We start from the raw sequence: 56116 nt of genomic DNA, 5'->3' as shown, positions 1-56116 counted from the left end.
GTCCTGTCCGGCCGGTCCTTCTCCTCCGTCGAGGAGATGGACGCCGCCTTCACTACCTGGGTGCCGCAGCGACGGGCCCAGGCCCACAGGACTCACCAGCAGATCATCGGCGAGCGGGCGGCCCGCGACCACATGGCCCTCAAACCGTTGCCGGAGACTCCATATCTGGTGGCCGAACGGCATCTGCGGCCGGTCGGCAAGGACTGCCTGGTCGCCTTCGGCGGCAACCTCTACTCGGTGCCCGCCCGCAGGGTCCGCCCTCGGCAGCTGGTGGAGATCCGGGCCACGAAGTCGCAGATCATGCTGCATTCCACCGTCGCCGGCTCCAGCGGCGAGACACTTCTGGCCACCCACCCTCGGGCGATCGGCCGCGGGGCCCGCGTCGTCGAAGAGGCCCACTGGGACGGTCTGCCCACCGGCAAGGGCCGCCGGACCACCACCGGCGATGTCCTGCCACAACCCCGTCGTGAACGCCCTCGGGGCGAGGAGACAGGGCCGCTGCAGGCTCTGCTGAACCGGGCCGCGGCCACCCATATCGAGGTCGGCCGCAGGCCCCTGTCGGTCTATGACGAGCTGACCGGCACCCGCCCCTTCACCACCCACCCGAGCACGAGGGAAACGTCTTGAGCGAGCTGGTCTCCACCCGCATCCGCAACACGGCCGGCAAGCTCGGCCTGCCCCACCTCGCAGAAACCATCAGGGAATACACCCGCCGGGCCGACGAGGGGAAGATGGGCTACCTCGACTTCCTCGACCTGGTCCTGTCCGAGGAACTGGCCGTCCGCGACGACCGCCGCTTCCGCCAGGGCCTGCGACTCTCGAAGCTGCCGCACCACAAGACGCTCGACGAGTACGACTTCTCCTTCCAGCCCGACCTCGACCCACGCAAGGTCAAGGACCTCGCCACCCTCTCGTTCGTCGAGAGCAAGGCGAACGCCGCCCTGCTCGGGCCACCCGGGGTCGGCAAGACGCACATCGCCGTCGCCCTGGCGGTCGCGGCCTGCCGGGCCGGCTACTCGATCTACTTCACCAGCCTCGACGACATGGTCCGCAGCCTCAAGGCCGCCGAGGCCGCAGGGCGTCTGACGAACAAGCTCGGCACCTACCTGCGGCCCGGCGTCCTCGTGGTCGACGAGGTCGGCTATCAGCCCCTCGAACGAGCGGAAGCGAACCTGGTCTTCCAGGTCATCTCCAAGCGCTACGAGAAGGGCTCGATCATCCTGACCTCGAACAAGACCTTCAGCGAATGGGGCCAGGTCTTCGGCGACGAGGTCCTCGCCACCGCCATCCTCGACCGCCTCCTCCACCACTGCGAAGTGGTCTCCATCAACGGTCCCAGCTACCGGCTGAAGAACCGCCTCAAGGCCATCGAGCGGGACAACGACGTGGCCTGACGACCCACGTCGTTTCCGACTGCCGAGCACTTGATCAGTTGTTGATCACCTGCTGAAAGATCTCGGAGAACTCGCCGTTCCCGATCAGTCCGGCAATCACGTCGGTCATGTTGTCGATGCCGGGATCCCTGACGATCAGGCCGTCCGAGACCCAGAAATACCGACCCCCGAGGGCCTCGTCGGTCCCTGCCCAGAGTTTCATCAGGCGCTCGACTTCCGCGACGGTGAACACGGTCGCAGTCCAACGAGATCCATCCTTAAGAGTCACAAAGACATCGACGTTGCAGACCTCGTCCAAGTCCTCGCCGTCGCTGGGCAGGAACGACGCCTGGAAGTCCGCCATGCGGACCCGATACCAGGGCTCGTCCCACCCTCGCTCGATCGGTTCAGACGATGTGCTGTGGCTCATCGCGCGAGTGTCCCTGGTCGGGGCATCGATCTCAACAGAGATCCTCTGCCGCACTGCGGCTGCCCGCGGTCAGAACTGGGGACGTTCGTCCGTACGCAACTGGGGAGAAAAGTCCGTACGCCGACACGGTGGGACAAACCCGCCCAGAGGCACCCTCATGATCTGGGTCAACCGAGGCAACGGCACCTTCGACACCCCGACACCGGTCACGCAGGGATGGGAGTTCACCCAGACCACCGCCGCCGACTTCGACGGCAACCACACCACCGACCTCATCGCCCGCGACGCCGACGGCAACCTGAAGATCTGGTCCGGCCTCGGCACCGGCAAGTTCCAGGGGCCCTGGCAGCTCACCGCCGGCTGGAACTTCACCCAGACCACCGCGGCCGACTTCAACGGCGACCAAGCGGCCGACATCATCGCCCGTGACCCCGCCACCAACCGCCTCAAAATCTGGACGCACAACGCGGGCGGCTACTTCAACACCCCAACCAATGTCACCGGCGGCTGGATCTTCGGCCAGACCACCGCAGTCACCGACCTCGACGGCGACGGCAAAGCAGACCTCATCGCCAGGGACGACACCACCGGCACCCTGAAGTCCTGGTCCGGGCAAGGCAACACCACCTTCGCCGCCCCCCGCAAAGCGATCGAAGGCTGGTAGCCCAGGCCCCACAACGCTCCCCCGTCTCCCACGTGAAGCAGCAGTTACAGCGAACCTTGACCCCAAGACGCCGCAGGTACCGAGTTTCGCGGGACTGTCAATCTCGTTCGGCTCTGTCCCGTAGTCGGTGGTGATGCTGCGCGGCAGAGGGCCTCGTTGACATCACACGGTGGATGTCAACGAGATTGTCAGCATGGTGTTCTCGGGACTGTCACCGCTGGTCGTCGAGTACGCGGCGGACAGCGGTCACGCGGTGGTGGTCACGACCCACACCCGGACGACGCGGTGCCGTGTCCGGGTGTGCGGGACGGCGACGGCGACGGCGACGAAAGTGCACGGGTACCACGGCCGGACGCTGAAGGACATGTCCAAGGACTGGATGCGGCCGCGGTCGGGAACGTGCCCGGTCCGTAGGTGTCGGAGATCTGCTTGTAGTCCGCCGGGAGCGGCATGCCGAGTGGTGCGGCTGGGGACGGCACGACGTCAGGCAAGCTGGGTCGCGCGTCTTGCGCCCTGCCTCGCAGTGGCTGTCCGGCCAGCGTGTTTTCGTGTCTACCTGTCATGGGGTGGCAGAGCCTCACGAGCAATGGCAACGGCTATTTTCTCCGTGAATCCCTGATGCTTGACCAACTGCTCTGTCAGCGTTTGGCGAGTCATGTCTCGGATTGCGTCTTCGGTCGGCAGCTGGGCGGCGAAGTGGCATCTGGAGGTGTTGACCTCGGAGAGCAGGCAGTTCCTGATCGGCGACAATCCCGGGGTGTCCGTGCGTACGGACACGACGCCCTTTTCGCACAACATGGCTTTCGGAGACGCGCACTCCATCGTCCTGCCCATCGGTCCCAGGCACCTGCTGGCCTTGGGACCGAAGGACCTGCTGGGCAGCATCCCCAGAGCCGTCATCGACAAGCTAAGCACCGTACAGATCCTCACTGCCGACCGCTATGTCTAAATGCACCCTCAAAGCGGGCTGGAGGCGTTCGCCAGGGCCAAGGCGAGACAGCGGCACGCAGACCACGTGAACCGCTGAGTGTCGGCCACCTTCTACGATCGCGAAGTTGCGGTGGAACGTCTCGCTCAGCTGGCCGCGACGGATGACTCCCCCGAAGCGCTGTTCTGCGGACGACGATGAGGCGTGTGTCTTCAGTTGCCACTACGCCCCGCGGGCGGGGAGCAGCGGGGCCGGAGATACCGGTGAACAGCTGATGCCCGAGAACGTCCCGGTTGACCATGATCACCACGGACCGGATCATCCCACCCCCGAGCGATCACCCCTCAACCACAATCACGCACCAGCTCGTTAGGGCTCGCAGAGAATCAACCTGTTGCTTCCCGCGGTTCGGCTCGTTGGTGTGGTATGCGCATATCTGGCGATGTCCGTGGTCAACTCGCGTTGAAGTTCCAGGTGTTGTTCCCGCACCTCGACGAGCGGCAGCGCCGTCTGCTGATGGGGGCCGAGGCCAGGGTCCTGGGCCACGGCGGGATCCGGGCGGTCGCCCAGGCGGCCGAGGCCAGCGTCCGCAAAGGCGTGGACGAGTTGGAGGCGGGGGCGGAACCGCTGGGCCGGGTCCGCCGTCCCGGTGGCGGGCGCAAGCGGGCGGTCGAGGCAGATCCAGGACTGCGCCCCGCGCTGTTGGCCCTGGTCGAACCGGATACCCGCGGGGATCCGATGTCGCCGCTGCGATGGACAACGAAGTCCACCCGCAGACTCGCCGACGAACTCACCAGGCAGGGCCACCGCATCTCGGCGGATACCGTCGCTGACCTGCTACGAGAGGAGGGGTTCAGTCTCCAGGCAAACGCCAAGACTGTCGAGGGATCTCAGCATCCCGACCGCGATGCCCAGTTTTGCTACATCAACGACCAGGCCAAGGAGCATATGGGCGCCGGCGACCCGGTGATCAGTGTCGATACCAAGAAGAAGGAGCTGGTCGGCCAGTACAAGAACGGAGGCCACGAGTGGCATCCGAAAGGACTGCCAGCCCAGGTCAGGACCCATGACTTCCTTGACCGGCAGGGACCGGGCAAGGCGATCCCATACGGGATCTACGACGTCGCCGCGAACACCGGCTGGGTCAGCGTCGGCACCGATCACGACACGGCCGCGTTTGCCGTTGCCTCGATCCGCCGCTGGTGGCAGGCCCGTGGCAGTCACGACTACCCTCAGGCCGACCGGCTGCTGGTCACCGCGGACGCGGGCGGCTCCAACGGATACCGCACCCGCGCCTGGAAGACCGAACTCGCCGCCCTGGCCGCCGAGACCGGCCTGGAGATCACGGTCTGCCACATGCCTCCGGGCACCTCGAAGTGGAACAAGATCGAGCACCGGCTGTTCTCACACATCTCGATGAACTGGCGAGGCAGGCCCTTGACCAGCCACGACGTCATCCTGAACAGCATCAAGGCAACCACCACCCACACCGGGCTGACAGTCCACGCGGAACTCGACCCGGGCACCTACGACACCGGCATCAAGGTCACCGACACAGACATCGACGCCCTGCCCATGCACCGCCACCGCTTCCACGGCGACTGGAACTACACCTTCCATCCCCGACACCGCGACACAGCCGGCGCGGCCGAAGACCCGCGGCCAGCCAAAGGCCTGCCCACACAGTCCTGCGCTGGCGATCTGCGCAATCCAGAACTGACCGGCATGACCGAACCGGCGCTGGACGGACTCATCGAGCAGCTGTCCCCGAGACTCGATGAGCTACGTGAACACGGGCGGTGCCAGCAACGAGGAGGAGACCGCATCCGGGCTCGCGGCGCCGGCGCCAAGGACAAACTGACCACCGCCGACAGAGTCCTGGCCACCGTGCTCTACCTGCGCAAACTCGGCACCCGAGACCTGATCGCCCAACTCTTCGGAGTCAACGCCAGCACTATCACCAGGGCCGTTCACCAAGTCCAGCCCCTCCTGGCCGAGCACGGCCACACCGTCCCACCCTCGACAGCCAGGTTCCGCACACCCTCCGACGTCACCGCGTTCATCACCAACAACAGCCCCATGGAGATCAAGTCAGCATGTTGATTCTCTGCGAGCCCTTATTCACGCCACATCGGGGGTCTGCGCGCTGGGCAGCGCCTCGATCGCCTCGACGACCAGGGCGCGGGCGGCCGCGCCGTACACGGCCATGCTGCGCAGCTCCTCGAACGCCGTCTCGTAGAGGGCGACCTCGCTGGGCTGGGTGATGTTCACCTCGGCGGAGAGCAGCTCGACGGAGGCGAGGGTGTCGTCGTAGATGTGGAAGACCTCCTGTGGCCACAGTCTTCGGGCTGTGGTGCGCATGGGGATGATGCCGAGGGAGACGGCGGGCAGGGCGCTGGCGGTGAGGAGGTGGCCGAGCTGGGCGGCCATGTCGTCGCTGCTGCCGAGCTGGTAGCGGAGCGCGCTCTCCTCGATGACGAAGACGAAGCGGCGGCCGGCCTGGTGGATGATCTGAGACCGTTCGGCGCGGGCGGCGGCGGCATCGACGGAGTCGTCCGGAATACCGAGCAGCCTGGCGTTGCCGGCAAGGAGCGCTCGGGTGTAGCCCTCGGTCTGGAGCAGGCCGGGGACGAGGGTGGGCGAGTAGACCCTGAAGAGCCGGGTTGCGTGGAAGAGCTGTAGGTAGCTGGTCTGGAGCGTGCGCAGGCCGGTGCGGGCTTTCTTGCGCCACTCCTGGTACATGGTCTCGGCGTCGCGGGAAAGCGCGACGAGGTCGGCGGCCTGGCCGTCGGCGGTGCAGGTCCGGCACCAGGCGACGATGTCGACGGCGGACGGCGGGGTCTTCGCGTTCTCGATCCGGCTGGCTTTGGAGTGGCTCCACCCGCAGGCCGTCGCGAGCTGGACGAGCGTCAGCCCCGCGTCCTGGCGTAGCTCGCGCAGTTGGCGCGCGACGCCCTCGCGGGCGGTCTGCGCCGAGGACGACGGGGAGACGGGCATGGCAGCTCCTGCTAGCGGATCTTGTACTGGTCGTGCGGAATGGCACGGTCCCACAGTGCCTCGACCGCGTCGGCGTATGCCTTCACGAGATCAGGCTCGGTGTGCAGCTCCATGGCTGGGTTGGCCCATTCTCCGGAACCGGTGAAGTGGTTGGCGAGCAGCTGCTCGCCGTCGAAGACCCAGCCGTCCACGACGGGGAGGAGGAGGGCGAGGGCCTGGTGGCGTGGCAGCCACCGCACCTCTTCGCCGGCGGTCACGTTCACCGCGGTGCCGGCGTGCTCGTACCGGATGTAGTCGCTGGCGGGCTCGGACACGACCCGAACTCGCCGCATGGTGACGCCGTGGGCGGTTGCCGCCCGCACCATCTCGACCCACGGCGACCAGTACGCGGAGGCCGGGTCGACGTCGCGCTCGCCGGTCTCGCGCCAACGCCGGTAGTCGTCTGCCTCGTCCGGAACCGCGTACCCGTCCCGGAGCTCGAGGTGGATCGCCGATCGGCGGGCGCCGGCGAGCAGCTCATCGAACCGCGGCTCGCTCTGCGGCATTGCAGGCCTCCCTCAGGATCGGGATCAGGCGGGCGGGGATCCGGATCACCGTTTCCCCAATGGGGATGGTCTTGTTGTGGCCGGGCGCGTTCTTCTCGACGCACTCGGCGCGGGTCGCCTCGTCGGCGATGTAGCTCTGGGCGATGATGTCGCCGCTCTCCTCGTCAACCCAGGCGGTCGGGCTGCCAGTCTGGCCGGACTCCGGGTCCACGCCGATGAACTGTAGAGCCATGGTTCGCCTCCCTCGTAGGGGTGTGCATTGATGTGCACCAAACTGTCCCGGCCTCAACTCCCGGTCAAGGGCGCGAACATGACAGCACGCCAGGTCGGATGAATCTGTGCACAGCCGTGCACATCGCTGGTGCGTGCGTACAGCCGCTCCCTACCCTCGTACCGTCCTCGCTGACCGGCCGACGGGAGCCACAGCATGATGACGATCAGCGTCTACCGGGTGGGACCGGACAGGACGAGGTGCCCGGTCTCGCACGAGCAGGTCACACGCCCCACCGAAGTGCCGGCCACCACCGCCGTCGCGCCGTGTCGGTGCCCCCGGCATCGCCAGGGGTGGTGCGACTTCCACAAGGGGCCGTCGAGCACCGACGCCCAGGTCGACGAGCACCGCCGCGCCTGCGCCCCGTGCCGCAATCAGCGCGGCCTTACCCCGCATGCTGAGCGGGGGCAGCGGTGACGAGGAGCAGGAGGTGGACGATCCCGCCCTACGCGGACCTCACCTGGGAGCAGCACGCCGGACGGAACTGCGTGTACTGCGACCAGCCGCTTCAGCACGGGGCCCGCGAGGTCGGCCGGGTCAGGCGCGACTACGGCCTCCCACTCAGGGACGTGCCGATCTACGCGGGGCCCTGCTGTCTGGGCGGTTGCGCTGCGTGTGGCAGCGCGTTCGGCCTCGCCCTCGTCGCAGGCGGTGAACGGCGCGGCTCCAACGTGCATGCCTGTCCGGAGCACGCCCAGGAGGTGGCCGCGCCGTGCGGCGACCTCGTCCACGACACGACCTCCGCCCTGATCGAGCACTGCGCGACCGAGCGGCCAAGGGTGTTCGTCGGCCGACCCGGCATGCCGCCCCTCACCCCCGGTGCGCCGTGAGGGAGTGGCAGCGGCAGACGCTCTACTGCCTGATCGTCCTCGGCATCCTCGCGACCCTCGCCATCGGCATCACCCACTGACTTCCCGTCCCGCACAGGGCGGGTCCACGCACCATCGGCAATCCACCACCCAGGAGGAACCCGTGGCCTGCTCGTCCAACCCCACACCGTGCTCGTCCAGCCCCGAGCCCGGCAACCCGCCCGGCGCCCGAGCCCTGCTGAGCGACGCGGCGTTCAACGGCGTGATGTACACCGTCCTCGACAACAACCCCGGCATGGACGCCTCCATGGCCTCCCGGATCGTCGTCGAGGCCCTCAAGTTCGTGCACGCCGCGTCCCTCTTCCCGAAGGTCCGCATCTCCCCCACCAGCGAGGTGGACGAGGGCTGGCACGCCCTCATCCTCCACACGCACCTGTATGCGACCCTGTGCAACCGCCTCGGCCGCTTCTCCACCACTACCCCGAGCGGGCCGACGCCGCTCGCCACGACCCGGACGTCCTCACCCGCACCATGGCCCTCATCGAGCAGGCCGGCTACACCCCCGACACCGAACTCTGGACGGGGCGGCAGAAGGAACTGGTCGGGGTGGCCCGGCATACCCCGATGCCCGGCGGATGCGGCCCGATCAACCCCGGTAACTGCGCCACCCACGGCGGTGGCGGCGACGACTAGGCTCGGCAACCAGTCGACGTAAGGAGAGCCGCCATGGAAGCGCGCGACGTCTCGTCTCTGCACGCCTCGATGCGCCGGTACGGGATCCCGGGGATCCTCGCACCTGTGGACCCGCAGAACCGCGCCGGTGCCTGGCGAGTAGTCGACCCCGTCGACCAGCGGGACATCACTGACGACGTCCGCGCCCGCGTGGCCGCCGCCGACCGTCAACAGCCCACCCGGGGCTTCATCATCGCGGGCTAGCTACCCGAACCGCCCCTGCCGGCGCCCGTCCCCCTGACGCCGGCCGGGGCAACCACACCAAATCCACGAAGGGAATACCCACTGCTCGTGCGATCTGGAGCAGCAGCCCGAGGCTCGGGTCGGACACGCCGTAATCGATGCGGTGGATCGTCTTGTGGTCGACGCCGCAGCAGTCTGCGAGGGCAAGCTGGGAAAGGCCCGCCTGCTCACGCACGGCACGGACTTGCGGTGGCCCCGCGCAAGCGGGGGTGTCCCGTTCGGGCCGATCCTGTCGGAGATGATGCGAGAGTGGTCCCCGCGCGATCGGAAAGAGTGATCGTGGTCGCCCCCTGGCGGAACTCGAGCCTCCGGATGGTCCGCGGAGCATGATGCGCGGGGTCGAGGAGTTCCCGCATCCGCCAGTACGCGGCCGACCGGACGCTGGTGAACCCCCACTCCCCGTCCCTGGTGCGCTGCTTGGTCTTCGCGGCGCCCGAGTAGGCGAGGACGGGCACGCCGAGCTCGCGCAGCCGGTCCACGACGCCTCCGCCGACGCCGATGGAGTCGACCACGGGCACCACGCCAGCCGTCTCTTCCTCGCCGGTGACGGCGGCCTGGACGCGGGCGGTGTCCTCGTCGCAGGCGCCGACCTCGCGGCCGCCCCTGCGATGCCGGGGCTGCCCTGGTCTACGAGCTCGTACCCACCCACGTCGTCGCCGAGTCTCTGGCTCCGACCGACCGAAGTTCTCTTCGCTTTCCTGGCTGCCCTCCACAGACGCCGCCGAACAGCAACGCTGGCACTGACTGGATCCCGTCACTGAGTCTCTCTGGTGGACCGGTACGGCCGTCGAGCATGCGGGGGGGCTGGATCGGAGGACGACGGCAAAGGTGGTGGCGTCACTTCAGGAGTGAAGCGAGCGAGCTGGTGACGGCGGCGGCGAGTGTGAGGACGGCGGTGAAGGTGAGCGCGGCGCGGGTGAGGGCGGCGGGGTAGGTGGCGCCGTCGAGGCGGGCAAGCTTGCCCGCGCCGGCGGCGGCGAGCAGCGCGATCACGAGGACGAGCGTGGTGGCGGAGATGATCAGGGCGAGGGTCACGGTGGGCTCCCGGGAGTCGTGTAAAGGGCGCTGACGTGACCAAAGGTCGTGGAATCGGTGTTCGCCGTGGTTCGCGTCGGCCGAAGATGAACACTGGCGAACACCGCACGCATGGGGGGGCGAGCAGATGGACAGGGAGAAGCGGCAGGGCGGGGATGCGGCTCTCGTCAAGCTGCGTAAGAGACTTGCTGTGGGGCTGGCGACGCGTCGGTGGACCAAGACGCAGCTCGCCAGCCGGGCAGGGCTGGGACGTACGACGGTATCGGAGGCGTTCAAGGACGGAAGCCTGGTTCCGTCGCAGCAGACCGTGGCGGCCCTGGCAGCTGCCCTGCGCCTGCCAGTGGAAGAGCTACTGGAGTTACGCCAATGCGCCGCAGCCACGACGGCCGAGTCCGGAGCAGCCTCCCAAGAACGGCGAAACCCACAGGCAGACGCCGCCCAAGAGCTGGGGCGCCCTATCAGAGAGTGGGATCCGCACGCTCTGGAGGTCCACCCGGCCGGACCCCTGACAAAGGCTGCCAGCAGCCCGGACGGACTCGGAATACGGGTACTCCCCCAGTACGTGCGCCGGGAACACGACCGTGTACTTGAAGAGGTGGTGGAGGACGCGGCAGCAGGCCACAGCCATCTCGTGGTCCTGGTGGGCTCGTCATCGACAGGCAAGACCCGGACCTGCTGGGAAGCCGTGCAACCCCTCGCTGCGAGGGGCTGGCGGCTGTGGCACCCCTTTGCCCCCAGCAGGGCCGAAGCCGCGCTGGACGAACTGCACCGGGTGGGGCCGCGCACGGTGGTATGGCTGAACGAAGCCCAGCACTACCTCGGCAACCAGGAGAACGGCGAACGGATCGCCGCAGCCCTGCACCAGCTGCTCATCACACCTGAACGCGGACCCGTCCTCATTCTCGGCACGCTGTGGCCTGAATACGTCCACCAGTACAGAACCCTGCCCGACCCAGACAAGCCGGACCCACACAGCCGATCCCGTGAACTCCTCACCAGCCGCACGCTGTCTGTCCCCGAGGCCTTCGACACCCTCGCCCTGACCACCGCAGCAGAACTCGCCAAAAACGGCGACGTCCTCCTGGCCGACGCCCTCACCCGCGCCGGTGCGAACGGACGCGTGACCCAGGACCTGGCAGGAGCTCCCGAACTCCTCAACCAGCTCCACGACGCCACCCCACCAGCACGGGCACTACTGGAAGCCGCCATGGACGCACGCCGCCTCGGCATGGGCCTCCACCTACCCCAGACGTTTCTGACCACCGCTGCCGTCGACTACCTCACCACCACCCGTGGATGTCCAGCAGCAGTCCGTCCAGCGGGCCGCCGACCAGTTCGGCGTAGGTCCGGTGCGGAAGGGGGCCGGGGTTGGGGTCGTCGTGATCGTGGCCGTAGACGCGGCCATTCAGCAGCTGCTCGTCTCCGTTCATACGACCAGCCTTCCAGCCACCACCGACAACGCGGTCCAAGCGGCCGGCCCCGGCTGTGAGAGTCTTGCTCTTTCCACGGCTACTTCATGGGGAAGACACCTCATGCAGTTAAGCCGTCACGTCGTGGGGTGTTCGCCGCCCCATCGCACCCGCAGAACCTCGGCCCAGTCGCCGGCTTCTGGACCTGGATCCTTCAGCTGTGGCACCGGGCCCGGAGCAGTCTCGATCAAGTGCACGAGCGTCCAGGCGACGCCGTAGCAGTCGTCAGGGCCGAAGCAGGTGGCCAGGGCAGCGGCCTCTTCGGACGTGACGGGGCGGGAGATCGCCACCAGCTGGCGGTCACGCCGGTCGATCTCTTCCTCGCTCGCGTCCCAGTCGGGAAGCGGTCCGTCGGCAACGAACGTCTGCACCTCAGGCCTCATGACCGAATGATCGTCTCCCCTGCCGCCCCTGAACAAGCTGCCCCGTCCCGTCCGAGACCGGAGCAGGCTGCGGAGGGCGCGGCGTGCGCCAGGCCGCCGCGCCCATCCCTGACAACACAGCCCACACTTGACGCTGCAGCGCCCGCATCGTCCGATTTACGCGAGTCCTGATGACAGCGGCCTGGTCTTGGGTGGTGCCATGGGTGGCGTACTGTTGCGGCTACCGACGCGGGGTGGAGCAGCTCGGTAGCTCGCTGGGCTCATAACCCAGAGGTCGCAGGTTCAAATCCTGTCCCCGCTACTGAAGCAGCATGAGGCCCGGCTCCTATGGATCCGGGCCTCATGCGTGCTGCTACTGGCGAGCGCATTGCGCCGCATTCCAGGACCCGGCCGCTGAGCGGCTGCGCGGGCGGCGTCAGATCGCCCATGCCCTCACCTGGTACCGGGGGCCGATCCGCCGTGGGGTACGGACCAACCAGTTGGAGGGGTCAGGCGTCGAGGCGAGCAGAAGTTGTGCCCGAACACTTCCTCATGGTCAGAGCCACGCCAGCACGTTTCTCGAGCACCTTCTGCCGACAGTGTCGTGGCTAGACGGCACCCGTCAGCGTGCGCGCTCCTATGTCAAGGGCGGGCGTCGTCTGGGAGCTTCGCTGGCCCAGCATCTGATCGCCGAGCGCCGGCGCGCTTCACCACCGGCCGGTGACCGCCCGCACTCCGCCCCCGCCCGGGCCGGATCATGGGTGTGCAGTCCGCCTTGTGGTGAGCTGGGCGACGGCGAACAAAAGCGAATCGATCTTCTTGGAGGGTCCTGGCCGTGGGCCGCAGCCCTCTGACCGGACCGGTTGAAGTCAGGGGGTGTCGCCTTCCCACTCCCACCGTCGGGGGTCGCCCGAGCGGGCGGCGTACAGGGAGCGGCCGCCGGGGCCGAAGTGGCCGTTGGGGGAGATGAGAGCGGCGCCTCGGCGATTCCTTCGGGGCCCAGTCGGTGATGTCGAGAGGAGCCCGTAGCGGGCAGCAGGTCAGTTCGGCCTAGGTGTGGCCTAGGGCTGCGACAGGGCCTCCCGGACGGCGTCGATGCCGAGGGCCAGGTCCGCGTGGAAGCTCTGGTGGAGGTCGAAGTCCCGGGTCATGTCGACGTAGTAGCCGTCCGGCAGGGTCGACTCGGCACGCGAGAGGTCGCTGTTCAGTCCGTCGAGCTGGTGGATCATCCGGTGGGGTGTCGCTCAGGGACTGCGTGAGGGCCTCGGCGAGCGGGCCGCCGGACTGAGGGGAGGTGTCCGCACCGGGCCGGTGCGACGCGCGCAGCGCCGCCCGCACCGCCGCGCGCCGGAACTGGGCCAGGGCGAGGGACGCTTCGATCCCGTCGTAGGAGACCTCGTTCGTCCAGGGGTCGTCAAGGGCGAGGCCCGACGCCAGGAAGCCGACGCGGCGCGGGACGTCGAGGTCCTTCACCGCGTCGAACATCGGTGCGGCGAGCGCGGCGTCCTGCGCCAGTGCGACCGCAAACGCCCGGGCGTCCTCTCTCCGGAACTCGTCCCTGGTGGCCTGTGTCCCTGACCTCTCGGCCTCTCGCCGGAACCGCTCCACCTGAAGGGCGAGGACCGCTCCGAGCCGTACAGCCGCCAGTTCGGCCGCGGGAAACCCGCCGAGCGCCGCCTCGCGGCCCTGTGTGTCGCACCGGGCGAGGCCGGCCGCGTACGCCCGTACCCCGGACGCCGCAGGGTCGGCGAACGAGTGGAGCACGGGTGCGCCGAAGGGCGGCACGGGGAGCGAGGGGCCGAGGTTCCACAGCGGCGGTACGGGGGCGCGGCGAGCGGTGGCCCCGTCCGTATCAGTGGAGCTGCTCACCTCGTCCAGCCCGGCCCGCAGGTCGAGTACGGGATCCAGCGCGGCGGCCAGCTCGCCCAGCAGTTTCGCGAACCTGACGTCTGCCTCCGCGGACCCCTCGGCCGCCCCGGACCCCTCGGCCTCCGCGGACTCCACGGCCTCCCCCGGCGCCTCGGCACCTCTGGTCTGCCGTGCCCCCGTCTGCGCTCCGAGCAGCTTGCCGACGTGGCGCAGGGTGCGGTGCACCTTCGGCATCGACAGGCCCAGCTCGTACCCGATCGCTCCCGGCGCACAGCCGGCCAGCCGAAAGGCCGTGACGTTGAGTTGGCGCTCGTTCAACTCCCTCAGCGGGGCGAGCGCCACCACCATCCGGGCCTGCACCAGGGCGTCGGTGCTGCCCTTCCCCAGGAGGGCGGGCACCGTCCCGTGCGCAGGGCGGAGCGCCCCGCAGCCGCCGCCGACGGTCATCCGGCACGTCCAGGCCCGCAGCGCCTGCGCGGTGACCACGGGGGTCCTGGTGTCCTTCGCGGCCCCGGCCGCGTTCGCGCCCAGCAAGTCCATCCACCGCCGGGCCACCGTCATCGAGTCCTGGGCGAGTCGCGCCGCCTCCACCAGGTCCGCGCCCCGCAGCAGTGACAGGGCGACGAGCGGCCCCGCATGCGCCCGGTAGTAGTCCCCGAACCCGAACCCGCTGACGGACGCCGTATCCGCCGGATCTGTCGCCATTGAGCCAACCCCCTTGCGCTCATGGTCACTTGTGATTTCCGTCGGAGTTCAAGGTATTGGCTCGACGCGCGGGGACGGACTGCCTCCCCCTGGAGCGAGGGCGGGGCAGTCGCGTGGGCGATGCAGGGCGCAGCGAGACCCGGGTCGGCTTCGCCTCGCTTCCACGTCTGTTTTCAGGCGTTTGCCCCCAAAATTCCTTCGCAGCCCCCGCTGGCCGTGGTCGCAGCGGCCTGCCGGGGCGCGGACCGGGTCAGAGGCGGACGGTGACGAGGGCGATGTCGTCGCGGGCGCCGCCGGCGACACCGAGCCGTGTGAGGAGTGCGTCGGCCAGGCGCTCGGGGCCGAGGGCGGTCAGGTCGGCGAGGGCGGTGGTGAGCCGGTCCAGGCCGGTGTCGATGTCCTCGTCGCGGCGTTCGATCAGGCCGTCGGTGTAGAGGACGAGGGTGTCGCCCGGGCGGTAGGCGGTGCCGGCCTGCGGGCGGGGAACGTGCTCCGGGCGGGCCCCGAGCGGCGGGTCGGTGGCCTGGTCCAGCAGATCGAACGTGCCGTCGGCGTGCAGCAGCACCGGAGGTGGGTGCCCGGCGCTGGAGTACACGAGCAGCCGAGTCCGGCTGTCCACGAGCACGGTGACCGCGGTCGCGGCCAGCGCCCCTTCGACGGAGCGCGCGTACATGCCCAGCACCTCCAGCGCGGCGGCCGGGCCGGCGACCGCGCGGCAGGCGGCGGACAGGGCGCTGCGGAGCATGCCCATGACGGTGGCGGCCTCCAGGCCGTGGCCGACGACGTCGCCGACGGCGACGGTGAACCGGCCGTCGGGGAGGTCGACGGCGTCGTACCAGTCACCGCACACGTTCAGCGAGCCGACCGCGGGCAGGTAGCGCACCGCGACGTCGGTGTGCCGGGCCAGGTCCGGGGAGCGAAGCATCGCCTCCTGCAGGGTGACGGCGACCTCCCGCTCCCGGGCGTGGGCTGACCGCAGTTCCTCGTTGAGGCGTTGCAGCTCACGGGCCCTGGCGTACAGCTCGGCTTCCATGCCCTCCTCGCGTGCTGTCATCCGCCCGTCCTCGCCCCGGAAACGGCGGGACTGCACGAACGCGGTCACGTCCTCCACCCGGTGGATGATCCACGCCACCCGCCCGTCTGGTCCCGCGACGGGCGTATTCACCGGGGACCACCAGCGTTCCTCGAACGCTCCCGGCTGTTCGGCCACTGGAATGTCGTACTTCTGCACCGCCATGGTGTCGGTCTCACCCGTGGCCAGCACCCGGCCCAGCGACGCGCCAAGGTTCCTCACCCCGTCCGCGCCCGGATCGGCAGGATTGTCGGGGAACGCATCGAACAGATGCTGCCCGACCAGGTCCTCCCGGCTGCGGCCGGTCGCCCGCAGATACGCCTCGTTGACCGCCACGATCACCAGGTCCGGCGCCAGCACCAGATACGGACTCGGCGTCGCCGCGAACAACGCCCTGTAGTCGATCTCCGGCCTCACCAGCTGTCGGCTCCTCGTCCCAGGCCCCATGCCTGCCCTGCCGTCAACCTACGCACCCCCAGGGGCATACGCCCGCCAGCACACCCAGCCGACGCACCCGAGCGAGGGACGCAAGAGACGCTACGCCCCGCCGATTACCGGGCCCGCCGACCGCCAGGTCGGCAGGCCCGGTAATCGATGACGGTCAGCCGAGTCTCACGGCAGCTGCCGCAGCGGGGCGACCTCGGAGACGCTGCTCCGCGCGGCGCACCGGACGCGGCAGCCCGGCGCGGCAGCGAGGCCGCACCGCGCCAGACACCCCCCGCCACCATGGACCTCCTGGCCGTCATCGACGAGCTCGCCCGCGACACACGCTCCCCCGTACGCCGCAACCTGCTCATGCTGGGGCCCGTGCCGCAGAGTTCACCGGCAGGCTCACCGAGACGCCGACGCTCCCCCGCACCTCGCCAGTACTTCCACGACCGGGCACCCCACGACCCTGACCGAGGAAGACCGCGCCGGCCTGAAAGAGGTCCTGACGCGCTGCGTGGATCAACACCTCCCGCACCTCCCTCACCACCACGTCGGCGAAGACGTTGACCGAGGTGGCCCTGACCGGCTCATCCCTGGACTGACAGAAAAACGTTCGGCCCTGACCTACTGAAAGAAACCCGGCGGGACGTAATCTGCCCCGCTGGGCCCCTGAGCCTGCCCGCCGCGGCCAGCCACGCACCCGCCCTCGACCCAACAACACCACCTATTGGACCGACAGCCGACGATCCGCCGCCTTCCACCACGGACGGCCGCCCCGCGTCCGCCAGCGCCGCCTTCTGGCACGGCCGCACCGCGCTCCCCCTGCGGTCCACGGACACGGTGCCACAGCAGCCGCAACAGCTCTCACTGCGGTCTGTGCTCCCTCCGAGGGACAGCCGCGGGTGGCACATGTATCCATTGCTCGGCAGGGCGCGACACTCGACGGATGCTCAGCAGCCTCCGCGACCGCGCGCTCCCCGATAACCAGCGAAGGACACTGGAGGAGTTGGAGGAGGATCTAGACCTGTCGGCCGGGGACACCCGCGCGAAGCAGTCGGCGTTCTGGTCCATGCTGTTCCTGTCGGCTGTCATCGCGGCCGGCGGAGTGCTGACGGATTCGACGGCCACGGTGATCGGCGCGATGATCATCGCGCCGCTGTCCACGCCGATCATGGGAATCGCCCTCGGCGCTGTGCAACGCCGGCGGTCGACGGCGGCTCTGTTCGTCGTCGCCGGTGGGCTGCTGGTCGTGGCGCTCGGAGCCTTGTTCTCACTGCTGCTGCCCGCCTCCTACGACCTGCTGTCAAACAGCCAGATCTCCAGTCGTACCTCGCCCGGCCTGATGGACCTGGTGGCCGCGCTTGCCACCGGTTTCGCAGGCGCTCTGGCGCTCTCCCGCCGGGACGTCGCGGCGGTCCTGCCCGGAGTGGCGATCGCCATCTCGCTGGTACCGCCGCTGGTGGTGACCGGTGTCTGCCTCGGGCAGGCCGCGTGGTGGCTGGCTCTGGGATCGTCTGTCCTGTTCGTGTCGAACCTGCTGGCCCTCGTGTTCGCCGGCATGGTGGTGTTCGGCGGCCTGGGCTACGCGACGGCCGACCACCGAAAGGAGACGGGCGGCGTACGCAGGACCTACCTGGCGCTCGGCCTGCTGTTCGGTGCGGTGGGCCTACTGCTGGCGGCGAACACCGCGGCCACCGTTCTCGTGCAGCTGTGGACCACGCGCGCCGCGAACAGCGCCACGCAGTGGCTGGCAGCATCGCCCGGCGCGTCCGTCGTCAACGTCAGTGCGCAGTCACGGACCCTCTACATCCAGGTCCGCACGCCGGGGAACCTGCCCCCGGTCGAGACGCTCCTCGCCGACCTCCAGGGACAGATCCCCGACGGAGTGCCCGTCGTGGTCGTCACCAACGAAGGCCGCCAGGTTCAGGCCGGACGTGTCGGAGGCTGACCGCTGTCCGGCGGAACACGTTCTGCCGGGTGCGCGGCACGCGGCCATGCGAAGCCGAGCGGGGCGTGCCCGCGATCGTTGAGACGTGCCGGCCGGGATACCCCGATCCGCTTCCTGAGCCTGGGTGGAGAAGGCGCGCGGGAGGGGACGATGCGGCGACCGTGGCCGGCTCTTCAACACGCACAACCCCCCGCCTCCCCTGGCTGCCTGGGGTGTCGACCTCTACGGCCGATAGACCAGCCAATTCTGTGATGGATCCAGACAGGAGCGCTTTCTCCGCAAAGGATTCGATCACGCATTCGGTAGATCTTGGTGTCGCGACCTGCCCCGAGGGGCCGGCGCATGACCACATCTGACCGCACGCCCTTGGGGGATCCATCAACACCGCTATACGACCTCGCCGTTTACGCACGACCCTGATATCCGCGCTGGCGACGATCACCCTGCTGCCGCTCGCCTCAACCGCCATTGCCGCGACAGCCGCCGAATCCGTTCCTGGCCAGGCCCGCACCTACGTGGTGCCGGCAGGCTCCCCGCTCCCCTCCCTGTTCGACCTTCGCACAGGCGCCGAACGACAGCTGGCAGCAGCTGAGACGACAGCGGAACCGACGACTCCGCTCGAGGTGGTCGGCCCCGCCGCCGCTTACGGCACGAAGACCACCATCCCCGCCGTGACTCCCCGCACGTCTCCCGCCCCGGCCTCCCGGTCTCTGGCTGCCCCGGCGGCTGTGTCGTACCCGGAGCCGGCCCGGACGATGTCGCTGGCCGAGTGCAAGGCGAACATGGGTGGCACCGCGAAGCTATGCGTGCGACGAGGAACTCCACAAGATCGTCCATGTGGCCATCCTTGCGGGTGAGGTGCTTCAGCGGTCAAGCCGCCGGGGAAGAACGGCGCGCGGATGCGCACCGGCGGGCGCGCGGCGCGATGAGTTGCGCACGATGAACCGCACTCCCCCACCGAGTGGTGCGCACCGTGAATCGGGAGCGCCGTCCGGTCGCGGACCGGGATCAGCGCCGAGCACCGGCGGGTGGGGGCCCGTGAACGTCTCCACCCACAATGACTCAGCCCTCAACACTCCACCCATGCATGGCCAATGCCCGCTTCGCAGCCTTCTGCGAAACGCTTTGGCCGTGTTTCGAAAGCGGCTCGGGTGACGGGCCCAGGCAAAGGCGGCCCGGGCTGTGAAGAGATCACTGGTGGCGCGCAGGATCGCATCTCAGTGGCCTCGTCGAATCCGAGGCAGAGGATGCATCTTCCGAACGGATCGGCAGGGCTTCATGGGCGTGGCCTGCTTGACCGGCCAGGACGCCGCTTGCAGAGTCGGAATGCGCACAGCAGCGCTGTATCCCTCTGCCGACCGGGTCCCCCGTCTATGGGTGGCGAAGGGCCCTGACATCCAGGAGCGACTGGTCCGATGGTCCTCGACCTGGTGGTGATCGGTACGGCCATTACCTTGGGGCCCTTGCACAACAGCGCCTTCATCCTGCTGCTCTCCTCGCGGCGCGGCGTCCGCAAGGGTCTGGCCTTCCTGTTCTCGTGGCTGGGCAACCTGCTCACGGTGATCGCTGTCGTGCTGCTGCTCACCGGCGGTCGGCCCCCGGCCCGTCACAGCGCGCCCTCGACCGCCGCGATCGTCGCGAAACTCGCCATCGGTCTGGTACTGGTGCTGTTCGGCGTGTACCGGCGGCGGCGCCCGCCCCGCCCGCACGACCCGCCACGCTGGGCCGCCCGGATCGACAACGCCTCCCCGGTCACGGCGGCCGGTCTGGCATGGCTGCTGCAGCCCTGGGGGCTGGTCGGCGCCGGTGCCGCCACGGCCGTCGACGCGAACCTCTCCACCCTCGCCGACTGGCTCGCGCTGACCGGTTACTGCCTGCTGGCCACGCTCAGCCTCATCGTCATGGAGATGTACGTGGTCTGGGCGCCCGCGGTTGCGAACGCCCGCCTGAACGCCCTGCGGAACTGGTTGGGGCAGCACCAGGAGCAGCTGATCGTCACCCTTGCCCTGGTCGCCGGCCTGTGGCTGTCGGCCCGGAGCATCTACGAGCTGGTCGCCTGAGGCCGGAGGCCCCGTGGCGATCACCGCCGCCATCCGGGTCTCCGGTCCACTCCGCCCCCTGCTCGTCCGTGAGATCTCCGCGGCCCACCTGCCCGAGCGTGCGGTCCGAGTCCTCCGGGTGTCCGCCGGGCTGGATCCAGCGGCCGGAGGCGAGGCGGTGGATGAGGAGGACGTCGTCGGCGTCGTTGATGACGACGCCCGAGGTGGTGACGTGGCCGTCGAACTCCCGCCTGTCGGTCATGTTGGCGCCGGCGGCGAGACGGTCCAGGAGGGGCTGGATCCAGCGGCTGTTCGTCGGGGTGCCGGCGCAGGTAGCCGGTGACAAGGTCCTGGAGGTGCGGGGCGGGGATGGTCATGGCTCCCCTGGTGACCTCGTGCGCGGCGCAGCTCCACAGGGGGTGCAGCGGGGGACGGCGCGTTCGAACGTAGCGGTCGATCTGCGGGCGCGGGCACGGAACGCGAGAACATCACCCGGGCGTGCGACGGCCGCGTCGAAGGTGCCGATGCTAGCCGCCGTCGCGGCCGCCCAGGAGCGTGACGCTCCGGGTGCTCACCCGGCCGCGAGCTAGATCGAGCCACTCTCTCGGGCGCCGGATTCCGGGCCGGGCCCGAGCGTTCAAGAATCCTTTCTCCCATCATCACCCCAGGTCAGAGCCCTCCCTTGCGCGGGTTGCCGCTGGCGACAGGAGAGGCCCGGGATGACCGGATCACGGTGCTGGTGGCCGCGGATTGTCAGTGGCGTGGGCGAGGGTCCGTCCGCAGAGCACAGCCACACACCACACCGAAGGAGACGGGTGCTGTCGAGGCGTCATGCAATCCGCCGCTCGGGCTGCCGTCCCGCCGCCTTCCCCGTACGTGCGTATCGAACGAAGCGAGAGGAGCCGCCCACGCAGACGGCGCTTGCAGTCCGCGTCTCGGCGTCGAACCTTCACTCGACTCGTCGCCCGCGGCTGCCCGTAGCGGCCCTGTGATCAGGTGCGTTGTCCGGGTGCTCTGCCCCCCCCGTTCCGAACCGAGGAGAAACAGTGAATCCCGTCCGCTTGGTCACCCTTCACCCTGTTCTCGAGAACCCTCCTGCTGGGGCCGCCGAGGCCCTCGCGCACCGGCGGCCCGTCGACGTCCGCCGCGTCCTGTTCGCCGCAGCATCACGACCGTCATCGGGGTGGGAGGCATGACCAACCCGACCACTCCGCCCCCTGCCCTGCTCGCGTGGGCCAGCCGGGCACTCGGCGCCCGTCCCGCCGTCAAGGACGTCAGCCATCCACGCGAGAACTCCCGCGTCTGGCGGCTCGACCTGCCCGGGGCCGCCCGCTTCTACTTGAAGATCTCCCCCAAGGCCGCGATGTACGAGCGCGAGACGCTCGCGCTGCGAAGTGCCGCACCGGCCCTCGGCGCCGGCGGTGCGCCGCAGCTGCGCGCCTCGAACGCAGAGGATCTGGCACTGCTGCTGACCGCCGTCCCAGGACGGCCGCTCAAGCAGCTGGAGCTCTCGCCCGAGGAGGAAGCCCGCGGGCACTGGCACGGCGGCGCCCTGCTGGCTCGCCTCCACGCGGCCGGTGATCTGTCCGGTCCTCGACGGGCCGAGGCAGCGCAGGCTCTGCAGGCCGCGGCCGACGGCGCCGAAGGGCACCTGGCGGCGGCCCGGGACCGGCTGACCGCGCCGGAGCAGAAGCTCGTGCGCCAGCTGGCCGAGGAGCTTCGGGCCCTGCCGCCGCTGCCGCTCGCGTACATCCACGGCGACGCGTGGGATCGCAACCTCATGTGGTCGAGAACCCGGCAGCAGGCCGGCTGGATCGACTTCGAGCGCTCCCGGGCCGCGACCGCCGTGCAGGATTTCGTGCTGATGGCCTGCTCCACCTGGACGGATCGGCCCGACCTGCGCGCCGCATGCCTTCAGGGCTACGGCCGCAACCTCACCGTCGAGGAGCAGCACGGCCTGAAGTGCCTGGCGGCGATCGACGCGGTGAGCTGCCTGGTCTGGGGACCGAAGCTCGACGACCCCCACGTCACCGCACGCGGACGGCGCACCCTGGACCGGCTGATGGCGGGGGTGTTCGCATGACCGCACCGCACCACCGGACCGACTCCCCGGCCGCCGACGCAGCAACCATCGGCGGCGAGGCGGCGTGCCTCCCGGCCGCGCGGACGGGCGCTCCGCAGCCCTCGGCACCGCCGGAGCTCGACTACAACGGGCGCAAGCACCGGCGGGCGATGGACGACGCCACCTTGTGGGACATGGCCCGCCGCATCCCCGCGGCCCTGATCCAGACGGCCCGCCTGGCCTGGAGCGTCGACCGGAGCATGGCCCTGACGATCGTGGTCTGCCAGCTGCTGTCCGGCGTCGGCACGGCGGTGATGCTCACCGCCGTCGCGAAGGCCCTGCCGCAGCTGATGGTCGACGACCCCCGCCAGGGTCTGGCCCATGCGTGGCCGGCGCTGACCGTCGCCGTCGTCGCGATGGCCACCGGCGCGTCCATGTGGATCCTCGCGGAGTGGGCGACCCGGCGCCTGAATCCGAAGATCGCCTCGGCCGCGGACCTGCAGCTCGTGGATCTCCACATGCGGGCCGAACTCGCCGCCTACGACGCGGAAGGGTTCGGCGACCGGAGCCAGGCGGCGGAGATCGGCGCGCTGCGCGCCGTCGACCTCGCCGACGACGCCAAGACCCTCACCAACGGCCTCGTCCAGCTCGCCTCCGCGGCCGTGGTACTCACCACCTTGCACCCGTTGCTCCTCGGTGTGCTGCTGCTGTCCGTCGTCCCCCGCGGTCTCGGCGGGGTGATCGCCGCCCGGGTCGACTACCGCGTCCACGACCAGACCATCTCCGCCCGCAACGTGCGCGGCATGATGCGCTGGTGGCTGACGACGGCCGAGCTCGCCGACGAGCTCCGGGCCAACACCATGCGCGGATACCTGCACTTTTGGTACCGGTCCATGTGTGACCGGGTCGAGATGAGGGAGGTCGCCGGGGCGCGCCCGTATCTGCGGATCACGCTGCTGGCCGCCTCGCTCGGCGGCCTGTTCACCCTCGGCATGTGGGCCTCGCTCGCCGGCCTGGTCCTCGCCGGGTCCATGACGACCGCGATCGCGGGCACCGCGGTCGTCGCCTCGCAGACCGCCGGCCGCGCCCTGAACTCGATCATCCGCTACTCGACGGTCATGTTCCACCACGGGCTCTACCTCTCCGACTACTACGAGTTCATCGACGAGGTCCGCGCCATGACCACAGCCCGCGGCACCGCGCGGGCCAAGCCCCCGCAGCAGATCCGCCTGGAAGGCGCCTCCTACACCTACCCGAGCAAGGAGGCCGCGGCCGTCAAGCCGATCACCCTCACCCTGAACCGCGGCGAAGTCGTCGCCCTCGTCGGGGAGAACGGCGCCGGCAAGTCCACGCTGATCCGCATGCTCACCGGACTGACCGTCGCGAGCGACGGCAAGGTCCTGTGGGACGACACCGACCTGGCCGGCGCCGACGCGGAGTCGGTGTGGCGGCACGTGGGCCTGGTGCCGCAGAAGAACGGGCACTGGCCGCTCGCCGCCCGGGAGAACATCACCCTGGGCCAGCCCCGCGAGCACGGCGACGAGCGGATCTGGGACGCGGCCGAACGGGTCGGCATGACCAAGGCCCTGCGTGATCTCCCCCAGGAACTGGGGACGCTGCTCGCCCGGTCGGTGTGGGGCGGCCACGAGCTCTCCGGAGGGCAGTGGCAGAGGCTGGCCTGCGCGAGAGCGATGTACAGGGAGCCGGCAGTACTCGTCCTGGACGAGCCGACCAGCGAGATGGACGCCCGAGGAGAGCACCAGATCTTCAGGGAGCTGCGGGCCATGTCCTCGGACCGGATCACCGTGGTGGTCACCCATCGCCTCGACAACGTCCGGATGGCCGACCGAGTGATCGTCCTCGACCAGGGAACCGTCCGGGAGCAAGGCTCCTTCGACGAACTCGTCGCGACCGAGGGGAGTCTGCTCGGCGAGCTGTACGCCCTCGCCCAGGACCGCTGACCCGCGGCCCCCAGCAGAGGTCAACGCGGGGCCGCGCCGGCGCGGCCCCGCCACTCCCCCGACGCCAAGGAGCGCCATGCACCGCCCCGAGCCCGAAGCCGTCAACGCCCGCGCCTGGACCACGTACGGCACCCACCGTCTGCAACGCGGCACCGACATCCCGGAAGTCGACCGCATCTCCTGGGGATTCTGGCCGACCGTACCGAAGCCACCGCCGCCCTCCTCGCGGCCCTCGCCCACGACCCCGCCCCCGCCGTGCGCGAAGCCTCCGTCGAGGGACTCGTCGCACGCGAGACCCCCGAGGCTGATGCCGTCCTGGCGCTGCTCGCGCACGACCCGGACGGGTCCGTACGCGAGGCTGTGGCCCTGCTCACGGCGGAGTGAGCAGGGCCGGATCAGCAGCTGCGGCCGGGGGGCTAGCCGTTGACCGTGCCGGCGCGCTCCGGGGCGCGCACGGAGACGGTTCGGGTGGGTTCAGAGAAGAGGGCGACGACGGTCTCGGGGTGGTCGGAGGTCGCCGCGCCGCATGCAGGTGGAGTAGGTCTAGTGCGCTTCTATGTGGTGCACGGGTTCTCCCTAGCGATGGCCGACGGGGGTCTGCAGAAGGTACATCCCGCTACCGAAGGCCCTCTGATGCTCCTATTGATCGTCAAGCCTTGCGGGTGGGATGGGGACCGTACGGCGGCATCAGTGCCGCTGCCGAAAGCGGTTGGGGCCGGGACGTGCACTGCAGGCGGCGTCCGCTGTCTCCCGCAGCTGGAGGAGATGAGCCCGGTCGAGTTTCGGGCGCGTGGCTTCGTTCACTTCAAAGGGTTCTGGCTCGCTTTCCGTGACGCGCGCACGGTGAGTGACGACTGGTGCTCCGATCAGGCTTCGGAAAGTTGCCAGAAAATGATCAGGGCCGATCTTGGCGTGGTCGACAGTGCGGCGTCGTGGAAGAGACGTCGCCTCCTCTGGAGGGCCTGCTATTACCGTCCATCGCGGACGTGTCGGTGCTGTCGCTGGAGGTGAGCCACGAGGCGATACGCATCGACGTCTGCAGTACGGCAGCCGGGGCGACATGCCCGGACTGTGGGAGCGAGTCGACCCGGGTGCACAGCTCTTACCTGCGGTTTCCTGCGGACGTGCCGAGTGGGGGACGTCTGGTGCTCCTACAACTGCGAGTTCGGCGGTTCTTCTGTCCGGAGTCTTCGTGTGCTCGGCGGACGTTCGCTGAGCAACTGCCGGGACTGACCCGGCGGCACAGCAGGTGGACGGAGCGGTTGCGATCGACTCTCGCCGCGGTGGGTCTCGCCCTCGCCGGCCGGGCCGGCGCCCGGATGGCACGGGCCTTCGGGGTACCCATCAGCCGCAGCTCGGTGTTGCGGCTACTCGATGCTTTGCCCGAACCCGAAGTCCCGGCCCCGCGCGTGGTTGGCGTTGATGAGTACGCCACACGCAAAGGGCGGGTCTACGGCACGGTGCTCGTCGACGTCGAGTCCCGTCGGCCGGTGGATCTGCCGCCTGACCGGGAGGCGTCCAGCCTGGCCGTATGGCTGGCGAAGCGACCCGGGATCGAGGTCGTCTGCCGGGACCGCGCGCCGTTCTTCGCGGAAGGAGCCACAGCCGGGGCGCCCCAGGCGACGCAGGTCGCCGACCGCTGGCACTTGTGGCACAACCTCGGGGAAGCCGCCGAGCGGGCTGTCGCCCGCCACCGCCAGTGCCTTCGCGTCCTGGTCCCCGATCCCGAGGCGAAGGCCGAACCACCTGGGCTGCCCGAGGAGAAGGCGGACTCTCCCTGGCGGAGCGAGCGGTTCGCCAACCGCGTCCGAGCCCGGCACGCCACGGTCCACGCTCTGCTGGAAGCCGGCCACAGCAGCCGCTCCATCGGGCGCCAGCTGGCCATGACCCACCGCACCGTCAAGATCCTCGCCGACGCTGCGAAGCCGGAAGACCTCTTTCGTGGCCAGTGGCAGCACAACCGGACCTCCATTCTCGACGAGTACAAGCCCTACCTGGACGAACGCTGGGACCAGGGCTGCACCAACGCCTGGAAGCTCTGGGACGAGATCGCTCCCTTGGGCTATCGCGGCAGCTACGGCCGGGTCAGCGCCTACCTGCGAGAGAAGCGCACCTCGCCACGGCCGGTCACCGCGCAACCGCCGGCACCCCTCGTGGTGACGAGATGGATCCTCAGCCGACCCGAGACGCTGACCGAGACCGAACAGCTCCGGCTCAAGGCCGTCCTGGCCAACTGCCCCGAACTCGAAGCCCTCACCGGTCACGTCCGGTCCTGCGCCCACATGCTCACCGAACGCCAGGGCGAACGTTCTTCGCCCTCCAGGACGAGGAGACCGGGGACCACATGTACGCCCTGGCCTTCTGCGTCGACGTCGCCGTCGAACTGCCGAAGGACCGGACCCTCGCGCTCGAACTGACCGACATCGTGCCCTTCGCGGTTGACGGTCGCCGGGGCGATCGCCTCCTGGAACACCCGGTCGATGGACCGGGCCTGTTCGAGGTGGTCGGGTCCCACCTCGACGACGGTCCTGAAACTGGCGGCCAAAGCTCCTCCTGGATGATCTCGGTGATCAGGAGGGGTCAGTATGCCGAGGCGCCGGGGGCCGGGCCCCGGGCGTCCGCCGTGCGGACGGTTCAGCCGCGGCCGCGGCGCGGCTTCCCGCTCCGGCCGGAGCCCGCGCCGCTACCGCAGTGGCTCGACGCCGTCCGTCAGGACGACCTGCCCAGCCTCCACACTCTCGCGGCCGGCATCGACCGAGACCGCGACGCGGTCATCGCCGGACTCACCCTGCCCTGGAACTCCGGCGTCGTCGAAGGACACGTCAACCGGATCAAGATGCTCAAGCGCCAGATGTTCGGCCGGGCCGGCTTCGCACTGCTCCGCAAGCGTGTCCTGTTGGCTCACTGATCGATGTCGGATGCGCACGGTAGCTTCCCGACATGGGTGTGTATCTGGTGAGCGTCGGCACGGAGGAATGGTTCGGTGACGAGGAAGACGGATGGGGCGAAGTCGCTTCGGCGCTCAACGCTGAACTCACGCGGCGGTGCCTGCCGTCCTACGAGGACGTCCCCCCGGAGACGGACTTCGCACCAGGCTCAGGGCAAGCCTTCGAGGAGAAGCTGACCCCCTCCATGACCGGGTTTCTCGCCTTGTGTCAGACGCACCTGTCACGAGAGGAATCGGAGACCCTCTGCGGCTGGACCGTGCTCGTGCCCTTCTCGCTCGACGAGGAGATCTGGTTGCCCATCGACTCGGGCGACTACGAGTCCATGGTCGCCGGCGCTCCTCAGGTACTACCGCTCGCCGAGAAGCTGGCGGCAGCCATCGATCTGCCGGCCGAAACCCCGGCGACATGCGACAACCTCGACCTGAGCGTGTGGTTCAGGCACCAAGCAAAGGAACTGGCCACTACTCGAACAGGACCGTGGACCAAGGACCTGGACACAGCCTTCTACGTCGCACTGTTCCTGCGCGCTGCCCAGCACTCGATCCGACGCGGCTGCCCCATCGTCTGCACCTGAGACCCATCTTCGATCCCACTGGTCTCCCGGCGGAGATCACTCACCGTGCACGCGTCACGGAAATCGAGCCAGAACCCCTAGAGACAGACGAAGCCAGTCCGGGCCAGCACAGCCGCCGGGGACGGATCTGTGTCCTGGACGACGGGCACGAGACCTCGATGGAGGAACCGCGCTGGGGCCGCAACAGCGAGGGGCAGCCGATCGCGTGGGTGGGCAGCGCGCCCCGGCGACTGGTGAGTGCGCCAGGTCGTGCCGCCGCCCCCAGGCCGGAGTCGGCGGCGGCATACGGTCCGCAGCTCGTTCAGCGACTCATCGGGCCCGAGTTCAAAAATGAGCCCACGGCTTGACACAAAGGGGAGCCATGAGCGGATGCCGATGACAGCTACCGACGCAGCTGGCAGAGTCGGCTGCGGATCAACCTCCGATACGACGGAGTGCGCGTAATCAGGCGCCCGCGTGGACGTGTGCGGCCCACACCGACGGCAGGTTCGGATACTTCGTCCTGAGCTGCCTGACTGTGCGATGGACCGCCGCCGACGCACACAACGCACCGGATCGATCCGCGATCAACTCGCCGTAGATCTGCTGGCTGAAGGCTGGTGCCACGGCGTCGTCTATGCGCCAGAGCGTGCCGACTACCTGGGAGAACCCGGCTATCTGAAAAGCCGCTAGCGGGTGGATCGCCTCGTCGGACAGGCGCGCGGCGGTGCGGGCCGTGTCGCAGGCCGACAGGAACGCGAACTCCGCGTTCCGCAGGCGCAGCCGGGAAAGGTCCAGCACCCGAAGCGGCGCGCGGTCGTAGTCGTGCAGCGCAAGGTGGCTGTCCGAAGGGTTGTCCGGGTCGCTGTACCCGTGGCAGGCGAAATGCGCCCAGCCACTGGCCGGCAAGGCGTCGAGAACGGCGTCACGAGTCGCGTCCACGCCGACCAGGACCGTAGCGCCGGGTATGAGAGCGGCCAGGTGGTCGGCTTCGGTCTGTGCGCCGGGCAGGTCCGGGGCGTCCGGAGTGTGCGGCATCGCGACCACCAGCAGCCGCGGCTCGTTCCGGTCGTCGCGGCGGCCCGCGCGGGCGTGGCCCAGAGCGCGGATCGTCGGCGTCGTCGAGGAGACGACGCGGTCGAGGAGCGCAGGTCCGCCGTCGCGGTGGTGGCCCGCCGCGTGCAGGGGGAGCAGGCTGAGCGGCCCGACCGGGGCCCACCAGATCCTTGGCCACGGACCATCCGCAGCCGGTTCCGCCGTCAGACCCAGTTCGCCGAGGACAGGGCCCACGACGGTGTCCCACAGCCACTCGAGCGTGTCATGGATCGCCTGCTCGGCGGCCAGCCGCCGCTCTGTGAACGCGGTGTGCAGAGCGCGCACGCGGTGACTCACGGTCTCTTCGCTCAGCCGGTCCAGCGCGCGTGACCGGACCCCGTCCGGAGTGATGATCAGCGCGTCACACCGGTACCGGCTGACGTTGACGTACACGATCGGGCCCTCGTGCGCCTGCGCGGTGAGGTCGGTGAGCAGCGGGGGCCGCAGGAACCGCTCCATCCCGGGCAACGCGCGGATCCGGTCGGTCACCGCGTCGAGCTCGTCGGCGAGGGCCACGCGGTCGCTCGTGGTGTCGGTTTCGAACTCCGCGGTGAGCGTCCGGAAGCGCTCGGCCAGCTCGGGTGCCCGCTCGTGCAGGTCGGAAAGATCGCCGCGGCTGTCGAGTGCCTGGGCGGCGAGCACGCAGCGCCCGGATTCGAGCAGGGTCACCGCGCTCACCTCGTCGCCGGCGGCCAGTGCGCACGCGGCCGCGTCGGCGGCGACCCCGGCGAACCGACCGAGCCAGTACTGGGCGTCCTCTCGGCCCAGGCGGCGCCCGGCGAGCCGGGGCAGCAGCCGGACCGCAGCGGCGTACCCCTCGGCGGCCACGTCGAACTGCCCGGCTTCGGCGGCCAGACCACCCCACCGGTCCGCCCCTTCCGCCCGGCTCTCCGCTGGCGATCCGGCAGACGCTGCGGCCTCCCGGTAGCAGTCGAGGGCCTCGGTCAGCGCGTCGGCGTCGTCGAGGTGCCGGAAGCCGAGCGCCAGGACGTTGGCGACACGGGTCAGAAAACCCGCCCGGGAATAGGCGTCCTGCTCGGGCCTCCGGGCCGCACTCCGAGCCAGGCCGACCGCCTCGGCGAGGACCTGCGGATCCGGCGGCTCCCGTCGCGCGACGGCGGGTGCGACGGGGTTCGTGCACCAGTCGCCGAGCGCGGCGGCCAGGCTCGCGGTGTACCGGGGCCAGTGCGGACTGTCCTGCGGAGTCGCGGCCACGGACGCGCGACGCGCGGCGATCGCGTCCCGCAACGCGTTCCGGTCGCCGAACTTCTCGTACGCCGTCCCCAGCACACCGCCGAGATTGGCCAGCCGCATGGCACGGCCCGGGTCGTCGTCCGCCGTCACATCCGCGGCCGCGCGGTGCGCGGCGATCGCCTCGTCGAGGACGGTCGCCTCGCCCGTCCTGGTGAACCAGTCGGACAGCATGGCGCCCAGGTTGGAGAGTCGCTGGGCCTGCCCGGCGACCAGGCTCGCGCCGAGGCGGACAGACTCCCGCGCGCGGTCGACCGCCTCCGACAGCACCTGCAGCTCGCCGGTCACCCTGAACCGGTTGTGCAGCACGACGGCGAGAATCCCGAGCGAACGCGGGTGGTCACCCTGCCCGGCGGTGGCCTCGGCGGCACGGCGAGCGACGTCGATCGCGTCTATGACGTGGGCCAAGTCTCCGGTCGCATGGAACAACGCGTTCAGGTTGACGGCGAGGTTGCCCATGAACTGGACCCGCAGCGGATGGCCCGCCGGTGTGCACGCGACCGCCTCCCGCTCGATGATGACGGCCTCCGCGAGCGCAGCGTGGTCCCCGAACGCTTCACCGCGGGTGGCCAGCGCCGTGGCGAAGTGGTCCAGTCGCACGCCGCGGCGGGGGTGCCCGGCGGGGGTCGCCGCCGCCACCGAGCGCCCGAGCTCGATCGCCCGCTCGAGCCGGGCCGAGTCTCGGGTCTGCTCGAACTCGGCGGCGTACCGGCCGCACACTTCGGCTTCGGTGTCTGCGCGTTCCCAGTCGCGGGTCGATTTCGTGCCCTCGCCGGTGAGCGCGGTCCAGTCTCGTTCTGTGGTCGTCAGCTCGACGAGGTTCTGCGAGTGCCGCGGATCGGTGACCGGGGTGTGGGCCACCAGCGTCTGCCGGACCCGGAGCAGTTCGGACAGATCATCCCGCGCTCCGCGAGCCCGGTAGCGGTCGTCGAGAAGGTACGCGAGGTTCTTCAGCCGGGCGAGCACGTCGGACGATCCGGCCGGCGTGAGCTCCACCGCTCGCCGCGCGGCGTCGACGGCTTCCTCCACGACATCGGTCTCCCCGGTCTCATGGGACCAGTCGCGCAGGACGACGGAGAGGAAGTGCAGGCTCCTCGCGGTGAGCTTGTCATCGGGGGAACACTCGACAGCGGCCCGCGCGTGCTCTACGGCTTCCGCTAGGGGGTCGAGGTCTTCCGTCACGGTGAACGCCGTCCGCAGCGCGACGACGAGGTTACCCAGGTAGAACGCCTTCTTCGTGGACGGTTCCTCGTCGACGGCCGCCCGGCTCCAGTCCAGCGCGTCGGCCAGGGTCCCGAGGTCCTGGTTCTGCTGGAACGCGGTGTGCAGCAGCATGCCGATGTTGTTGGCGTAGCTCGCCGAATCCTCCGGACTTCCGTACGCCAGGAAGTAGGCCTCCGTGACTGCCTGGACGGCTTCCTGCAGGAACGCGAAGTCGCCGGTCTGGTGATAGCGGGTCTGCAGCAGGCCCCCGAGATTCGACAGGACCGAGCGGCGCTCGGCCACGTCCTCGGCGGCCAGCAGGGCATGGCCGAGGTCGATCGCCTTCTCGACCGACGCGGGGTCCGCGCTGTGCCGGGCCACATGGAACGCCTCCCAGAACCGCTCGGCCAGGCCGGTCGCGGGCCCGCCGCCCACGCGTCAGTCCTCGTTGCCGTTCGAGGTGCCGGCCGGGCCGCCGGGCGCCTCGTCCGGCTCGGCGACCGAGCGTTTCGGGGTGTAGCCGCGTTCCGAGGCCTCCTGCAGCAGCGCCGCCTCTTCGGGTGAGAGTTCGGGTTCGGGTGAGAGTTCGGGTTCGTGCGCCATTATCGCTCCTCCCCCGGCACGGCCGCCGGTTCTCCGGCTTCGACGAACTCCAGCACGTCGAAGTCTTCCGCCCGCAACAGCAGGCCCGCCGTCCCGCGCACGCGCACGCCGAACGACCCGTCGGCACCCATCACGCGCGCCGACTCGAGGTACAGCTCGGCCGGGTGGGGGTACGAGGAGGCGTACGACCGGTCGCCGTACCAGCCGCCCGCCCAGTTGCCGTCCTTGAGCCGCACGCGCACGAAGCACGGTTCGCGGTCGCGGAACGCGTGGTCCCAGGCACTGGGCGTGCGCAGGAACCGAGCCTTGCGCCGCTGCCGATCCACCAGGGAAACGGTGACCGCCGCCACGGCCGGCACGACGAGGAACAGCACCACGGCGACGAAGCCGACCACTCGCGGCCGCTCCACGAAGCCGTCCCAGCCGCCGCCGGTGCCTCGAGCCAGGCGAACCAGCGCCGGCCCCGCCACCACGGCGTACAGAGCGTCCAGCGCGATCGACGCGACGATCGCCCGCAGCACCCGCTCACCCAGATCACGCTCACCGGGCACCGGCCCACGGCGGCGTTCCCGGACGAACTGATAGGTGACCCCGGGCAGCACCAGAAGGACGAGCAGAGCGAGCTGCACGACGGTCGCAGGCGCCTGCACTCACCACCCCCATGGCTCACGGACTCCGTTCGATCAGGCTACTGGCTTGCGTCTCCGCGGTCGGCAGAACACCGCTTTCCGCGGCTATGGGGAGGCAGCGGCTGGGACATCTACGTCCCTAACATGCCAGAGGCCATGTGAGACGTCTCACCTGGGATTCTTCGCAGGACCTATTGATAAAGAGGGTGATGTGGAACCAGGGGTCCTGGACGTGGCTGAAGGGGAAGTCCTTGAGCGCTTCCCGGGCATCGCCGCGGTCGGCGTACAGGGCCGCGATAGCCGCGGCCTCGGCCGGGGTGGGCAGGATGTGCCAGTGCAGGTCACGGCGGCCAGCCGGCCAGAAGGGTTCCACTTCGCGGGTCAGGTCCTGGAGAGAACAGCTCTCTCCGTGCAGGTCCACCGCGCGTACTCCTGCCGCACGTAGAACCGGGCAGCGTCGAACTCGTCGTCCCAGATCGGTGCTCGGGTGGGATGTCCCCGCCGGCGTAGCACTGCCTGTGTCGGTGTCAAAGGCACGCAGCGCGTCGGCAGTCACCTCTGCGTGGTCCAGGGCGTACTCGGTCTGAGTGACGTGCGCGGTCGCGCAGGTGCTCCAGCTCCGTGGCGTAGGCGCGGCGGTCGGCGAGCGCAGCCCGGCGCAAAAGGATCAGACGACGGCCATCGGATCCGGGCGCCGCCCGGCCCGCCTCGCCTGTCCGGTCGCAGCGCCAAGGCCGGCCTCCAGTGTCGTGAGGGCCTCGTGTTCCTCGGAGTCGGGCAGGACTGAGCAGTAAGGCGGTGAGGTGGTCGGGAGCCGGGGAGGGAAACGCTTCACCCGGCGGCCAGGTCCGCCCCGCATCGCCAGCACTTCAAGGTCTCCTCCCCCTCGACCACGACCAGCCCGGTCCTGTTGCCCCGGCACATGCAGCCCACGATCGCCGGACGCGACACCGACATCTCCATCCGCGTCTCCCTCGCTCTCCTCCGCGCCGGCCTCCACAGACCGATCGGGGCGGATCTGCCCGTCACACCCGGCGGGCACTCCGGCATCACCCAGACGAGCACCCGCGTTCCACCGTGACCTCGAATCTGCGAGTCTCCCGAAGGCTGCCCTCTCAGCCGGTAGACGTCGTGGGAGGCACCCCTTGCCAGATGGTGCAGCAGCGTGGAGGAGCAGCCGGTACGAGTAATCGTGTGCGGGATGCCAGACGTCCGCCACGGCAAAGGCCGCCAGGGCCCGAAAAGTATCGGCCAGACTGTTTCTTGCTCTGCTCCCTCACTTCGCTGAATGGTGCGGGGACAGCAGGGGGTACACGTCCGTCGGGGAGAACAGCTTTCCCGTCCCGTCGGGTGGGAGGAGCCAGGACAGTCCTGTCACCATCCGGGTGGGGTCCGGAACCGCCAGCCACCTCCCGCTCGTCAGATATCGGACGGCCCGGTGCAGGCACCTGGGAGGAGGAGAGCCCGAAGCCATCAGGAGTACGAGTTCCTGACGCCTGCTGTCGCGAAGCACCGGTCTCATGGCTGAATGGCCCGAGCGGGCGATGGCGGTCAGCAGGCTGCGTCCCAGCATCTCCGGGACCGCGAGCGCATCCCACATCCGGCCTGCGGGCAGGAGCACGACACCCTGCAGACCCGTTCGCCACTCGCGCAAACACCTGGCTGGGTCATCACCGGCCGAGGCCAGCCACCGAGCCGCCCTCACCGTGCCAGTCATGTGCTGCCCCATCTCTGATCGGCTGACGAAGGGCCTGAGTCTTCCGTACCGGAAGCGGTACGGGCAGGGAGGCGGGACGTGGCGAATTTCGCCTGGGCGTTGTTGTGATCCGGCAGGCGCTGCCACATCCCTTGGATGTGGCAGCGCGCCCTGGCTCCGCTTTCCGCCCAGCACACCCGGTCCGGTTCCCTTCCCAGCGGTGCATCCGGTGCGGTGCGGATCACATGGCGTGATTGATCCATCGCCGGAGAGCGACATGGGTGGTGTCGGCCAGCTGGCACAGGGCCTCGATGGCGTCCAGGTCCCCCGGCAGGGGCGCGATACCTGCGGTAGTGAGGGCCGCATGCAGCTCCAGGCGGCGACGGTCGGCCGGCTCGAGAGGAGCGGAGAACCGGCTCGCCGGCTCCGGTGTGGGCAGCAGGCAGTCGCCGGGCTCCACGCGGTCGCAGACGCCCGGCGTCCGCTCCGGCAGGTCGTCGACGAGCGCGGCGGGGAAGCGGTACGGGTCAAGGTCCAGCAGTGCTGCGGTACCCGTAGTGAAAGCCTGAACACCAGTCACGGGAATGCCTCCTTGGTCGTCATGCCACTGCACGAAACGACTGGCGCGGAAGGGGAAGCAGTTGCGGCGCACGCAGCACTCCACCCGAATAGCCCCTACCCCATCTCGTCACAAAAACGATGACCTAACCGGCCTGTGCGAGCGAAGAGACGCACATCTTGTCGATCCATCCGCCCCAGCACCCAGGACCGGTCACTCGCCGCATCCACAGGTCCCCGTTCACATGTCGAGGGAAGGGATCAGCGTCTGTAGGTAGCCTTGCGTGATCGAATCCGTGGAGTAGAAGCGGGTTCTTCGGGTGCCTCTGGTGGCTAGCACGCGATAGGTGTTCAGTTGGGAGTCGTGGCTCTCTTCAGGGCGCGCGATCCACTGATCTCCTCGACGAATGAGGTCTCCGCCCATGATGACGGCGTTTGTAGGCGTACTCCATCCCTTGGGTCCGACGGGCACCTCTGCCCACGGCTGTACGGCTGCCTGGTTAGCGAAGGACTGGTTGTCGTACCAGGCATGGACCTGCTGGATGAAGTCTCGGTGGAAGGTCAAGAACTCCAGGCTTGAGCCCGGGCTCCCGAGGAGATGAGCCCTCGTCGGTAGAGTCGGGTGAGCTGAGGGTTGATGCCAGGCGTGATGCAGGTCCAAGAGTCCTTGGGGGAAGCCAGGGATGTTCGGCATCCACGGGTCCACTCGTGAGGCGCGCTGACGCACGGACACGATCCACTCTGCTTGTGGGGCATCCGGACATCCAACGCGAGATGGTCCAGTCAGGCGCTTGGCGCACATGAACGCCAACCGCTCCCGCGGCCCTGCCCCTTGCGCTCGCTTGCCCCGCACCAGGAACCGTCCCCACTCCCCCCTCCCAGTACAGTTCCCCCAGCCGGACCAGGCACAGCTCGCTGGCCCGGACCCTGGAGAGGTAGGCCGTCTTCGACATCACGTAGTTGCGGACCGACACCGGGTACTTCCGCCCGGCCCAGCTCCTCGTGCCACGACGCGAAGAACGCCGCCGTCTCCGCCCTCGACGGCGGAATCCGCAGCCCGGAGTCGCCATGATGCCGCGGCCGGTCTCGGCCCTCGCCCGCGACACCTAGGCCGTGTCCACCAGGTCAGTCCGGTTGGACGGGTCCGATGGTCAGCGAGTGCACGGTCGGGCCCGCGCAGTGCTCCGTCTTCCACGGGACGAAGAGCGCGGCCTTCTGATCCGGTGGGTAGATCCGCAGGCCCTCGGCGGGAGAGAGCTTGCACTGCGCCGGGTCGTAACCGCTGATGCCGTTCGCGTCGCGCAGCTTGGCGCTCGCCCGTCCGCCGGGCTTGAGGGTGACGGTGGTGACCGTCCCCGGCTCGCGCACGGCGGCGTTGCCGGACTGCACTCCGTTCTGCGCGACGTAGGACACGCCCGGGTAGCCGGTCATCGTGCACGTGGCGGTGGAGCTGTTGGTGAACACCAGGGTCGCGTAGATCGAGCCCGCGGCGGGTTCGGGACTCGTCAGGGCAGCCGAGAGCTGGCTGGTCCTGCACTCCTTGGGAGGGCCGCTCGGGTGGGTCGTCCGGGTACTCCCGCCCGACGACGGCGAGGTCGGCGAGGTCGGCGAGGTCGGCGAGGTCGGCGAGGAGCTCGTACCGCTGGGCGGCGTCGACGGGGCCGACGAGGTCGACGGGGCCGCCGGAGCCGGGGTGGGGGCGCTCGGGGTGGAGGAGGACGAACAGGCCGTCATCGCCAGCGACGCGGCGGCGAGGACGACGACCGGAAGCGCGGCCTTGCTCTTCCGCGCCCTCGGCCGTGAAGACTTCGGGTCGGCCGCGTTCCATCCACCGGGGGCCGGCCACGGCGGCTTCCCACGTTGTCCGCGCCCACGCGGTTCCACTTCGCCCGCCCCTGCGCCGCCGGGCAGGCTCGAACGTGCCTCGACCATGTCTGCACGTTACGCCCGCCCGGGCCCTCGGCACCAGAGCCCGGCCCTCGCCCTGGCCGGCGGCCCCGAGCTCGTAGGACCGGCTTGGCCTGGCGTCGTTGCCGTACTAGGGCCCTGTTGCGAAAGTGGATCAAGGTCCTAGATGATCACGGGCCGTGGGGCGTGGTGATCTGACGGACGGCCAGTGGGAGCGAACTGGAGCCGCTGCTGCCGGTGGGCAAGAAGCCAGGTCGCCCGCGGACCTGGACCCGGCGGCAGCTGATCGACGGCATACGTTGGCGGACGCGGACTGGGGCGCCTTGGCGTGACCTGCCTGAACGGTATGGGCCGTGGGACCGAGCCTACGACCTCTTCCGGCGCTGGCAGCGCAACGGCACCTGGAAGCGGATCTGCGAGCAGCTGCAGGCCGAGGCCGAGGCGAAAGGCCTGACCACGTGGGACGTAAGCATCGACTCCACCATCGCCCGCGCCCACCAGCATGCCGCTGGAGCGCGTAAAAAAGGGGATCTCCAGAAGGAGCCTCCCGGCGGCGTCGACACCGAGCCCGACGACCACGGCCTCGGCCGCTCGCGCGGCGGGCTGACCACGAAGCTGCACCTGGCGGTCGAGCAGGACAGAAGCCGCTGTCCCTGCTCGTCACCGCTGGCCAGCGGCACGACAGCCCTCACTTCCAGCCGGTCCTGAACGCCATTCGGGTGCCCAGGATCGGACCCGGCCGCCCTCGCACGGAGCCGGACAGGGTCCGGGCAGACAAGGCGTACGGCTCCCGCGCAAACCGCTCCTACCTGCGCCGACGTGGCGTGAAGTGCACCATCCTGGCCCTGGACCGGCTGGGGCCGGCCGCTGAGCCGAAGCCGATGCCCGCCTTCCCCCGGCTCGCCAACGCAATACTGCGAAGGTCGACTTCCCCGAGCTGCTTTTGGAGGTCGCCGAGCTGACCGGGATGACGAGCGCGTTCACCCGCTGGAGACGCAAGAGCAGGACGGCTGCCCTGTCCCGGTCACAGGTCATGGCATCGAACAGCTCGTCCCGAGCACGCCTGCGTCCTCTGTTCCCTGCTTCGCCCCGACCCCACTCAACGCGGTCGGGTGATGGAGATCCGGGACAACCTCGTTGACCTCATCGCCGAGGCGGAAAGGGAGGGCTGGCTCGGCAAGATCGAAGGGCTCCGCGTCAGCCTGGCCGGCGCCGAGTCCAAGATCAGCCAGATGGACACCGCGCCCCGCGGCGGACTGGTGAACCTCGGCCTGCCCGCTCTGCGGGTGGAACGATGACATGCAACCACGTAGGGCGCCCTACCGGCCTCCTGTCCGTTTGTTGGCGCATCGGCAGCTCACGGCACCAGGCACTCCTCCTGACCCCCGCCGGCATTCATGGGGGCTACCACCCCGGTCCCATCGACAGCCCCTCTCCGAGGCGGTGTGCAAGGTGGAGCAGGTCGGGCAGGTACAGCACGCGTCCGTCGAATCCTGGGAGGGGGACATGGAGCGGCTTGGTCCAGTGGGCGGGGATCGCGTCCAGCCCGTAATACGCCCCCGCGAGGCCTCCGGTCACTGCGGCAACGGTGTCCGTGTCACCGCCCAGGTCGATCGCCGCGCGTACCGCGTCTTCGAAGCTGTCGGTGGTGCGCAGGGCCCAGACGGCGGATCCCAGACAGGGCCAGACGGCACCGTTGAACTCGGTCGCCTGATCGGGGTGCCAGTCGGGCGCGAGGACGGTGGCGTAGCGGTCGCGGTGGTCGGGGTGGACAAGATCCAGGACGTCCGGGAGCGCGGCGAGGGGGGCAGTGTCCTCGAACGTGACTCGGATGAGCTCGTGGAAGATCGCGGTGCCTTCCCAGGCCGCGCGGTCCCCGTGGGTGAGGGCAGCGATACGGCGGGCCGCGTCCATGGTGGCTTCTTGGCCGGCGGCCGCGAAGTGGACTGCGGAGGTCGACGCGCGCATCAAGGAGCCGTTTCCCGCTGCTCGTTGGTTGGCCTGGAAGTGGATCGCGGCGGCGAGGTCCCAGGCCATGCCGTTGGTCAGGACGTCCTCGGTCTGCAAGCCGATGTCCTTGGGCTGTGAGGCTGCCCACCGCTGGAAGCGGGCGAAAATGTCCGGCAGATCCAGTCCGCCCCGCTCCAGCAGCGACTCCGCGACCAGGACGGCCATCTGCGTGTCGTCGGTGGCCTCGCCGGGGTCCCAGCCACCGCCTCCGCACATCTCGCCACCGGCACCAGGCGCGGGAAACCGCGCGGAGAACGCGCCTTGGGGACCGAACTCGAACGGGCCGCCCAGAGCGTCACCCACCGCTGAGCCGACGACCGCGCCGGCGGCCCGCTGAATCCGCTTCATTCCCGCAGGTTATCTGCGTTACGCCGACGGCCGCACAGGCCTTTTCCTTGTCCGGCTCCCGAACCAGATCGTCGCCCGCACAAGCGACGCGAAGGAGCTCTGAGCCCTGAAGGGGCCGACGACCGATCCTCCGGCGTCGGCCTCATCTCGTAGGTCAGAGAAGTCACGAGACCGAAGCCGGTGGCGCCGTTCCACATCCACTGATCCCTCCTCGCCCACCGCGGCGGCGGCGGTACCCAGGCCGACTGCCGGCGGATGACCGTTGCGGCGCGGGTTCCTCAGTCCTGGGCGGGGACGTCCAGGGCGGTCCCGTACAGGCGCGAGACCCGGAGCAGGATGGTCACGCGCCGGTCAGGCAGCGGCTGCTCGCCGGGGGCCGCCCCGTCGGCCGGGTCGACTATCTCCGCCTCTCCTTCCGCCACGGCGAACGACCAGATGTCCGGGCCGCTGACGTGCAGTGAGGCGTGCGGGTCGCGGCGCAACTGGCGGACCTTGAGGCGGTCGGCGGTGGAGGAGACCCGCAGGAGGCGTTCCTCGGCGTTCCAGTCGTAGAGGACGGTCGACAGGTGCGGGTGGCCGGTGCTCCTGATGCTCGCGAGTACGCCGAACTGCTGCTGGCTCAACAGCCGGGAGAGCTCCTGATCGGTGAGCGCTCGGGGGGCCGGGCCGTCGTTCTGGGTGGTGCCGGTGGTGGTCTCAGTGGCGGTGTGCTCGCTCATGGCGGTCAGCCTTTCGACGGTTCGCGGTGGGATGGGAGGGCAGGTCAGACAGTTGCGGCGTGGACGGGGAGCCGGCTCATCGGCGGCCGGATCCAGGGCGGCCCGCTACTCGGGGCGGCGGGCGCGGCGAGCGATGGCGCGGAGTCGAATGCAGCAAACGTGTGGTCTCCCTTGCCAGTTGTCGCAACAAGGAGACCCTAGCAGATGGTTTTGTTGCGGACTATTTGGTTCGGTCTCATTTAAGGTTCCGCTTGCGGGCCTACCTCGACCGGCGCGCCCGGCGGGCGGCGCGCCGGCCCCGTGCGGGGGCCGCCAGGCCGTCGTCGACCAGTCGATTCAGGGCTCAAACAGGGCCGCCACCCCTCGGGGTTGATGACTGCCATCGCCTCGCGGCAATCCCGAGCTCGCGGCGCCAACGCACCTGATCCGCGACCCACTCAGCGGTGATTCACGCAGATCGGAACAGAACGACCCGACACCCCAGCAGGTCAACGACTCACCATCAGACAGATGGGATGCACGTCGACACAACGCGGCTCGTCGGTCGCGGCCGGTCGGCCAAGGCCGCGGAGGAAATGCCACGTTCGTGGGACTGCGCGGCTGTGCCATCGATCCGAAACGGCGGAAGAACTGCTGCCCAGCAAGTCCGGCCTGTGCCACACGCGCCAAGACCCCACAGGTCCGACCTCAGGCCATGCAGACACTCGACGTGACCGCACACCCCCGAGCAGGCGGACCCGATCAGGCGCGGGTGACCCGTACGCGCAGCTCGTACCGGGCACCGGTGCTGATTGCCTCCGCCTGCCCGGCCAGGTCCGCACCGGTGAAACCGAGGAGCACGGCGTCGGCGGCCGTGCGGAGAAGCGGCACGATCTCGGCAGCGGGCCGGCCGCGGTGAGAGGCAGCGAGCTCGACGAAGGCCTGCTGGTACGGGGCGCCGTACGTACTGGTGGGGTCGTGCAGCAGGCGGTCCATGTGCTGTGCGCTGACGGTGATCCCACCCATGGCCCCGTCCCGTACATCCTGCGGGCCGGGGCTTCCGGCCCGTCCGACGTTGACGGCAGGGGGCGGCACCGACACCGCCTGAGCCCGGTGGGCACTCCGGGTACGAGGCAGCGATGCGGCATGGGGAGTCCGGCAGGATCCCCGGCCAGACGCGCTCCTGGTCCCCCTCCCCCGAGGCCGTCCGACTACCGCCGTCCCGCGGGCAGCTGGTCGCATACGGTCCGCTGCCCGCGGAGCCCACGGCCGGGGCCGCGAGCTCGGCCAGAGCTCGTTTGTCACGTCCCCATCGGACCAGCGGCGATGGCACTCGCGATCAGCCAGGAAAGGACACCGCCATGTCGGAGCTTCTCGTCGACTTCATCACCTCCCTCGACGGTCACGCATCGGGACAGGGATGGCCAGGGTTCTGGGGCCTTGAGGGCCCGGAGTACCTCGCATGGCTCGGCGATCAGCCTGAGGCCACCTACCTGATGGGAGCGAACACCTACCGCCTGATGTCGGGCTTCGCCGCAGGCGAGATCCCGAATGACCAAGACGAGCTCAGGCCCGAAGAAGAGGCGTCCGTCGACGACCTCACGCAAGCGTCCAAGGTGGTGTTCTCCTCCTCACTCGAGGAGCCACTGACGTGGGCCAATTCCACGCTCGTACGCGACGATGCCGTCGAGGCGGTCCGCGCCATGAAGTCGAGTGGCTCGGGGCTCCTCAGCACGATCGGCAGCCTCAGCCTGTGCCGGTCCCTGCTACGAGCCGGACTCGTCGACCGCTTCCGGGTCGTGATGTTCCCGGTGATCACCGGGGCCACGGGCGAAGAACGCATCTACGACGGCTATCCGGACGTTGCCCTCGAGATGATCGATCACCGCACCTTCGACGGCCGCATCCAGCTGGTCGAGTACAAGCCCCGCGTGCTCGAGCACCCGCCGCTCGGCGTCCCTGCGTGACGCGCCCCGTCCGCTGGTCCGGACGGCCCCCAGGCCGGCGCCGGCCGGCGCGAAGCAAGACTTAATAGGCGCGAACGGCCAACGTCAGGACGCCCGGTCCAGGGCTAGAGCGTGTCTCCTTGATCTGCTCGTCGGTTGATCGGATGTGCCTGTCCGGCGGGTGATCACTGATGCGATGTGGGACCGGATCGAGCCGTCGATGCCGGCCGGTCCGGTCCGTGGTCGGCGAGGGGCGGGCCGACCATCATCAAACTCTGGAGGCCATCGGGTGGAAGTACCGCGCTGGCTCGCCCTGGCGGGATCTGCCGGACAAGCTGGGCTCATTCCAGACCGCTCACAAGCGGCTGCTCAGGTGGGGCGTGGACGGCACCTGGGAACTCCTCGCCGCGCCCCTGGCGGCGGCCGACGGTGCTGACGGCATCGGCTGGACTATGTCGGTGGACTCCACCGAGTCGTTGACCGGACTACCGGAGGACACGCCGGGCGGGGGTGCATCCCCCGCTTGGCGTAGTCGGTAGACGTCGCGCATCCGAACGACGAAGGAGCGCAGCAGAGTTGAATGAGCAATTTCGTGATGTCCGCGCCATCCAGCTCCCGCGGTGGGGGGGCGGGTGGCCATGGACTCGAGCAGGTGCTCGCCCAGACCGACAATGGCCACAGCTACGAGGGGCGCCGATCAACACTGCTGAGTGGTCTGAACAGCATGTTCATCAGCCGCATCGTGCTGCCCGACTACGAGTTCATGCGCAACTACAAGGCCATGCCGCTGCTCAAGGACGTCCAGCGCATGTTCCCGTCCGGGACGCTGGAGCAGATGCGCCGCCACGGCAGCGAGCTGGGCATGACCAGCCGGCACGTCGACGAGGGCCTGCGTGTGCTCTCCAAGATGATCCTGCACACCGGCCGCGACCTCGACCAGCTCACCGCCGAGGACGTCTTCGAGGCACGGGCCTGGGGGCGGCGGGCCATCGGCTACTCCTACGACGGCACCCACAGCGCCTGGGACCTGCTGCGCGGCGCCGGGGTGATCCACTCCAAGGACACCCTCAAGGACGCACTGCGGCACGGCCAGCGGCCCACCGCCGAACTGGTCGACTTCTACAACCTCCAGAGCACACCCGTGCGCAACCTGCTGGTCCGCTACCTCGAAGAGCGCCGGCCCGACGTCGACTACGGCACCTTCGTCGGACTGGCCCGTGAGCTGGCCGGTGTGTTCTGGGCCGACATCGAAGCCCACCACCCCGGCATCGACACCGACACCCTCCGCCTGCCCGAGGAAGCGGTCGACGGCTGGAAGCAGCGGCTGCTCACCTACGTCAACAAGGGCGGTGAGGTCGTGGAGCGCCGCTCCCGCTACGACGTCATGATGCGCATCCGCGGCTTCTCTCTCGACATCCAGGAATGGGCGCACGAAGATCCGTTCTGGGCTGAGTGGGCCTGCCCCAGCCCGATCCGCCGCGGCGACGGCGCGGGCAACCTCAAGGCCGTGGCCCAGACCCAGGCCCGCATGCACCAGCGTGTCCGCGAGCGGCTCCCCTACCTTGGGCACCTGGTCGAAGCCGCCGAGCGAGAGCGGGACGAGACCGCCGCGCTGCTGGAGGCCGCGAGGGCCACACCGTTCGACGAGTACTTCGACCACGAGGGCACCCGCTACCTGCGGGTCCTGCCCGCCGCCCACAAGGTCACCAGCCGCCCCGACCACGTCACCCCACACGTCTACATCCAGGCCGAGGGCAGCACCAAACGGATCAACCAGAGCATGGCCGAGGACGAGGCGTTCTGGGCTTGGGCCGTTGTCGGCGTACTCGTTGAAGTGCTCAGCCAGGTACGGATGAACGTGCTCAGCTTGGTGATCGTCAGGATGCCGGTCGTGCGATGGGAAAGGTCAGGGCGGAGGGTCCTTGCCGTTGGCGGCGGAGAGAACGCATGATCGACTCATGCGAGGCGCCTTCGACGATGTCCCATTGACCACGCTCTTCCCCCACCTGTCACCTGTCGACGTGGGATCCCTGGAACAAGCCGCCCGTGCAGTTGATGCGGCTCGCGCAGACGGAGACAAGGCTGAATGGGAGTGGGCACTGGATCACGTGGTCTTCCCGGGCCCGCGGCCGTGGACGCCTATTGTGCTCGGCCTGGATGTCATTGAGCATGCGGACGGGGGCGATCAGCTGGAGTTCCTGCTTCAAGTGGTGTGGACAGACTTCGGCCAGCTCGCGGTCGATGCGGCGGTGAACGTGGCCTGTTGGTGCGACACCGATCACGCTAGCCATGACGTCGACTCCCTCAGGCTTGTTGTCGGTGAAGAGACCTCACTGCCTCGCGCCTTCCAAGCAGGTGCTGAGCGTCTAATCGGATGGCTCACCGACCCTCGCAACGCGGATTTCTGGCGTGCCCGAGCGGCTCTGCCTCCCCGCCGGCCCGTCTAGGAAGCCGGCGGGAGGCCGATGCGTGTCGGGCAGTTGGTGTGATCAAGCGGCGCTGGTGTCGCGTTCGATGGCGGCGAGCCGGTTCTTCAGCCGATAGCTCGGACCGTTGATCGAGACGACGTCGCAGTGATGCAGGAGCCGGTCGAGGATGGCCGTCGCAAGGACCTCGTCACCGAATACCTGCCCCCATTCACTGAAGGTCTTGTTCGAGGTCAGAATGATCGAACCCTTTTCGTAGCGCTTTGAGATCACCTGGAAGACCAGGTTCGCTTCGGCTCGGTCCAGCGGCTGGTAGCCGACCTCGTCGACGACGAGGACGCCGGGCCTCAGGTAGGTGCGGAGCTTGCTGTTGAGGCGTCCGGCTGCCTCGGCGGCCTTGAGCTGGCGGACCATGTCGTCGAGGGTGGTGAAGTAGACCGAGAAGCCAGCGCGGCAGGCGGCGACCGAGAGAGCGACCGCGATGTGGGTCTTGCCGACCCCGGGCGGTCCCAGCAGGGCCGCGTTGCCCTTGGCCTCGACAAACGCGAGGGTGGCCAGGTCCTTGATCTTGCGGGGGTCGAGTTCGGGCTGGAAGGAGAAGTCGTACTCATCGAGCGTCTTGTGGTGCGGCAGCTTGGACAGCCGCAGGCCCTGGCGGAAGCGCCGGTCGTCACGAACGGCGAGTTCCTCGGCCAGGACCAGGGCGAGGAAGTCGAGGTAGCCCATCTTTGCCTCGTCCGCCCGGCCGGCGTACTGGTTCAAACTCTCGGCCAGGTGGGGCAGGCCGAGCCTGGCGGCGGTGGTGCGGATGCGGGTGCTGACCAGCTCGCTCAACTGGGCTCCTCCTGCGTGAGGTGGGTGGTGAAGGGACGGGTCCCGGTCAGTTCGTCATAGACCGACAAGGGTCTGCGGCCGACCTCAACGCGGACGGCCGCGGCCCGGTTCAGGAGAGCCGTCAGTGAGTCGGCCGATTCCTTGCCGAGTGCGTTCTGGTGACGGGGCTGCGAGGGAACGTCACCGGTGGTGGTCCGCCGGTTCTTCCCGTCGGGAAGGCCATCCCAGTGCTTCTCGTCGACGACGCAGGCTCCGCGGCCGACGCCCCTTGGGTGGATAGCCAGCAGAGTGTCGCCGTTGGCGTCAGGGACGGTGGAATGCAGCATGATCTGGGACTTCGTGGCCCTGACTTCCACCAGCTGACGCGGACGGACCTTGCGGGCCGGCACCGAGTAGAGGTTCGCGTCGAAGGCGACCAGGCAGTCCTTACCGACGTAGCGAAGGTGCCGCTGAGTGACCACATAAGGCGCCGCCGGCAACGGCCGCAGGGCCACGTGGTCGCGGATTGCGCGGTGCCCGATCACCTCGCCGTGGGTGCCGTGGGACTTCGCCCGACGCAACGGCACCCAGGCATTGAAGGCGGAGTCCAGCTCCTCGATGGAGGAGAAGGACCGTCCGGCAAGGACGTGGTCGCGGACGATCAAGACCTGCCGTTCAACCCGGCCTTTCCCCGTGGGGCGGTAGGCGGCCAGCACGTCAATGTCGAAGTCGTAGTGTCCTGCGAACCCGACCGCCTCCGGGTGCAGTGGCACCGCCTCGCCCGGGGCGACGTGCCTGCGGACGACAGTCTTGGTGCGGTCGTAGACGATCGACATCGGGACCCCGCCGAAGTGGGCGAACGCTTGCCGGTGGCAGTCGAAGAAGGTGGCCAGGTCCTGGCTGGTGGTGAAGCAGCAGAACGGATCCCGCGAGTAGGACAGGGTCATGTGGAACGAGTAGACCTTCGGGATGCCGACGTGGGCGAGGATCTGGCCTTCGTCTCCCCAGTCGACCTGGGCCTGTGCTCCGGGCACGACCTCGAACCTGCGGTGCAGGCCGGCCAGTTCGCCCGGGCTGATGCCCAGTTCCTCGGCGATATGGGGTCGTGCCTCCTGCATGTAGAGCTTCACCCGCTGGTAGGTGCCGGTGAAGCCGTACTCGGCCACCAGCCGCTCGTGCACCACGGCGCCTTTGATCAGGATCTCGGACCGCAGCATCGCGTCGATCAGCGGCGCGACCGCATCGACTTTCCGCCGACGGCCATGTCCGGGCGCGGCCCGACGGGGCGGGGCGACCGGAGCTTCAGAGGACAGGTACTTGCGGACCGTGCGGCGGTTGAGCCCGGTCTCTTTCGCGATCTCCGACAGGCTCATCGCCCCGGACTCGAACAGCCCGCGGAAACGTCGAAGCTCCATCCATCGTTGCGGGTCCAAGACCACGGTCAGCCGCCCTCCGCCACCCTTCACAGGCCGGCAGCAGACTGCCCACGATCACTCCTGAGTACATCCGCAGGCGGGCACGTTCATCCGTACGTGACTGGGCACGTTCACGGGTACGCCGACAGCCGTCATCGAGACCCTCCGGCACACCGGAGTACGCGTCGAGGAACTCACCGAGATCACGCACCTCGCGCTCGTTTCCTACAAGCTCCCGGACACCGGCGAGATCGTCCCGCTGTTGCAGATCGTGCCGTCCAAGAGCGAGGACGTTCGGGACCGAGGCCGTGATCGGCGGGCTGCCTGTCCACATCGCCGCCCGCATCCCTCAACGTGATCGGTTCACCACAGAAGTCGCAGCCCCAGGCCAGCGACTCCAGGTCGGCAGGTCGGATGGTGAGCCGCACTGATACCGGTGGATGCCAGCGGTGGATTTGCTCGATCACTGCATCGATCTGTGAACCGATGGGCGGAAAGAGCGCGAGTAGTTCGTCGTGGCTGCTCGATGTCTGGGAGAACTGCTTGATCATGTCGATAGAGGCCGACAGACCGGCGTTCTCGTAACCAACGATCTCAACGAGCACGCCCCATGGGTGATGGCTGAGGACCCTGGCCTGCACCTTCTGGCCAGGCATGAGCGCCAGACTCTCTGTCTCGAACCTTTCCATGAACTGCTTCCTCATCCCTGAGTCCGGCAGGCCGCGCCGGGTAGCGCTCATGGGCGCGTGTCGTCGACGTCGGAGTCGATCACCGTGCTCAGGGCCCGCAAGGCGTCATCGTATTGGTGACGGTCGAACTGGAACGGACCGAATGTCGCATAGTCGCGGGTCTTGCGGTGCGGTTGCTCGAAGGCGTCCCAGGTCACGAAGTCGGCCGTCGAGGTGATGCGGGCCATGAGCGGCCAGCATCCCCACTCGCCGCATTCACAACCGAGAACGGGCGTCTTCGGCCCCATCGCGTTGGTAGACCGTCCGAGGAAGTGGTCCTGCATCGGGCCGAACCGAAAGAACTCGGGGATCAGACCGCCGTAGGCGTCGCCTGCTGGCTGCATCCCGGCCGTGATTTCGAACCCGTCGATGAGCTCGGTGAGTGGTGCTCCGTCGATGCGGGGGACGATCACGAGCGGGCCGCCGTCGCCAGGGTGTCGGCAGTCGAACCGGATGTCATTGCTGGTCATCCAGTGATTGTGCCAGCGAAGCCGTTCCCTCCACCTGGGTGGATTGAGCGGGGGCTATGCGTGGCATGCCGAGGCCGATCGCCGTACCGCCGGAAGTTTGTCGGTCCATGTGAACGAGCTTGTCTTCGGCGCCAGCCAGGCTGACCCGGAGCCCTTCGACTTCTCCGAGCCAGCCTTCGCGCTCGGCCTCGGCGATGCGGGCGACGAGGTTGTCGCGGATCTCCTCCAACCGGTGGCGCTGGGCCGGGTCCGGCCGGAGAAGCGAGCAACGAACGCAAGCGTGTTCATGAACACAAGGGGTTGAAAAGGCGCGACCACAGGTGCCGATGGAGACCTTGCGCTTCTCGAGGTGTGCGAGGAAAGCGTCCCATTCCTCCTCGGTCGGCGTCCGATACTCTTCGCTGGGTCGGCCGGCCCGGCGACGGGCGATGAAGGCGCGGTGGGCCTCGATGGTCTCGGCCGGGTAGACAGCCTTGTAGCCCATCGTCGTATCAAGACTCCGATGCCCGCAGAGCACTTGGGCAATGTGCGGTGGCAGACCGTTCATGATGGCGTCGGTCACGAAGATCCTGCGGAAGTCGTGCGGGGAGAAGACGAGCGGTTCTCCGCCGGCATCGGTCAGGCCCGTGGCGGCCAGCGCGTTGATCAGAAGCTGGCGGAGCGCGGTCGGATTGAAAGCGCGGTGCTCGGTGCCGATATCGCGCTGGAACAGCGGCGGCATCGGTGGGTTCCAGACCCGTTCGTGGACATCGTGGGAGGTCACCAGCGGGATCGCACGGCTGCTTCCTCGCAGGCGGCGGACGATGGTGGAAAGGACGTCCGCCAGTTCCGGGCTAACCAGCAGGAGTCGTTCGCTGTCGGTCTTGGACGGGGCTACCTGCAGCAGGGGCACGACTTCGCCGGTGCTCGGGAGCCGGTATTCGGTAACGCTGTGGTGGGTCAGCTCCAGGAGCTCCTCGTTGCGGATGGCGGTCAGGCGTAGGACCTCGATCGCCGCGAAGGCCCAGAAGGCTTCAGTCTCCTCGTAGGTGAGGTTCCGCCGCCGCCCGGTCGAGGTCTCCTCGGCCCAGGTCATGTGCGCAGCGGCCTTGGGCGTGACGGCTCTGCGCAAGGCTCCGGCGGTGTCGGGGATCAGGTCCCCAGGCCGGGTGTGCTCGGCGGCGGCAAGCAGTTCGGCTGCGGTGCGTCGCCTGCGGTCGACGGTGTCGGCCAGCACCGGCAGGACGGGAAGCCGTTCGCGGGTGCGTTGGTCCATCCGGGCCTTGCGGTGTTTGCGGTCCTTGGCCTTGCTGATCTCGTCGTCGCTGATCGGGCAGGGCACCACGCACGGAGCCCAGCGGGCCGGTTCTTCCGCCGCCCAATGGGCGATGTCCAGATAGAAGGCGCGGACGCGGATGAGCTCGTCCTTGGCGTTCAGCCTGGGGCTGGCGACCTCGACGGCGGTGCCGTCCGGACCGATCGGCCACGACCTCGTCCTGGCGCGGCGCAAGGTAGATCTCGGTCGTGGTCAGATGCGCGTGCCCGAGGACCCACTGCACGTCGGTCAGCGTCAGGGCCAGGGCGCGCACCATCCGGGCGGCGGCGCTGTGCCGAAGGTCGTGAAGGGTCCGGTCAGCAACGAAGCTCGCGTTCACACGCTCGAACATGCGGTGGGCTCCGTGGTAGGTCAGCGGCTGAAACGGACGCCGCAGCGTCCACCACACTGGCTGCGTTCGGCCCGGCGGCACCAGCCCGTGCAGCTCCTGCTGGTAGAGCCGCAGCCACACGAACGCATCTGCCGAGGCCGGCACATGCTGCCGGGCCCGGGAACCCTTCCGCACAACGCTGACCAGCTGCTGCCCCGGGTCGACGTCGCACTGCCGGACGCCGATCAACTCTGAGGCCCAGACTCCGCTGGAGATCCAAAGTGCGATCATGGCCCGGTCCCGGTTCGACCGCAGCGCCGCGAACAACGTGTTGAACCACTCGTCCGGGATCGAGCGAGGAATCCGGCGCGGAACCGTGGGCCGGTAGCGGCCGGTCCGCTCCGGCGCCCAGGCTTCCATCGGGTTGTGGTGTGCGTGCGCGCGGCCGGTACGACGAGCCAGGTCCAGCGGGAACGGGTTGAGCACCGGCCCGGATCCAGCATCACGGTGCAGGTCGTAGAACCTGCGCAGCACCGTTTCGCTGTGGGCGACGGTCGACGGGGCATAGCCGAGCCCAGGGCCCGTTTTCCGGTCACCGGGTTCGGGGCGCCGACTGTACGGGCCGACCGCCGCCTGGCTGCGGTCGCTCGCGGCTTGACCGCCAGCTGAATCCAACAGCTGAAATCCCGAGCATCCACGCGTGTCGCTTGATCCCACGGCACCTTGACCGCGTGCAGGAACCGCCACCACCGCAGCAGGTCCATGCCATAGGAGCGGACGGTCGCCGCCGTCTTCCCGGCCGCGAGTAGCTCCTGGAAGAACACTGCGGCAGGGACCACGGCCGCGCCGTCGCCGTCGCCGTCGCCGTCGACGAGCCGGTAGGGCTCGTACCGGTCGGCGGCACAGAGACACCGGCCCCGCCCGAGGCGAGGCCGGTCCCTTTGAAGGCCGGCGCGACGGCTCTCGGCAACATATCGGCCCGGCTTCGGTGCTACCGCTGCGGGTTCCATTCGGGGAGTTCGGCCGCTGTGATCAGGCCGCGCACGTCCAGGCTCCGGCGACATGCCTCGGATGTCTGGTCGACGATCACAGCGCAGCCGACCCAACGGCCTCCGCCTTCTTCGACCATGGACTTGACGCTCAGTGCTTGGCTGCCAGTCTCGATCCAGTCGTCAACCATCAGCACTCGGTCGCTTGGTGTGAGCGAGGCTCGTTGGATGCGGAGTTCGTGGCGGAGGCGGCGGTAGTCAGGGGACGTCTGCCTGGTGAGTTTCTCACCGGGGAACAGTCCCTCCTGCTTGCGCACGGCGATGAAGCCGACGCCGAGTTCGACGGCGACTGCGGCGCCAAGCAGAAAGCCCCGGGACTCGATGCCGCAGACAGCGGTTATCCCTTCACCCTCGAATGTCGCTGCGAGCCCCCTGATGACGCCGGATAGGGCGTCCGGGTCGCGGAAGATCTTCCAGACGTCGGCGTGGCCGTCGATCCACTGGAAGTGGCTGAGTGCCAGGTCCCGGGCTGGGTTCGTCATGATCGCGAGTGTCGCGGCCCGGCTGCGTCCCGACAACTCATTTCCTCCTGGCACGCCAGGCAGAGTCCGTTCGCTCACGTTCAGCTGAAGCTGACGCCAGTGGGCTGTCCTTAGTCCGGAAAAGTCTGCCGACTGCGGCGAGGTCGCGCCGGTGGCCGCCCGCCCGGCTTCGACGCTGAGGCATACAAGCAGCGCAATGCCGTCGAACGGTGCATCAACCGGCTCAAGCAGTGGCGTGGTTTGGCCATGCGAACCGACAGCTCGCCATCGCCTACCAGGCCGCACTACACCTCGCTGCGATTTTCATGTGGACACGGCTCTGGCCGAGGGCCAGAGCCTAGGACAGCGGCCGACCGCCAAGGCCCGTCCGTTTGACGCCGCGAGGTGAGAACGTTGTCGGTCCTATCCAACCCTGGCGGACGAGGGCGATCTGGGAGGGCAGTGGTGACACCGGGTCGAGTGCTCTCCCGCGGGCCCAGTTCTCGAACAGCCCCTCGGTCGTCTCGACGGCTGACACCACCATGGTCACCTTCAGGTCCCCGTCGCCCCAGGTGTTCCACAGTGCCCAGCTCTCCGGCCTGGGGTCGACGCCGATCCGTGCACACACCTCCTCGTACGCCTCCTCCACCCCGTCCGGCATGGCCCCGGGCTTCAACACCGAGGCTCCGACGAGGCGGACCAGAGGCCGGTCCTCGTCCAGACAACCGTCACCGTCGAAGTGGTAATGGCGCAGAGTCCGAGCAAGCGCGTTCACGCTGCGCTGGAGTGGTGTCGCCTCACCCGGGTCTGCCTGGAACGAGAGCCATCCTTCATTGGATGCCTCCACACTGACGCGGTTGGCGAGGCACTCGATCTCCCGGAGATAGTCCAGGTCACTGAGCTCGGGTGAGGTCATGGCCCGAAGCTTCGCACCGTGCCGCGGACGCCGACACAGGTTTTCGACCCGGCATGCAGCACCCCGCGCACAGCACTTCCAAGAGACAGGCTCTAGTGGTCAGGTCGGAGGGGATCGGCGTCAGCGCAACGAGTGCGTCCGTCGCCTGGTGGATGTCGTCGGCTTGCGGCATCACCTCCCTGCGGCGGACTCCGTGAGCACCGCGGGCAACGACTCCCTGACCGTCACCGATCAACAGGTCCCGGCGACCTCGGTCGCCGGGCCCCACGCTCGCTCTTCACTCCCCACATTCCCCACATGCTTCAAGACACAACGAAGGTGGAGGAAGGAGCGTCCCTGGCCGATTTCAGAGATCCTTATCAGGCCGAGAGCCCTGCCGGACAGTCACATGATCCGCTGAACGCTAGCCAAGGGCTGTCCCGCAAACGCTGGCTGGGTTGCGCTTAGGTGAGAGCGGAATACCCGCGGGACTCCGACGCGGCGGCTGTGGCAGCCTGCTGGCATGCCATGGGAGCTGCGAGAACATGCAGGCCGTCACTACGCCGTCCTGTTCCACTATGCCTTGCCCGACGATGCCTGGGTCGTAGAACTGAGCGAGGCTCGGCCTGCGCCGGCCAACTCCGACGCCGCAGTGACCCACTTTCCCGGTTCTGCTTGCCTGGTAGCGCTTGTCCCGGACGAGGATCCGAATCTGGAACCGACCATCCGCGTATACAGCCCTGAGGAACGCGTTGTGCCCTACGAGATCATGCGCTGGTTCCTGGAACAGGTGGCCGACCAGGTTGAACGCTGCCGCATCGCGTTCGAGCAAGGAGAACCTGAAGCAGGGAGAACCTGAAGCAGTGGAATGATCGTGCAGTGACTGAGGAATCCTGACAAAAGTGGCGGGCTTGACCTGGTCAGAGGTCGGTGTCGTGCACGAGGCCACTGGGTAGCGGGACGCGGCCAGCCGCGTAACCGTACGCGATAAACCCGGCGACGTCGGTGGTCCTCCCCGGGATACTGGTCGCCCATGGATGAGGTCAAAGTCGTCGTCGCCCATTCCGAGCGTGCGACTCTGCGCGTCGGCGACGTGTTTCTGAAGGTGGACGCCGATCAGGCACGCATCGACGTCGAGGTCGAGGCAATGTCCCTGGCGCCGGTCCCGACCCCGGACGTCCTGTGGTGTAAGCCGCCCGTGCTCGCGGTGGCTGCACTCCCGGGGACGACGCTTGGGCGCCTCGGCGGGCCGTCGACCGGGTCGCCGGCGGCCTGGGCCGCGGCGGGCGCCGCCATCCGGAAGCTGCACGAAGCGCCGCTGCCGGCCCGGCCTGGCCGGGCCGGCCGGAACATCGTCGCGCTGGCCGCGGAACTCGATGACGAGTGCGAGTTGCTCGTGACGAGCGGCGTCCTGCCCGCCAACCTGGTCACCCGCAACCGCCAGGTCGCCGAGGCAGCGCTCCGGCCGTGGACTCCGGCGTTCACGCACGGCGACCTTCAGATCGATCACGTCTTCGTCGATGGCGACGAGGTCACGGGCATCATCGACTGGTCCGAGGCGGGCCAGGGTGATGCCCTGTACGACCTCGCCACCTTCACGCTCGGACACGAGGAGCACCTCGACGACGTCATCGCCGGCTATGGCACCGACATCGACCTCGACGTGATCCACGCGTGGTGGTCACTGCGAAGCCTGCTGGCGGTTCGCTGGCTGATCGAGCACGGCTTCGACCCCTTCGCGCGGGGCTGTGAGGTCGACGTGCTGAGATCCCGGATGTGAGGCCGCGCGGGCCGGACTGCCACGTATGCGTTCTGACCCATCGAGCAAGCCATCTCCTCAAGCGCATCGTCTGCCCCTGCTCTCGACAAAGTGCGGTGCGGAGTCGTCGCCAGCAGATGACAGCGCAGCCAAAGGTGACGAACGTGTGGCGGATGTCGTCGCGGATCTCCCGGCGGTGCGCAGCCTGCGGAACCAGCGCAGTTGCTATCGGGGCCCTGATTCAGGGCAGCGTGATGCCATACGGCGGCTCATCTTCAAACTCCCGTTCGAACTCCCGGGGACCGCTATACGGATCTGGGAACACCCGACGGAGACGGTGGGCCTGTTGCGCACTCCCATCGTGGCCCTGCTCCTGTGCGTTGTGGTGATCATGATGCTTCCTGGTCATCTCGTACTCGCCGGCCTACGTCCTCTTCTCCCGCAACGGGACCGACGGCTTGGCGAAGCCGAGTCCGAGACGCGGAACTGGCCGGTCGTGCTGCTGTCTGCGGTGCACTGCGGGCAGACGCACAGGCCGGGCGCAGCACTCGATGCAGGCCAGGTCGGGCACGCGTCCCGCAGCGGGGCGGCACGACGATCCCGCGATGTCGAAGCCGGCCCGGCGCGGCAGCGTCGGCAGTCGCTGAGTAGGCCCCGTACGCAGTCCAGCGCTGCGCGCAGCCGTGAGGAGTCCACGTCCCTCACGTAGGACTGGCGGGCGGCGAGCTGCTGGACGCGGTGCGTGTCCACGTCGTAGCCGACGACACGATGACCCCTCTGCGTCGCGTACGGCGAGTGGGAGCCTGCATAGCCCTGACCAGCGACGACTGTCCACATGGCAGCTCCCACTCGATTGCAGTGCTTGAATGGACCGTCGTTCCTGGTCTGGCAAGGAGAATGCAGTGCCCCTGGTGTCTGTCGTGATGCCCGTGTACAACTCGGCAGCCACCCTCGGCGCAGCCGTCCGATCTGTGCTCACGCAGACTCATTGCGACCTGGAGCTGCTGGTCACCGATGACCAGTCCTCCGATGGCTCCATGGAACTGCTCCGAGAGTTCGCCGAGCAGGACAAGCGCGTCCTGCCGGAGTCGGCACCCGAACGGGGCGGCGCGGGCCGGGCCCGCAACCTTGCGATCGAGCGGGCCCGCGGGGACTACATCGCCTTTCTCGACAGCGACGACATGTGGCTTCCGGAGAAGACCGAGAAGCAGCTCGCCTTCGCCGCGGAGGGCACTGCGCCTCTGACCTTCACCTCGTACTTCAAGATGGACGCCGACTACGACGGCGAGAGCACCGACTGGGTCCCGAACGGGCGGGTGATCCGTGCACGTGAGCACGTGGACTACCGCGCCATGCTGGTCCGCGACCACATCGGTGCTCTCACCGCCATGTACGACCGCAAGGCCCTGGGCACGAGGCTTATGCCGGAGATGCGCAAGCGCCAGGACTACGCCCTCTGGCTGTCGATCATGCGGGACGGCGCTGACGCCCGGGGGCTGGCTGAGCCGCTTGCGGTGTACAGGGCCCACCAGGCGGGATCGCTGTCCTCCAACAAGCTGTCGCTCGTGCAATACAACTGGTCCCTGTACCGCGAGCACGAGCATCTGTCGGTCCCCCGGGCGACACGGGCGCTGACCGGCGCTGTATGGCAGTCGCTGCGCAACTCGCGGATCTAGGCCTGCCCACGGGCCCGGGACTCGGTGGGCCACCGGTGCCGTCGACCGGCTACGGTCGGCAGCGAGGAACGCAGGCAGGAACCCACCGCCCGTGTCGGCGAGGGCGCCGTCCTCGCCCCGGGCGGTGTACGGCGAGACGGGCACTCTCCCGGACGTTGGCCCCGCAGCCTCCACCGGCGATCCGGCCGCGTACACCCGGCCGTCACCACTGTCTGTCTCGGTGTCGGGGGCGGGGACGACGGGGACGGGGACGAATCGCAGCCCCGAACCGGCGTGAATGGCCCGCCTCGGCAGGATCGCTCACCCGAAGATCTAGACCGGCACGCGGACGAAGCCCTCGGTCCAGTCGTCATCATCGAGGTCGTACTCCCCGATCTGGAAGCAGTCTGGCTCGTCGGCGAAGCCCGGTAGAAGACGCGCACGACGCATCCGCTCTTCGGCCGCGCCCTCGGAGGAGTAGATACCGAGCAGTTTGACGTCGTCGCCGTCCTGCTCGTCGATGAACACGCCCCCGTCGTCGAAGTGAATCGTCTCGTCGTTGGGACCGGCTTCGTTCTGGTGGCCGATGTGCCAGAGGGGATAGACCTTCACGGGCGCAGGCTATCCCGGGGCCCTGCCTAGGGCGGGCCGGCTTCCGCTGTGACTACCGGCCCTCCTGGCCAGTCAGTCTCCGGACCCTGAAGGCTCTGCCGTCACGCCTCCGCACGCCGCCCGAACGCCTCGCCCAATTGCTGGGCAGCGGTGGCTTCGGTGACGTTCAGGGCCGCTGGCAGCATCCGCTCTCCGTGGCGTGAGACCGGGTCCGCGAGGTGCTCCGGACGCCGAGCGGTGGCCGCCAACCGGTCACCGGCCGCCAGAACCGCCTCTGCGAGGGAGCGCCCGAACCCACAGGATGCGCCGGTGGGCAACCATGTACGAGACGTACCGCGTCCTTCGTCGGCGTGCACTGGTGATGCGCCGCACGGGGGGGGCGGAGCGTGACGTGGATCGGTAGATCCTCGATCTCGCCGCAAGCAGGACGAATGACCCGCGTGACGAAGGCTGACGACTGGCGTACCGGTCCTCAGCACCCGCGCCGACAGCCCTGACACTTCCCACCGTGCTGCCGACGGAGGGTGGCGGTCCGGGGCGCGGACGCGTGACGGAAGTCCCCCTCACACTCGCTGTGCACATGTATTTCTCCGGGCGCCAATCTTCACACACATATGTCCGCATCGCCGGAGACGACATGTATGAACACGTTGTATGGTTGCCGCGGTGCGAGCTCCGGCAGACGCGGGCCCCGAGTCGGCCCCGCACCGGGCTGGCTTCCATCCCTTCGGGAAGACAGGGCGCAGGCATGACACTGACAACCACGCCGTTCGGCATGCGGGCCGCCGCCGCCCGGATCTGGTGGCACGGCGCCTACCG

The 56116-nt window shown here is 68.9% G+C and carries 54 protein-coding genes, 1 tRNA gene and 6 pseudogenes (1 of these 61 cut by a window edge); 29 read left to right on the top strand and 32 right to left on the bottom strand.

The annotated features are described in order from the left end of the window. Both istA (AC07AW_RS34965) and istB (AC07AW_RS34960) read left to right on the top strand, forming a co-directional pair. Positions 1-627: the end of an IS21 family transposase gene (gene istA / locus AC07AW_RS34965; protein ID WP_478819505.1), read on the top strand. Its footprint begins 819 nt before the window's first position; only the last 627 of its 1446 coding nucleotides appear in the window; its start codon lies off the left edge, out of view; its stop codon occupies positions 625-627. Next, positions 624-1394: an IS21-like element helper ATPase IstB gene (gene istB, locus AC07AW_RS34960; protein WP_478819504.1), complete on the top strand. Its 771-nt coding sequence runs from the start codon at positions 624-626 to the stop codon at positions 1392-1394. The genes istA (AC07AW_RS34965) and istB (AC07AW_RS34960) overlap by 4 nt, the downstream gene beginning before the upstream one ends. Before the next feature lie 34 nt (positions 1395-1428). On the opposite strand, the gene AC07AW_RS34955 is transcribed toward istB (AC07AW_RS34960), so the two are convergent. Next, positions 1429-1803 (bottom strand): hypothetical protein, encoded by a 375-nt coding sequence (locus AC07AW_RS34955; RefSeq protein ID WP_478819503.1) that lies wholly within the window; start codon positions 1801-1803, stop codon positions 1429-1431. A 157-nt stretch (positions 1804-1960) separates the two neighbouring features. Between AC07AW_RS34955 and AC07AW_RS34950 the strand changes: the two genes are divergently transcribed. The 3 genes from AC07AW_RS34950 (at position 1961) to AC07AW_RS34940 (ending at position 5498) form a co-directional block, all read left to right on the top strand. Beyond that, the gene (locus tag AC07AW_RS34950) at positions 1961-2467 is read left to right on the top strand and encodes an FG-GAP repeat domain-containing protein (protein WP_478819502.1); all 507 of its coding nucleotides are present in this window, start codon (positions 1961-1963) and stop codon (positions 2465-2467) included. A gap of 655 nt (positions 2468-3122) precedes the next feature. Beyond that, positions 3123-3416, top strand: a complete 294-nt coding sequence (locus tag AC07AW_RS34945) for a DUF4238 domain-containing protein (RefSeq protein ID WP_478819501.1) — start codon at positions 3123-3125, stop codon at positions 3414-3416. Positions 3417-3821: 405 nt separating this feature from the next. Further along, entirely contained in the window at positions 3822-5498 is a 1677-nt protein-coding gene (locus tag AC07AW_RS34940; RefSeq protein ID WP_478819500.1) for an ISAzo13 family transposase, read from the top strand. Between the two features lie 18 nt (positions 5499-5516). Here the strand turns inward: AC07AW_RS34940 and AC07AW_RS34935 are convergent, their stop codons facing one another. The 3 genes from AC07AW_RS34935 to AC07AW_RS34925 are packed head-to-tail and all read right to left on the bottom strand — an operon-like array spanning position 5517 to position 7169. Further along, the gene (locus tag AC07AW_RS34935) at positions 5517-6392 is read right to left on the bottom strand and encodes a helix-turn-helix domain-containing protein (protein WP_478819499.1); all 876 of its coding nucleotides are present in this window, start codon (positions 6390-6392) and stop codon (positions 5517-5519) included. 11 nt (positions 6393-6403) lie between these two features. Continuing rightward, positions 6404-6937 carry a DUF6879 family protein gene (locus AC07AW_RS34930; RefSeq protein ID WP_478819498.1) on the bottom strand — a complete coding sequence of 178 codons (534 nt, stop codon included), beginning with the start codon at positions 6935-6937 and terminating at the stop codon, positions 6404-6406. Beyond that, positions 6909-7169 (bottom strand): hypothetical protein, encoded by a 261-nt coding sequence (locus AC07AW_RS34925; protein WP_478819497.1) that lies wholly within the window; start codon positions 7167-7169, stop codon positions 6909-6911. Before AC07AW_RS34925 ends, AC07AW_RS34930 begins: the two co-directional genes overlap by 29 nt. Positions 7170-7621: 452 nt before the next feature. Here AC07AW_RS34925 and AC07AW_RS34920 point away from each other — a divergent pair, with 452 nt between their 5' ends. From AC07AW_RS34920 to AC07AW_RS34910, 3 genes are all read left to right on the top strand, one after another. After that, positions 7622-8038, top strand: a complete 417-nt coding sequence (locus tag AC07AW_RS34920; RefSeq protein WP_478819496.1) for a hypothetical protein — start codon at positions 7622-7624, stop codon at positions 8036-8038. A gap of 426 nt (positions 8039-8464) precedes the next feature. Beyond that, positions 8465-8710, top strand: a complete 246-nt coding sequence (locus AC07AW_RS34915; protein WP_478819495.1) for a hypothetical protein — start codon at positions 8465-8467, stop codon at positions 8708-8710. 33 nt (positions 8711-8743) lie between these two features. Further along, positions 8744-8953, top strand: a complete 210-nt coding sequence (locus tag AC07AW_RS34910; protein WP_478819494.1) for a hypothetical protein — start codon at positions 8744-8746, stop codon at positions 8951-8953. On the opposite strand, the gene AC07AW_RS34905 is transcribed toward AC07AW_RS34910, so the two are convergent. Both AC07AW_RS34905 and AC07AW_RS34900 read right to left on the bottom strand, forming a co-directional pair. Continuing rightward, positions 8940-9320: a helix-turn-helix transcriptional regulator gene (locus tag AC07AW_RS34905; RefSeq protein ID WP_478819493.1), complete on the bottom strand. Its 381-nt coding sequence runs from the start codon at positions 9318-9320 to the stop codon at positions 8940-8942. The genes AC07AW_RS34910 and AC07AW_RS34905 overlap by 14 nt on opposite strands. Positions 9321-9829: 509 nt before the next feature. Continuing rightward, on the bottom strand, positions 9830-10027 hold the full coding sequence (locus tag AC07AW_RS34900) for a hypothetical protein (RefSeq protein ID WP_478819492.1): 198 nt from the start codon (positions 10025-10027) through the stop codon (positions 9830-9832). A 127-nt stretch (positions 10028-10154) separates the two neighbouring features. Here AC07AW_RS34900 and AC07AW_RS34895 point away from each other — a divergent pair. Then, a pseudogene (locus AC07AW_RS34895) lies at positions 10155-10328 on the top strand (hypothetical protein); the annotation flags it as partial. 348 nt (positions 10329-10676) lie between these two features. Here AC07AW_RS34895 and AC07AW_RS34890 read toward each other — a convergent pair. The 3 genes from AC07AW_RS34890 to AC07AW_RS34880 form a co-directional block, all read right to left on the bottom strand. Continuing rightward, the gene (locus AC07AW_RS34890) at positions 10677-11195 is read right to left on the bottom strand and encodes a hypothetical protein (protein WP_478819491.1); all 519 of its coding nucleotides are present in this window, start codon (positions 11193-11195) and stop codon (positions 10677-10679) included. A 112-nt stretch (positions 11196-11307) separates the two neighbouring features. Next, positions 11308-11457 (bottom strand): hypothetical protein, encoded by a 150-nt coding sequence (locus tag AC07AW_RS34885; protein WP_478819530.1) that lies wholly within the window; start codon positions 11455-11457, stop codon positions 11308-11310. A gap of 116 nt (positions 11458-11573) precedes the next feature. Continuing rightward, a complete protein-coding gene (locus AC07AW_RS34880) occupies positions 11574-11879 on the bottom strand; it encodes a hypothetical protein (protein WP_478819490.1) in 306 nt (101 codons plus the stop codon). A gap of 227 nt (positions 11880-12106) precedes the next feature. Between AC07AW_RS34880 and AC07AW_RS34875 the strand changes: the two genes are divergently transcribed. Beyond that, positions 12107-12180: transfer RNA gene (locus AC07AW_RS34875), tRNA-Met, on the top strand. Positions 12181-12908: 728 nt separating this feature from the next. On the opposite strand, the gene AC07AW_RS34870 is transcribed toward AC07AW_RS34875, so the two are convergent. Both AC07AW_RS34870 and AC07AW_RS34865 read right to left on the bottom strand, forming a co-directional pair. Then, a complete protein-coding gene (locus AC07AW_RS34870; RefSeq protein ID WP_478819489.1) occupies positions 12909-14432 on the bottom strand; it encodes a hypothetical protein in 1524 nt (507 codons plus the stop codon). A gap of 250 nt (positions 14433-14682) precedes the next feature. After that, positions 14683-15921, bottom strand: coding sequence for a PP2C family protein-serine/threonine phosphatase (locus AC07AW_RS34865; RefSeq protein ID WP_478819488.1), 1239 nt, complete (start codon positions 15919-15921; stop codon positions 14683-14685). Between the two features lie 958 nt (positions 15922-16879). On the opposite strand from AC07AW_RS34865, the gene AC07AW_RS34860 reads away from it, so the two are divergent. From AC07AW_RS34860 to AC07AW_RS34820, 9 genes and pseudogenes are all read left to right on the top strand, one after another. After that, a complete protein-coding gene (locus AC07AW_RS34860; RefSeq protein WP_478819487.1) occupies positions 16880-17881 on the top strand; it encodes a DUF389 domain-containing protein in 1002 nt (333 codons plus the stop codon). Between the two features lie 1415 nt (positions 17882-19296). Then, positions 19297-19941 (top strand): GAP family protein, encoded by a 645-nt coding sequence (locus tag AC07AW_RS34855; RefSeq protein ID WP_478819486.1) that lies wholly within the window; start codon positions 19297-19299, stop codon positions 19939-19941. A 13-nt stretch (positions 19942-19954) separates the two neighbouring features. Next, the gene (locus AC07AW_RS34850) at positions 19955-20263 is read left to right on the top strand and encodes a hypothetical protein (RefSeq protein WP_478819485.1); all 309 of its coding nucleotides are present in this window, start codon (positions 19955-19957) and stop codon (positions 20261-20263) included. 849 nt (positions 20264-21112) lie between these two features. Continuing rightward, positions 21113-22003 carry a phosphotransferase gene (locus tag AC07AW_RS34845; protein ID WP_478819484.1) on the top strand — a complete coding sequence of 297 codons (891 nt, stop codon included), beginning with the start codon at positions 21113-21115 and terminating at the stop codon, positions 22001-22003. Next, positions 22000-23943 (top strand): ATP-binding cassette domain-containing protein, encoded by a 1944-nt coding sequence (locus tag AC07AW_RS34840; RefSeq protein ID WP_478819483.1) that lies wholly within the window; start codon positions 22000-22002, stop codon positions 23941-23943. The genes AC07AW_RS34845 and AC07AW_RS34840 overlap by 4 nt, the downstream gene beginning before the upstream one ends. 114 nt (positions 23944-24057) lie before the next feature. Further along, positions 24058-24327 carry a HEAT repeat domain-containing protein gene (locus AC07AW_RS34835; protein ID WP_478819529.1) on the top strand — a complete coding sequence of 90 codons (270 nt, stop codon included), beginning with the start codon at positions 24058-24060 and terminating at the stop codon, positions 24325-24327. A gap of 473 nt (positions 24328-24800) precedes the next feature. Further along, positions 24801-26360, top strand: coding sequence for an ISL3 family transposase (locus AC07AW_RS34830; protein WP_478819482.1), 1560 nt, complete (start codon positions 24801-24803; stop codon positions 26358-26360). 266 nt (positions 26361-26626) lie between these two features. Further along, positions 26627-26851 (top strand): annotated as a pseudogene (locus tag AC07AW_RS34825) (transposase); the annotation flags it as partial. A 32-nt stretch (positions 26852-26883) separates the two neighbouring features. Then, positions 26884-27465 (top strand): hypothetical protein, encoded by a 582-nt coding sequence (locus AC07AW_RS34820; protein ID WP_478819481.1) that lies wholly within the window; start codon positions 26884-26886, stop codon positions 27463-27465. 444 nt (positions 27466-27909) lie between these two features. On the opposite strand, the gene AC07AW_RS34815 is transcribed toward AC07AW_RS34820, so the two are convergent. The 4 genes from AC07AW_RS34815 to AC07AW_RS34800 all read right to left on the bottom strand — a co-directional run bounded on the left by AC07AW_RS34815 (position 27910) and on the right by AC07AW_RS34800 (position 32646). Next, positions 27910-31296, bottom strand: coding sequence for a CHAT domain-containing protein (locus AC07AW_RS34815; protein ID WP_478819480.1), 3387 nt, complete (start codon positions 31294-31296; stop codon positions 27910-27912). 135 nt (positions 31297-31431) lie between these two features. After that, a complete protein-coding gene (locus AC07AW_RS34810; protein WP_478819479.1) occupies positions 31432-31596 on the bottom strand; it encodes a hypothetical protein in 165 nt (54 codons plus the stop codon). Continuing rightward, a complete protein-coding gene (locus AC07AW_RS34805; RefSeq protein WP_478819478.1) occupies positions 31596-32225 on the bottom strand; it encodes a DUF6338 family protein in 630 nt (209 codons plus the stop codon). The genes AC07AW_RS34810 and AC07AW_RS34805 overlap by 1 nt, the downstream gene beginning before the upstream one ends. A 139-nt stretch (positions 32226-32364) precedes the next feature. Then, on the bottom strand, positions 32365-32646 hold the full coding sequence (locus AC07AW_RS34800) for a hypothetical protein (protein ID WP_478819477.1): 282 nt from the start codon (positions 32644-32646) through the stop codon (positions 32365-32367). Between the two features lie 501 nt (positions 32647-33147). Between AC07AW_RS34800 and AC07AW_RS34795 the strand changes: the two genes are divergently transcribed. Beyond that, positions 33148-33306: a hypothetical protein gene (locus AC07AW_RS34795; protein ID WP_478819476.1), complete on the top strand. Its 159-nt coding sequence runs from the start codon at positions 33148-33150 to the stop codon at positions 33304-33306. Between the two features lie 856 nt (positions 33307-34162). Here AC07AW_RS34795 and AC07AW_RS34790 read toward each other — a convergent pair. From AC07AW_RS34790 to AC07AW_RS34780, 3 genes are all read right to left on the bottom strand, one after another. Further along, positions 34163-34573, bottom strand: a complete 411-nt coding sequence (locus AC07AW_RS34790) for a hypothetical protein (protein WP_478819475.1) — start codon at positions 34571-34573, stop codon at positions 34163-34165. A gap of 147 nt (positions 34574-34720) precedes the next feature. After that, entirely contained in the window at positions 34721-35044 is a 324-nt protein-coding gene (locus AC07AW_RS34785) for a hypothetical protein (protein ID WP_478819474.1), read from the bottom strand. Between the two features lie 560 nt (positions 35045-35604). Next, positions 35605-36411 (bottom strand): DUF4232 domain-containing protein, encoded by an 807-nt coding sequence (locus AC07AW_RS34780; protein WP_478819473.1) that lies wholly within the window; start codon positions 36409-36411, stop codon positions 35605-35607. Positions 36412-36566: 155 nt separating this feature from the next. Here AC07AW_RS34780 and AC07AW_RS34775 point away from each other — a divergent pair. Continuing rightward, positions 36567-37226: pseudogene (locus AC07AW_RS34775) on the top strand (IS5 family transposase); the annotation flags it as partial. Positions 37227-37502: 276 nt separating this feature from the next. Beyond that, positions 37503-37685 carry a hypothetical protein gene (locus AC07AW_RS34770; protein WP_478819472.1) on the top strand — a complete coding sequence of 61 codons (183 nt, stop codon included), beginning with the start codon at positions 37503-37505 and terminating at the stop codon, positions 37683-37685. Positions 37686-37791: 106 nt separating this feature from the next. Here AC07AW_RS34770 and AC07AW_RS34765 read toward each other — a convergent pair whose 3' ends face one another. From AC07AW_RS34765 to AC07AW_RS34755, 3 genes are all read right to left on the bottom strand, one after another. After that, positions 37792-38745, bottom strand: a complete 954-nt coding sequence (locus tag AC07AW_RS34765) for an ADP-ribosylglycohydrolase family protein (RefSeq protein ID WP_478819471.1) — start codon at positions 38743-38745, stop codon at positions 37792-37794. Positions 38746-39023: 278 nt separating this feature from the next. Continuing rightward, positions 39024-39464 carry a pyridoxamine 5'-phosphate oxidase family protein gene (locus AC07AW_RS34760; RefSeq protein WP_478819470.1) on the bottom strand — a complete coding sequence of 147 codons (441 nt, stop codon included), beginning with the start codon at positions 39462-39464 and terminating at the stop codon, positions 39024-39026. Between the two features lie 741 nt (positions 39465-40205). Beyond that, complete coding sequence (locus AC07AW_RS34755) at positions 40206-40469, bottom strand: hypothetical protein (protein WP_478819469.1); 264 nt, start codon at positions 40467-40469, stop codon at positions 40206-40208. Positions 40470-40804: 335 nt separating this feature from the next. Between AC07AW_RS34755 and AC07AW_RS34750 the strand changes: the two genes are divergently transcribed. From AC07AW_RS34750 to AC07AW_RS34740, 3 genes and pseudogenes are all read left to right on the top strand, one after another. Beyond that, positions 40805-41410 carry a dihydrofolate reductase family protein gene (locus tag AC07AW_RS34750; protein WP_478819468.1) on the top strand — a complete coding sequence of 202 codons (606 nt, stop codon included), beginning with the start codon at positions 40805-40807 and terminating at the stop codon, positions 41408-41410. A 145-nt stretch (positions 41411-41555) separates the two neighbouring features. After that, positions 41556-41859 (top strand): annotated as a pseudogene (locus AC07AW_RS34745) (transposase); the annotation flags it as partial. Between the two features lie 254 nt (positions 41860-42113). Next, positions 42114-43340, top strand: a complete 1227-nt coding sequence (locus AC07AW_RS34740) for a hypothetical protein (protein ID WP_478819467.1) — start codon at positions 42114-42116, stop codon at positions 43338-43340. 58 nt (positions 43341-43398) lie between these two features. Here the strand turns inward: AC07AW_RS34740 and AC07AW_RS34735 are convergent, their stop codons facing one another. From AC07AW_RS34735 to AC07AW_RS34695, 9 genes and pseudogenes are all read right to left on the bottom strand, one after another. After that, positions 43399-43680 carry a hypothetical protein gene (locus AC07AW_RS34735; protein WP_478819466.1) on the bottom strand — a complete coding sequence of 94 codons (282 nt, stop codon included), beginning with the start codon at positions 43678-43680 and terminating at the stop codon, positions 43399-43401. A 198-nt stretch (positions 43681-43878) separates the two neighbouring features. Next, on the bottom strand, positions 43879-44649 hold the full coding sequence (istB, locus tag AC07AW_RS34730; RefSeq protein ID WP_478819465.1) for an IS21-like element helper ATPase IstB: 771 nt from the start codon (positions 44647-44649) through the stop codon (positions 43879-43881). Further along, positions 44646-46043 (bottom strand): IS21 family transposase, encoded by a 1398-nt coding sequence (gene istA / locus AC07AW_RS34725; RefSeq protein WP_478819464.1) that lies wholly within the window; start codon positions 46041-46043, stop codon positions 44646-44648. Before istA (AC07AW_RS34725) ends, istB (AC07AW_RS34730) begins: the two co-directional genes overlap by 4 nt. A 203-nt stretch (positions 46044-46246) precedes the next feature. Next, positions 46247-46732: a hypothetical protein gene (locus tag AC07AW_RS34720; RefSeq protein ID WP_478819463.1), complete on the bottom strand. Its 486-nt coding sequence runs from the start codon at positions 46730-46732 to the stop codon at positions 46247-46249. Between the two features lie 47 nt (positions 46733-46779). After that, positions 46780-47241: a hypothetical protein gene (locus tag AC07AW_RS34715; RefSeq protein ID WP_478819462.1), complete on the bottom strand. Its 462-nt coding sequence runs from the start codon at positions 47239-47241 to the stop codon at positions 46780-46782. Then, a complete protein-coding gene (locus AC07AW_RS34710) occupies positions 47228-48565 on the bottom strand; it encodes a tyrosine-type recombinase/integrase (protein WP_478819461.1) in 1338 nt (445 codons plus the stop codon). Before AC07AW_RS34710 ends, AC07AW_RS34715 begins: the two co-directional genes overlap by 14 nt. 214 nt (positions 48566-48779) lie before the next feature. After that, positions 48780-49157, bottom strand: a pseudogene (locus tag AC07AW_RS34705) (site-specific integrase); the annotation flags it as partial. After that, on the bottom strand, positions 49154-49630 hold the full coding sequence (locus AC07AW_RS34700; protein ID WP_478819528.1) for a hypothetical protein: 477 nt from the start codon (positions 49628-49630) through the stop codon (positions 49154-49156). The gene AC07AW_RS34700 and the pseudogene AC07AW_RS34705, both read right to left, overlap by 4 nt. 227 nt (positions 49631-49857) lie before the next feature. Then, entirely contained in the window at positions 49858-50397 is a 540-nt protein-coding gene (locus AC07AW_RS34695) for a phosphoribosyltransferase family protein (protein ID WP_478819460.1), read from the bottom strand. A gap of 129 nt (positions 50398-50526) precedes the next feature. Here AC07AW_RS34695 and AC07AW_RS34690 point away from each other — a divergent pair. Beyond that, a pseudogene (locus tag AC07AW_RS34690) lies at positions 50527-50738 on the top strand (IS5/IS1182 family transposase); the annotation flags it as partial. Here AC07AW_RS34690 and AC07AW_RS34685 read toward each other — a convergent pair. Continuing rightward, on the bottom strand, positions 50735-51292 hold the full coding sequence (locus tag AC07AW_RS34685; protein WP_478819459.1) for a hypothetical protein: 558 nt from the start codon (positions 51290-51292) through the stop codon (positions 50735-50737). The pseudogene AC07AW_RS34690 and the gene AC07AW_RS34685 sit on opposite strands and share 4 nt — an antisense overlap. Before the next feature lie 502 nt (positions 51293-51794). On the opposite strand from AC07AW_RS34685, the gene AC07AW_RS34680 reads away from it, so the two are divergent. The 3 genes from AC07AW_RS34680 to AC07AW_RS34670 all read left to right on the top strand — a co-directional run bounded on the left by AC07AW_RS34680 (position 51795) and on the right by AC07AW_RS34670 (position 54706). Continuing rightward, positions 51795-52130 carry a hypothetical protein gene (locus AC07AW_RS34680; protein WP_478819458.1) on the top strand — a complete coding sequence of 112 codons (336 nt, stop codon included), beginning with the start codon at positions 51795-51797 and terminating at the stop codon, positions 52128-52130. A gap of 174 nt (positions 52131-52304) precedes the next feature. Beyond that, complete coding sequence (locus AC07AW_RS34675; protein ID WP_478819457.1) at positions 52305-53051, top strand: phosphotransferase family protein; 747 nt, start codon at positions 52305-52307, stop codon at positions 53049-53051. 881 nt (positions 53052-53932) lie between these two features. Continuing rightward, the gene (locus tag AC07AW_RS34670) at positions 53933-54706 is read left to right on the top strand and encodes a glycosyltransferase family 2 protein (protein ID WP_478819456.1); all 774 of its coding nucleotides are present in this window, start codon (positions 53933-53935) and stop codon (positions 54704-54706) included. A 312-nt stretch (positions 54707-55018) separates the two neighbouring features. Here the strand turns inward: AC07AW_RS34670 and AC07AW_RS34665 are convergent, their stop codons facing one another. After that, the gene (locus tag AC07AW_RS34665; protein WP_478819455.1) at positions 55019-55297 is read right to left on the bottom strand and encodes a DUF7336 domain-containing protein; all 279 of its coding nucleotides are present in this window, start codon (positions 55295-55297) and stop codon (positions 55019-55021) included. Positions 55298-56116: the final 819 nt, after the last annotated feature.

The sequence above is a fragment of the Streptomyces sp. NPDC044003 genome, assembly GCF_056435185.1.
Note: the sequence above shows the minus strand (reverse complement) of the source record. Positions and strands in the feature narration are given on the sequence as shown.

What these genes read in the sequence shown, in the direction of transcription:
- AC07AW_RS34760 (WP_478819470.1), bottom strand. Translation starts at nt 39,464, where the DNA reads ATGAGCGAGCACACCGCCACTGAGACCACCACCGGCACCACCCAGAAC.
- AC07AW_RS34685 (WP_478819459.1), bottom strand. Translation starts at nt 51,292, where the DNA reads ATGACCTCACCCGAGCTCAGTGACCTGGACTATCTCCGGGAGATCGAG.
- AC07AW_RS34780 (WP_478819473.1), bottom strand. Translation starts at nt 36,411, where the DNA reads ATGGTCGAGGCACGTTCGAGCCTGCCCGGCGGCGCAGGGGCGGGCGAA.
- AC07AW_RS34770 (WP_478819472.1), top strand. Translation starts at nt 37,503, where the DNA reads ATGGAGATCCGGGACAACCTCGTTGACCTCATCGCCGAGGCGGAAAGG.
- AC07AW_RS34905 (WP_478819493.1), bottom strand. Translation starts at nt 9,320, where the DNA reads ATGCTCCGCGGACCATCCGGAGGCTCGAGTTCCGCCAGGGGGCGACCA.
- AC07AW_RS34740 (WP_478819467.1), top strand. Translation starts at nt 42,114, where the DNA reads ATGTTCATCAGCCGCATCGTGCTGCCCGACTACGAGTTCATGCGCAAC.
- AC07AW_RS34820 (WP_478819481.1), top strand. Translation starts at nt 26,884, where the DNA reads ATGGGTGTGTATCTGGTGAGCGTCGGCACGGAGGAATGGTTCGGTGAC.
- AC07AW_RS34735 (WP_478819466.1), bottom strand. Translation starts at nt 43,680, where the DNA reads ATGGCTAGCGTGATCGGTGTCGCACCAACAGGCCACGTTCACCGCCGC.
- AC07AW_RS34680 (WP_478819458.1), top strand. Translation starts at nt 51,795, where the DNA reads ATGCCATGGGAGCTGCGAGAACATGCAGGCCGTCACTACGCCGTCCTG.
- AC07AW_RS34840 (WP_478819483.1), top strand. Translation starts at nt 22,000, where the DNA reads ATGACCGCACCGCACCACCGGACCGACTCCCCGGCCGCCGACGCAGCA.
- istA (WP_478819464.1), bottom strand. Translation starts at nt 46,043, where the DNA reads ATGGAGCTTCGACGTTTCCGCGGGCTGTTCGAGTCCGGGGCGATGAGC.
- AC07AW_RS34720 (WP_478819463.1), bottom strand. Translation starts at nt 46,732, where the DNA reads ATGGAAAGGTTCGAGACAGAGAGTCTGGCGCTCATGCCTGGCCAGAAG.
- AC07AW_RS34750 (WP_478819468.1), top strand. Translation starts at nt 40,805, where the DNA reads ATGTCGGAGCTTCTCGTCGACTTCATCACCTCCCTCGACGGTCACGCA.
- AC07AW_RS34795 (WP_478819476.1), top strand. Translation starts at nt 33,148, where the DNA reads ATGCAGCCCACGATCGCCGGACGCGACACCGACATCTCCATCCGCGTC.
- AC07AW_RS34765 (WP_478819471.1), bottom strand. Translation starts at nt 38,745, where the DNA reads ATGAAGCGGATTCAGCGGGCCGCCGGCGCGGTCGTCGGCTCAGCGGTG.
- AC07AW_RS34860 (WP_478819487.1), top strand. Translation starts at nt 16,880, where the DNA reads ATGCTCAGCAGCCTCCGCGACCGCGCGCTCCCCGATAACCAGCGAAGG.
- AC07AW_RS34945 (WP_478819501.1), top strand. Translation starts at nt 3,123, where the DNA reads ATGTCTCGGATTGCGTCTTCGGTCGGCAGCTGGGCGGCGAAGTGGCAT.
- AC07AW_RS34955 (WP_478819503.1), bottom strand. Translation starts at nt 1,803, where the DNA reads ATGAGCCACAGCACATCGTCTGAACCGATCGAGCGAGGGTGGGACGAG.
- AC07AW_RS34950 (WP_478819502.1), top strand. Translation starts at nt 1,961, where the DNA reads ATGATCTGGGTCAACCGAGGCAACGGCACCTTCGACACCCCGACACCG.
- AC07AW_RS34810 (WP_478819479.1), bottom strand. Translation starts at nt 31,596, where the DNA reads ATGGCGCACGAACCCGAACTCTCACCCGAACCCGAACTCTCACCCGAA.
- AC07AW_RS34940 (WP_478819500.1), top strand. Translation starts at nt 3,822, where the DNA reads ATGCGCATATCTGGCGATGTCCGTGGTCAACTCGCGTTGAAGTTCCAG.
- AC07AW_RS34755 (WP_478819469.1), bottom strand. Translation starts at nt 40,469, where the DNA reads ATGGGTGGGATCACCGTCAGCGCACAGCACATGGACCGCCTGCTGCAC.
- AC07AW_RS34925 (WP_478819497.1), bottom strand. Translation starts at nt 7,169, where the DNA reads ATGGCTCTACAGTTCATCGGCGTGGACCCGGAGTCCGGCCAGACTGGC.
- AC07AW_RS34935 (WP_478819499.1), bottom strand. Translation starts at nt 6,392, where the DNA reads ATGCCCGTCTCCCCGTCGTCCTCGGCGCAGACCGCCCGCGAGGGCGTC.
- AC07AW_RS34675 (WP_478819457.1), top strand. Translation starts at nt 52,305, where the DNA reads ATGGATGAGGTCAAAGTCGTCGTCGCCCATTCCGAGCGTGCGACTCTG.
- AC07AW_RS34880 (WP_478819490.1), bottom strand. Translation starts at nt 11,879, where the DNA reads ATGAGGCCTGAGGTGCAGACGTTCGTTGCCGACGGACCGCTTCCCGAC.
- AC07AW_RS34700 (WP_478819528.1), bottom strand. Translation starts at nt 49,630, where the DNA reads ATGGACCTGCTGCGGTGGTGGCGGTTCCTGCACGCGGTCAAGGTGCCG.
- AC07AW_RS34845 (WP_478819484.1), top strand. Translation starts at nt 21,113, where the DNA reads ATGACCAACCCGACCACTCCGCCCCCTGCCCTGCTCGCGTGGGCCAGC.
- AC07AW_RS34885 (WP_478819530.1), bottom strand. Translation starts at nt 11,457, where the DNA reads ATGAACGGAGACGAGCAGCTGCTGAATGGCCGCGTCTACGGCCACGAT.
- AC07AW_RS34930 (WP_478819498.1), bottom strand. Translation starts at nt 6,937, where the DNA reads ATGCCGCAGAGCGAGCCGCGGTTCGATGAGCTGCTCGCCGGCGCCCGC.
- AC07AW_RS34715 (WP_478819462.1), bottom strand. Translation starts at nt 47,241, where the DNA reads ATGACCAGCAATGACATCCGGTTCGACTGCCGACACCCTGGCGACGGC.
- AC07AW_RS34870 (WP_478819489.1), bottom strand. Translation starts at nt 14,432, where the DNA reads ATGGCGACAGATCCGGCGGATACGGCGTCCGTCAGCGGGTTCGGGTTC.
- AC07AW_RS34695 (WP_478819460.1), bottom strand. Translation starts at nt 50,397, where the DNA reads ATGACGAACCCAGCCCGGGACCTGGCACTCAGCCACTTCCAGTGGATC.
- AC07AW_RS34910 (WP_478819494.1), top strand. Translation starts at nt 8,744, where the DNA reads ATGGAAGCGCGCGACGTCTCGTCTCTGCACGCCTCGATGCGCCGGTAC.
- AC07AW_RS34855 (WP_478819486.1), top strand. Translation starts at nt 19,297, where the DNA reads ATGGTCCTCGACCTGGTGGTGATCGGTACGGCCATTACCTTGGGGCCC.